At 33.6% G+C, this 57,671-nt stretch carries 48 protein-coding genes (2 of these 48 cut by a window edge); 31 read left to right on the forward strand and 17 right to left on the reverse strand.

Features of this window, described 5'->3' with window-relative positions; translation table 11 throughout:
• Positions 1-54, reverse strand: partial view of an NAD-dependent epimerase/dehydratase family protein gene (locus tag ACTJIW_RS10585; RefSeq protein WP_012022642.1) — the 5' portion only. The gene continues 948 nt to the left of window position 1, outside the view; the window shows 54 of its 1,002 coding nt (coding positions 1-54); the start codon lies at positions 52-54; its stop codon lies off the left edge, out of view.
• Between the two features lie 198 nt (positions 55-252).
• Here ACTJIW_RS10585 and tyrS point away from each other — a divergent pair, with 198 nt between their 5' ends.
• Positions 253-1,548, forward strand: a complete 1,296-nt coding sequence (gene tyrS, locus ACTJIW_RS10590; protein WP_012022641.1) for a tyrosine--tRNA ligase — start codon at positions 253-255, stop codon at positions 1,546-1,548.
• 64 nt (positions 1,549-1,612) lie between these two features.
• On the opposite strand, the gene ACTJIW_RS10595 is transcribed toward tyrS, so the two are convergent.
• From ACTJIW_RS10595 to ACTJIW_RS10615, 5 genes are all read right to left on the reverse strand, one after another.
• Complete coding sequence (locus tag ACTJIW_RS10595; protein ID WP_440716111.1) at positions 1,613-3,244, reverse strand: CARDB domain-containing protein; 1,632 nt, start codon at positions 3,242-3,244, stop codon at positions 1,613-1,615.
• A 143-nt stretch (positions 3,245-3,387) separates the two neighbouring features.
• Entirely contained in the window at positions 3,388-4,368 is a 981-nt protein-coding gene (locus ACTJIW_RS10600) for a LuxE/PaaK family acyltransferase (RefSeq protein WP_121359987.1), read from the reverse strand.
• A gap of 137 nt (positions 4,369-4,505) precedes the next feature.
• Entirely contained in the window at positions 4,506-4,844 is a 339-nt protein-coding gene (locus ACTJIW_RS10605) for a T9SS type A sorting domain-containing protein (RefSeq protein ID WP_121359988.1), read from the reverse strand.
• 161 nt (positions 4,845-5,005) lie between these two features.
• The gene (locus ACTJIW_RS10610) at positions 5,006-6,136 is read right to left on the reverse strand and encodes a hypothetical protein (protein WP_440716110.1); all 1,131 of its coding nucleotides are present in this window, start codon (positions 6,134-6,136) and stop codon (positions 5,006-5,008) included.
• Between the two features lie 206 nt (positions 6,137-6,342).
• Positions 6,343-9,117: a TonB-dependent receptor domain-containing protein gene (locus tag ACTJIW_RS10615; RefSeq protein ID WP_440716109.1), complete on the reverse strand. Its 2,775-nt coding sequence runs from the start codon at positions 9,115-9,117 to the stop codon at positions 6,343-6,345.
• A 233-nt stretch (positions 9,118-9,350) separates the two neighbouring features.
• Between ACTJIW_RS10615 and ACTJIW_RS10620 the strand changes: the two genes are divergently transcribed.
• The 3 genes from ACTJIW_RS10620 to ACTJIW_RS10630 all read left to right on the forward strand — a co-directional run bounded on the left by ACTJIW_RS10620 (position 9,351) and on the right by ACTJIW_RS10630 (position 12,784).
• On the forward strand, positions 9,351-10,034 hold the full coding sequence (locus tag ACTJIW_RS10620) for a response regulator transcription factor (protein ID WP_343694072.1): 684 nt from the start codon (positions 9,351-9,353) through the stop codon (positions 10,032-10,034).
• A 205-nt stretch (positions 10,035-10,239) separates the two neighbouring features.
• Complete coding sequence (locus tag ACTJIW_RS10625) at positions 10,240-11,325, forward strand: sensor histidine kinase (RefSeq protein ID WP_440716108.1); 1,086 nt, start codon at positions 10,240-10,242, stop codon at positions 11,323-11,325.
• Between the two features lie 163 nt (positions 11,326-11,488).
• Positions 11,489-12,784, forward strand: a complete 1,296-nt coding sequence (locus ACTJIW_RS10630) for a porin (RefSeq protein WP_440716107.1) — start codon at positions 11,489-11,491, stop codon at positions 12,782-12,784.
• 2 nt (positions 12,785-12,786) lie between these two features.
• Here ACTJIW_RS10630 and ACTJIW_RS10635 read toward each other — a convergent pair whose 3' ends face one another.
• The 3 genes from ACTJIW_RS10635 to ACTJIW_RS10645 all read right to left on the reverse strand — a co-directional run bounded on the left by ACTJIW_RS10635 (position 12,787) and on the right by ACTJIW_RS10645 (position 18,236).
• Positions 12,787-13,857 (reverse strand): glycosyltransferase, encoded by a 1,071-nt coding sequence (locus ACTJIW_RS10635; protein ID WP_121359992.1) that lies wholly within the window; start codon positions 13,855-13,857, stop codon positions 12,787-12,789.
• Between the two features lie 350 nt (positions 13,858-14,207).
• Entirely contained in the window at positions 14,208-14,741 is a 534-nt protein-coding gene (locus ACTJIW_RS10640; protein ID WP_440716106.1) for a hypothetical protein, read from the reverse strand.
• Between the two features lie 63 nt (positions 14,742-14,804).
• Entirely contained in the window at positions 14,805-18,236 is a 3,432-nt protein-coding gene (locus ACTJIW_RS10645) for a hypothetical protein (protein ID WP_440716105.1), read from the reverse strand.
• A 173-nt stretch (positions 18,237-18,409) separates the two neighbouring features.
• Here ACTJIW_RS10645 and ACTJIW_RS10650 point away from each other — a divergent pair, with 173 nt between their 5' ends.
• The 3 genes from ACTJIW_RS10650 to ACTJIW_RS10660 all read left to right on the forward strand — a co-directional run bounded on the left by ACTJIW_RS10650 (position 18,410) and on the right by ACTJIW_RS10660 (position 22,885).
• Positions 18,410-19,471, forward strand: a complete 1,062-nt coding sequence (locus tag ACTJIW_RS10650; RefSeq protein WP_440716104.1) for a helix-turn-helix domain-containing protein — start codon at positions 18,410-18,412, stop codon at positions 19,469-19,471.
• Positions 19,472-19,473: 2 nt separating this feature from the next.
• The gene (locus tag ACTJIW_RS10655) at positions 19,474-20,523 is read left to right on the forward strand and encodes a helix-turn-helix domain-containing protein (RefSeq protein ID WP_440716103.1); all 1,050 of its coding nucleotides are present in this window, start codon (positions 19,474-19,476) and stop codon (positions 20,521-20,523) included.
• A 115-nt stretch (positions 20,524-20,638) separates the two neighbouring features.
• Positions 20,639-22,885, forward strand: coding sequence for a TonB-dependent receptor domain-containing protein (locus ACTJIW_RS10660; protein ID WP_440716102.1), 2,247 nt, complete (start codon positions 20,639-20,641; stop codon positions 22,883-22,885).
• Between the two features lie 81 nt (positions 22,886-22,966).
• Here the strand turns inward: ACTJIW_RS10660 and ACTJIW_RS10665 are convergent, their stop codons facing one another.
• Positions 22,967-24,226, reverse strand: a complete 1,260-nt coding sequence (locus tag ACTJIW_RS10665; RefSeq protein ID WP_073410671.1) for an aspartate kinase — start codon at positions 24,224-24,226, stop codon at positions 22,967-22,969.
• A gap of 176 nt (positions 24,227-24,402) precedes the next feature.
• Complete coding sequence (locus ACTJIW_RS10670) at positions 24,403-24,897, reverse strand: N-acetyltransferase family protein (protein WP_440716101.1); 495 nt, start codon at positions 24,895-24,897, stop codon at positions 24,403-24,405.
• 171 nt (positions 24,898-25,068) lie between these two features.
• Between ACTJIW_RS10670 and fbp the strand changes: the two genes are divergently transcribed.
• Positions 25,069-26,073 carry a class 1 fructose-bisphosphatase gene (gene fbp, locus ACTJIW_RS10675; RefSeq protein ID WP_073410593.1) on the forward strand — a complete coding sequence of 335 codons (1,005 nt, stop codon included), beginning with the start codon at positions 25,069-25,071 and terminating at the stop codon, positions 26,071-26,073.
• Between the two features lie 159 nt (positions 26,074-26,232).
• On the opposite strand, the gene ACTJIW_RS10680 is transcribed toward fbp, so the two are convergent.
• Positions 26,233-26,664, reverse strand: a complete 432-nt coding sequence (locus ACTJIW_RS10680) for a TerB family tellurite resistance protein (RefSeq protein WP_012022623.1) — start codon at positions 26,662-26,664, stop codon at positions 26,233-26,235.
• A 169-nt stretch (positions 26,665-26,833) separates the two neighbouring features.
• Between ACTJIW_RS10680 and ACTJIW_RS10685 the strand changes: the two genes are divergently transcribed.
• The 5 genes from ACTJIW_RS10685 to ACTJIW_RS10705 all read left to right on the forward strand — a co-directional run bounded on the left by ACTJIW_RS10685 (position 26,834) and on the right by ACTJIW_RS10705 (position 30,232).
• Positions 26,834-27,427: a HupE/UreJ family protein gene (locus ACTJIW_RS10685; RefSeq protein WP_012022622.1), complete on the forward strand. Its 594-nt coding sequence runs from the start codon at positions 26,834-26,836 to the stop codon at positions 27,425-27,427.
• A 5-nt stretch (positions 27,428-27,432) separates the two neighbouring features.
• Entirely contained in the window at positions 27,433-27,864 is a 432-nt protein-coding gene (locus ACTJIW_RS10690; RefSeq protein WP_012022621.1) for a deoxycytidylate deaminase, read from the forward strand.
• Complete coding sequence (locus tag ACTJIW_RS10695) at positions 27,864-29,441, forward strand: S41 family peptidase (RefSeq protein WP_440716100.1); 1,578 nt, start codon at positions 27,864-27,866, stop codon at positions 29,439-29,441. Before ACTJIW_RS10690 ends, ACTJIW_RS10695 begins: the two co-directional genes overlap by 1 nt.
• An 18-nt stretch (positions 29,442-29,459) precedes the next feature.
• Positions 29,460-29,825 carry a nuclear transport factor 2 family protein gene (locus tag ACTJIW_RS10700; RefSeq protein ID WP_149206149.1) on the forward strand — a complete coding sequence of 122 codons (366 nt, stop codon included), beginning with the start codon at positions 29,460-29,462 and terminating at the stop codon, positions 29,823-29,825.
• 89 nt (positions 29,826-29,914) lie between these two features.
• Entirely contained in the window at positions 29,915-30,232 is a 318-nt protein-coding gene (locus tag ACTJIW_RS10705) for a hypothetical protein (protein WP_440716099.1), read from the forward strand.
• A gap of 95 nt (positions 30,233-30,327) precedes the next feature.
• Here the strand turns inward: ACTJIW_RS10705 and ACTJIW_RS10710 are convergent, their stop codons facing one another.
• The 3 genes from ACTJIW_RS10710 to ACTJIW_RS10720 all read right to left on the reverse strand — a co-directional run bounded on the left by ACTJIW_RS10710 (position 30,328) and on the right by ACTJIW_RS10720 (position 31,821).
• Positions 30,328-30,933, reverse strand: coding sequence for an FAD-dependent oxidoreductase (locus ACTJIW_RS10710; protein ID WP_121360003.1), 606 nt, complete (start codon positions 30,931-30,933; stop codon positions 30,328-30,330).
• A 2-nt stretch (positions 30,934-30,935) separates the two neighbouring features.
• A complete protein-coding gene (locus ACTJIW_RS10715; RefSeq protein ID WP_012022616.1) occupies positions 30,936-31,136 on the reverse strand; it encodes a hypothetical protein in 201 nt (66 codons plus the stop codon).
• A 106-nt stretch (positions 31,137-31,242) separates the two neighbouring features.
• Complete coding sequence (locus ACTJIW_RS10720; RefSeq protein ID WP_012022615.1) at positions 31,243-31,821, reverse strand: MarC family protein; 579 nt, start codon at positions 31,819-31,821, stop codon at positions 31,243-31,245.
• A 409-nt stretch (positions 31,822-32,230) separates the two neighbouring features.
• Here ACTJIW_RS10720 and ACTJIW_RS10725 point away from each other — a divergent pair, with 409 nt between their 5' ends.
• The 3 genes from ACTJIW_RS10725 (at position 32,231) to ACTJIW_RS10735 (ending at position 36,773) form a co-directional block, all read left to right on the forward strand.
• Positions 32,231-32,800 (forward strand): DUF3109 family protein, encoded by a 570-nt coding sequence (locus ACTJIW_RS10725; protein WP_012022614.1) that lies wholly within the window; start codon positions 32,231-32,233, stop codon positions 32,798-32,800.
• A gap of 337 nt (positions 32,801-33,137) precedes the next feature.
• A complete protein-coding gene (locus tag ACTJIW_RS10730; RefSeq protein ID WP_012022613.1) occupies positions 33,138-34,115 on the forward strand; it encodes a ribonucleotide-diphosphate reductase subunit beta in 978 nt (325 codons plus the stop codon).
• 264 nt (positions 34,116-34,379) lie between these two features.
• On the forward strand, positions 34,380-36,773 hold the full coding sequence (locus ACTJIW_RS10735; RefSeq protein WP_440716098.1) for a ribonucleoside-diphosphate reductase subunit alpha: 2,394 nt from the start codon (positions 34,380-34,382) through the stop codon (positions 36,771-36,773).
• Positions 36,774-37,042: 269 nt separating this feature from the next.
• On the opposite strand, the gene ACTJIW_RS10740 is transcribed toward ACTJIW_RS10735, so the two are convergent.
• Positions 37,043-37,609 carry an imm11 family protein gene (locus tag ACTJIW_RS10740; protein WP_012022611.1) on the reverse strand — a complete coding sequence of 189 codons (567 nt, stop codon included), beginning with the start codon at positions 37,607-37,609 and terminating at the stop codon, positions 37,043-37,045.
• A 261-nt stretch (positions 37,610-37,870) separates the two neighbouring features.
• Between ACTJIW_RS10740 and ACTJIW_RS10745 the strand changes: the two genes are divergently transcribed.
• The 15 genes from ACTJIW_RS10745 to ACTJIW_RS10815 all read left to right on the forward strand — a co-directional run bounded on the left by ACTJIW_RS10745 (position 37,871) and on the right by ACTJIW_RS10815 (position 56,288).
• A complete protein-coding gene (locus tag ACTJIW_RS10745) occupies positions 37,871-39,268 on the forward strand; it encodes a DUF1800 domain-containing protein (protein ID WP_440716097.1) in 1,398 nt (465 codons plus the stop codon).
• 12 nt (positions 39,269-39,280) lie between these two features.
• Positions 39,281-40,444 (forward strand): DUF1501 domain-containing protein, encoded by a 1,164-nt coding sequence (locus ACTJIW_RS10750; RefSeq protein WP_440716096.1) that lies wholly within the window; start codon positions 39,281-39,283, stop codon positions 40,442-40,444.
• A gap of 450 nt (positions 40,445-40,894) precedes the next feature.
• Complete coding sequence (locus tag ACTJIW_RS10755; RefSeq protein ID WP_012022608.1) at positions 40,895-41,722, forward strand: prephenate dehydratase; 828 nt, start codon at positions 40,895-40,897, stop codon at positions 41,720-41,722.
• A gap of 177 nt (positions 41,723-41,899) precedes the next feature.
• Entirely contained in the window at positions 41,900-43,045 is a 1,146-nt protein-coding gene (locus ACTJIW_RS10760) for a pyridoxal phosphate-dependent aminotransferase (RefSeq protein ID WP_440716095.1), read from the forward strand.
• A 93-nt stretch (positions 43,046-43,138) separates the two neighbouring features.
• Positions 43,139-43,993 (forward strand): prephenate dehydrogenase, encoded by an 855-nt coding sequence (locus ACTJIW_RS10765; RefSeq protein ID WP_440716094.1) that lies wholly within the window; start codon positions 43,139-43,141, stop codon positions 43,991-43,993.
• A 13-nt stretch (positions 43,994-44,006) separates the two neighbouring features.
• The gene (locus ACTJIW_RS10770; protein WP_073410583.1) at positions 44,007-45,089 is read left to right on the forward strand and encodes a bifunctional 3-deoxy-7-phosphoheptulonate synthase/chorismate mutase type II; all 1,083 of its coding nucleotides are present in this window, start codon (positions 44,007-44,009) and stop codon (positions 45,087-45,089) included.
• Between the two features lie 260 nt (positions 45,090-45,349).
• Positions 45,350-46,327: a ribosome small subunit-dependent GTPase A gene (gene rsgA, locus ACTJIW_RS10775; protein ID WP_440716093.1), complete on the forward strand. Its 978-nt coding sequence runs from the start codon at positions 45,350-45,352 to the stop codon at positions 46,325-46,327.
• Positions 46,328-46,420: 93 nt separating this feature from the next.
• Positions 46,421-46,873: a D-aminoacyl-tRNA deacylase gene (dtd, locus tag ACTJIW_RS10780; RefSeq protein WP_440716092.1), complete on the forward strand. Its 453-nt coding sequence runs from the start codon at positions 46,421-46,423 to the stop codon at positions 46,871-46,873.
• A 54-nt stretch (positions 46,874-46,927) separates the two neighbouring features.
• On the forward strand, positions 46,928-48,835 hold the full coding sequence (locus ACTJIW_RS10785) for a DUF3857 domain-containing protein (RefSeq protein ID WP_440716091.1): 1,908 nt from the start codon (positions 46,928-46,930) through the stop codon (positions 48,833-48,835).
• 21 nt (positions 48,836-48,856) lie between these two features.
• Entirely contained in the window at positions 48,857-50,878 is a 2,022-nt protein-coding gene (locus ACTJIW_RS10790; protein WP_012022601.1) for a DUF3857 domain-containing protein, read from the forward strand.
• A 40-nt stretch (positions 50,879-50,918) separates the two neighbouring features.
• The gene (locus ACTJIW_RS10795) at positions 50,919-51,245 is read left to right on the forward strand and encodes a nucleotide pyrophosphohydrolase (protein WP_012022600.1); all 327 of its coding nucleotides are present in this window, start codon (positions 50,919-50,921) and stop codon (positions 51,243-51,245) included.
• Positions 51,246-51,379: 134 nt separating this feature from the next.
• The gene (gene aroA / locus ACTJIW_RS10800; RefSeq protein ID WP_440716090.1) at positions 51,380-52,609 is read left to right on the forward strand and encodes a 3-phosphoshikimate 1-carboxyvinyltransferase; all 1,230 of its coding nucleotides are present in this window, start codon (positions 51,380-51,382) and stop codon (positions 52,607-52,609) included.
• A gap of 409 nt (positions 52,610-53,018) precedes the next feature.
• Positions 53,019-54,068, forward strand: a complete 1,050-nt coding sequence (gene queA, locus ACTJIW_RS10805) for a tRNA preQ1(34) S-adenosylmethionine ribosyltransferase-isomerase QueA (protein WP_012022598.1) — start codon at positions 53,019-53,021, stop codon at positions 54,066-54,068.
• A 179-nt stretch (positions 54,069-54,247) separates the two neighbouring features.
• Positions 54,248-55,525 (forward strand): kynureninase, encoded by a 1,278-nt coding sequence (kynU, locus tag ACTJIW_RS10810; protein ID WP_440716089.1) that lies wholly within the window; start codon positions 54,248-54,250, stop codon positions 55,523-55,525.
• Positions 55,526-55,844: 319 nt separating this feature from the next.
• Positions 55,845-56,288: a YMGG-like glycine zipper-containing protein gene (locus ACTJIW_RS10815; protein ID WP_012022596.1), complete on the forward strand. Its 444-nt coding sequence runs from the start codon at positions 55,845-55,847 to the stop codon at positions 56,286-56,288.
• Positions 56,289-56,347: 59 nt separating this feature from the next.
• On the opposite strand, the gene ACTJIW_RS10820 is transcribed toward ACTJIW_RS10815, so the two are convergent.
• Positions 56,348-57,671, reverse strand: the 3' portion of a protein-coding gene (locus tag ACTJIW_RS10820; RefSeq protein ID WP_440716088.1) for a hypothetical protein. It continues 485 nt past the right edge of the window; only the last 1,324 of its 1,809 coding nucleotides appear in the window; its start codon lies beyond the right edge, outside the window — the gene reads right to left on this strand; its stop codon occupies positions 56,348-56,350.

Below are 57,671 nucleotides of genomic sequence, written 5' to 3' on the forward strand. Positions count from 1 at the left end.
ATGAAGTAATAAATGCGAACCAACTAAACCTGTTCCTCCTGTTACTAATACCATTTTGTAAAGATAAGTTTTTGCTTGAAAGAGACAAAGCGACAAAGGCTCAAAGTTGCAAAGGTTTTTTCTTGAGATGTAAAGATTTAAAGGTACAGAGGTTAAAAGTTTTTTATTAGAATTGCAATTGTCATTGATATTGTATTTGCTTTTTGATATTGCCGATGCCATTGATTATATTTGCGCAAAATATTTTAAAAAATGAAGAATCTAGTTGAAGAATTAAAATGGCGCGGTTTGTACCATGATAGCATGCCAGGAACGGAAGAACAATTGCTAAAAGAGGTAACATCGGCCTATATTGGTTTTGATCCAACGGCAGATTCACTGCATATAGGCAGTATGGTTCAGATTATTTTATTGGTACATTTAAAGAATTTTGGTCATCAGCCAATTGCTCTTGTGGGCGGTGCGACCGGAATGATTGGTGACCCATCTGGGAAATCTGACGAAAGAAATCTGCTTAACGAAGAAACCCTGGCTAAAAATGTTGCCGGCATTAAAAGTGTTTTGTCTCGTTTCTTAGACTTTAATTCAAAAGAACAAAATGCCCCAATTATGGTAAATAACTATGATTGGATGAAAGAATTCTCGTTTATTGATTTTGCTCGTGAAGTTGGAAAACGTATTACGGTAAATTATATGATGGCGAAAGATTCTGTTAAAAAGAGAATCAACGGAGAAGGTGAGGGAATGTCTTTTACAGAGTTTACTTATCAATTAATTCAGGGGTACGATTTTTATCATTTATATAAAAATAATAACTGCCTTTTGCAAATGGGAGGTTCTGACCAATGGGGAAATATTACCACGGGAACAGAATTAGTACGCAGAATGGGCGGCGAAAATGCAAAAGCTTTTGCTTTAACAACACCTTTAATTACAAAAGCTGACGGATCTAAATTTGGAAAATCTGAAGGAGGAAATGTTTGGCTGGATGCTGATAAAACTTCAGTTTACAAATTTTACCAGTTTTGGGTAAATGCTACAGATGCTGATGCTGAAAAATATATCAAGATATTTACTTTCTTAGATAAAGAAACAATTGATGCTTTAATTGCTGAGCACCAAACTGCTCCTCATTTAAGAATTCTGCAAAAGAAATTAGCCGAAGAAATCACGATTTTTGTTCACAGTAAGGAAGAATTAGAAAAAGCAATTCAGGCTTCGAATATTTTGTTCGGAAATTCAACTGCTGATGATTTGAAAAAACTAGATGAAAAGACTTTCTTAGAAGTTTTTGATGGAGTTCCGCAGGCTGAAATCGCAAAAGCAGATCTAGAAAACGGATTAGATATTGTTACTGTTTTAAATGAAAAAACAGGTTTCTTTAAATCGAACGGAGAGGCAAGACGTGCCTTAACTGCAAATTCTATTTCTGTAAACAGAGAAAAAATAAAAGAAGATTTTGTTTTAACAGCAAATGATTTAATTAATAATCAGTTTGTGTTATTACAAAGTGGTAAAAAGAATTATTTTGTGATTCGAGTGGTTTAATCCGCATTAGATAAATAAAAAAAAGCATCCTGAATAAGGATGCTTTTCTATTTAATAGTTGTTCTTATTTAAGAACTTTACGAGTCTCGTTTTTCGATTTAATAATGTAGATACCGCTTTTTAGTGAATCTAAGGATCTGTTTTCTTCTTCTATAGATTTAACTTCTTTAGTTAGAACTTTTTGTCCTTCAAAATTGTAAACGTTAATTGAATAAGGCTGTATGCTGTCTTCAACATTTACATTAGACTGAACAGTTTTTGCGAAAGGGTTAACAAAAGTAACTGGTATAACTGTTATGTTGTTATTTTCGTTTGATTCAGTATTTGTTTTAGAATCATCAACCGACATAAGAATGTTTCGATTTCCGGTAACTGTTAAGCTGCCAAAATCTGAAGAGAAAATTGATTTAGATACTGTAATTGAACTTCCCGGGTTTATTGCAGCTATTGAAACGCTGCTTGCTGTAGATTTTATATCTGCTGCATCAAGAATACCATCAGTTGATAAATAAAACTGAAGCGTTGCAGGGGTTGATGCTGTGCTTCCTATATTTTTAATAGTTATTGCCTGTAAGTTAATAATTCCAGATTGATTATTTATTGAGTGTCTTTTATTTCCTAAATCACTTAATGCTGCGCTGCAATCAAAACAGTTGCTAAAAATAATCGTATTAGCTGGATCAATAACTAAGTCTGGTTTTCCAGTTGGCGTTGTTGTCTGGTTGATAGTAAATGACGATAAAGACGAAATTATATTATTACTGTTATTTATGTCTTCACTATTAATTAATTGAATAATTACATAATAAGTACCGCTGCTAATATTTGCAGGAATAATTATCGATGGAACACCATATTTGCTTTCATTAGGGTTTAGTGGATCGATGGTAACATCTTTGATTAATATATCATCAGAACTTAGAACAGAATTGCCTTTAGAAAAGTAAATTAAGCAATGAGATGGTGCAAAAGCTCTCCCTCCTATATTTTTTATAGAATATATTACACTAGCATTTGCTCCGGTAGTTGTTGTTGTGCCTCCAAAGTCTGCTGCTATAGCTTGTAAATCTGGTTTTGGGCAATTTAATGCAGTGCGAGAAAAAGTAGAACTACCATTTGTAGGGTCTAATTGGTATTCACTGTCTCCAGCTTCGATGCTTGATCCTGTGATCAAGTAATAATTAGCGCCTTTCCCGAAATCCATAAAATAAACATCACCTATACTTAAAGGTTTTTGTGTTTTGACATTTACTTTTTCTCGAATAGTATTAGCAGTCAAATTTGAACAATAGTTAGCTTGGGCTTCTTCTAAGGTTGCGCCTAATAAAATTGGTCTTATGTATTTCCATGACAAAGAATTACATAAATCTGGGATTAGTTCAAAAGGTGCTGGTTCATCAATATCAGAACCTTTGTCTAAATAATAATCAACAGCATAAAGAACTTTGTAATATCTAGATCCCGATGTTGAACCTAAAATAAGATCAGATTTGTAAACTTTACCAACTTCTAACTTAAAACTTTGATTTAGATTTACATCTCTATTTGGTCCTACAACAACGGTTTGAGCACATCCGGCCGAAATCGCTATTTCAATATTTGGACCTAAATCCTGAAGTGTATGAAATTTGTAAGTCTGTGACCAAGTTGTAACACTGCTTATAAAAACAAGCACTAATAAAGTAATTTTTTTCATAATTTATATGTTTAAAGATTACTTTAAAAGTATATTTAAAAGATAAATATAGTATTTTTTTTACATTAACTGTGTATTAAGAAATTGGGTATATTCCTACGAATAAGTTAAAGCTGAAAAAGAACTTTGAATGATTATCAAGCTTAAAGCACCATCAGGTTGCAGCCACGAATATCAGAATTATCAAAGCGTCCCAATACCTCAAAAGAGTTGTTGGGATTTTTTTTGCCTAAATCCTGCGTTGCAATAAAAGAGCAAGAGTTAATATTGGCTAAATCTATTACATTAATACCGCCGGTTTTTCCGTCCTGAATATAGGTTAAAGCATCTTCAGGATCGCGAACGAGAATGTGCATCCATGACGGGCATTCGAAAACACCTTCACCTAAAGAATAGGCTTGCGCTAAAAGTTCTGTCATTCCGTATTCAGAATGGATAGATGAAACGCCAAAACCTTTGCAGAGAATTTCGTGTAGTTCTTCGCGAATCATTTCTTTGCGTTTTCCTTTCATTCCTCCAGTTTCCATAATGATGGTATTTTGGAGATTGAATTGATGTTTTTCGATTAGATCTAATAAAGCATAAGTAACGCCAATTAAAATCACATTTTGACCTGATTCATCTAATTCGGCCAGTTTTTTAATTAAGTCGTCGTGATTGTGCAGATAAAACCCACTGTCAGGCTGATTAGATAGTTTTATTAAGTCTTCGACCATATAAATAAGCGAAGACCCTTCACGTTCTAAATATGACGGCAAAAGGGCTAAAACAACGTAATCTTCTATATTGCCATAGAATTGTGAAAAACCTTTGCGGTAACTTTCCTCATATAGGGAGATATCGGTCACTAAATGTCTGCTCGTTATCATTCCGGTTGTACCGCTGCTGGTAAAAGTTACTTCGGCAGGATTTTCATTTGAAACGACATTGTGGCTTTTGAAAAATTGAATAGGTAAAAAAGGAATCTGCTGTAATGATTTTACCTGCTGAATATCTGTTTTTAAGTAATCACAGAAATCACGATATACTGCATTGTTCGCATACTGAAAGCGAAACACTTTTAATGCTGTCTTTTCAAATTGTTTATGGCTTGAAATCGTAAATATATCGTTGGCTGTAATCAAAACTTTTTTTGTGCAAAGATATTGTTTTTCGGTTTTCAGTCGCAGTTTTCAGTCGCAGTTTTCAGAGTTTCATAAAAACTATAAACTGTGATTGAGACTGTAAACTAAAAAAGCTCCAAAAGGAGCTTTTTTAAAATTTATCGAATAATGAGTTTTCGCGTAGCTGTGGCATTCTGCTCGCTTATTCTTATGATGTAAACGCCAGGCACTAGATCAGAGACGTTTAATTCTTTTGTAGTTAAATGTGCTTGCAGTACTTTCTTTCCTAAGATATCAAATACGATGATTTCTTTTTCAAAATCATTTTTTGATGATATATATACTTTTCCATTTACCACAGGGTTAGGGTACAAGCTGAGACCCTCAATACCTGCCGGATCCTGAGTTTTTGGTAATTGCTTACTGTCTTGTGCCGAAACACTTACAGTAAAGAAAAAAGCCAATAAGAATGTAATATAAAAGTAGTTTTTTGCCATCGCGTTTATTTGGATATTGTAAATATACAAAAAAAATTACAAAAAACACACCAAAAAAAAACATCCTAAATATTTAGGATGTTTTTAACATTTTGTATTCGAAGTTATTAGAAACCAACTGACCAAAACATCAGTCTAATTGGATTGCAAAACTTTTTTGATTACTTAGTCCAGTTAGCCCAAGTTGGTAAATCAGCACCAGCACCAGCACCAGTTGCACCAGTAGTTGTTCCAGATAATTTAGGACCATCAAAAACAGTTACAGAAGCTCCAAAAGTATAGTTTGTGATAGTAAAGTTACCAGCAGCAAGGTTTGCAGTTACACCAGCATCAGCAGATAATTTAGCTAAATCTTTAGGCATTCCGTCAGCAACATATAAGTTTGTGTAAGCTTGTTTTCCACCACCTTCTTTATAGTTGATTGCTTTTTCGTCAGCTGTAAAAGCAGCATCACCTTTAATGATAGAGATGTTAGTGATTTTAGCGTTAGTCATTGGAGTAGCAGTGCTTGGATCTTTTGCATTTGTAGAACCTTCAACCCCAGCTTTGGTAACACCTTTAATGTATACGTTTGTAGCTGTACCTTGCCATCCGTCAGCGAAATCTAATGAATCATCATAAGAATTGATCATAACTAAGTTAGTAGCATTTACTGCTCCACCGAAAAACTCAATTGCATCATCACCACTTTCAAAAGTATAGATGTCAGATACTACAGTTCCTGAACCAACTCCGAAGAAAGAAACTCCATTGTATTCTTTTTCAGAAGTATATTTAGAACCTGTATAAGAAATTTTTAAGAAGTTAATGTTTCCAGAAGAATCTGCATTATCATTACCTCCGTAGCTTAAACCACCTACTTCAGAAGTACCATTATCTCCAGTGTTAACTTTAGCGTTACCAGCGATGATTAATCCACCCCAGTCACTTTGAGCAGGAGATGCTTTTCCAGAAGTCATAATAACTGGTTTAGCAGCAGTACCATTGATGTTAATTTTAGCATTTCTTTCTACAGCGATATATAAAGATGTAGCAGGTGCAGTAGCAGAACTTTTGATTACTGTTCCAGCAGGAATTACTAATGTAGCTCCTCCTTTAACAACTAAACCTCCAGTTAACGTGTAAGTTTGTGTAGGGTCTAAAGTAACAACACCATCATTGATGTCTCCTTTTAAATCGTCAGCTTTTAAAACGAAAGAACTTTTGTTGTCGTTTTTGTTGTTATCATCAGAACTACAGCTTGTTAAAGCAAGTCCTAATATTGCAGCCATTGCAAATAAACTTTTTTTCATTTTTGTTGTGTTTTATGTTTTATTTATTCATGGCAAAGTAAATGAACATATGTTTTTGCTGGGTTAAGACCGTATTAACAATATATTAAGTATATTAGGTAAAAAATAAACCTGCTTAATGTAAAATTTACATTGAATTGTGGCAGATAAAAAAAGGTGATTAGTATTACCTAATCACCTTTTCGTTTTTTTATAGATTTTAGTTTTTAGAACGTATAGTTTAAAGTAAGTCTTAAATCTGAACCTGCTTTGTATGAAACTGCAGTAATGTCGCCAACAGATTCTTTCCCTGGTACTTTGCCTTGTTCTTGTACACGTTTGAAAGTTGGATTTAAAATATTGCTGTAAATAAGACCAAGTTTAAGGTTTTTAGTTAAACTTGTATTAGCAATAAAATCTAATTTATTTACTGCTTTGTCAACCATATTTCCAACTCTTGAAGTTCCAATTACAGCCAGTTTATCTGAGAAATAAGAATAAGATACTGTTGCGCTGAAATCACGTCCTTCCCTAAATTCATTTAAAAATGATACGTTAGCATTGGCAAGAAAATTAGAAGCCCCTGATAATTTACTATCTGTAAAAGTAAAATTAGCTCCAAAATCATTTTCATTGTTTACTTTTTCGTTGCTTAGATCTTGGTTTGTGTATAAATATGATCCGTTTGCATCAAAAGAAAGTTTTGTTTTTAAATTGTCATCTTTCTCGATTTCAAAAATGTCTTTTCTAAATTCTACTTCAACTCCTGCTACAGTTGCTTTATCACCTGTATTAGCATAAGTAATATCATTTGAAGAAGAGTTTAAGAACATTTCGTTGATAGGATTTTGAATAATTTTTCCAAATGCTGTTACAGAAATTAATTCTCCTGCTTTTGGGAAAAACTCCCATCCTAAATCGAAGTTGTAATTTGTAGAAGCATATAATTTTGGATTTCCTTCATATGCCTGAGCAACATCTTCATAAATAATTGGCACTTTTTCTTTAAATTGAGGAAGTGTATACGTCTTACTTGCTGAGAATTTTAAATTTTGTTTATCATTCAAAGTATACTTTGAGATTAAACTCGGTAAGATGTTGAATTTTGAGTAATCAGAATTATCTCCTTGTGGAACCGTAGTTGTGATGTAATCAACATTTTGAGTCAATTGCTCAAGTCTGGCACCTAATATTACACTTAATCTGTCAGTTAAAGAATATTGAACATTCGCAAATGCAGCATTAACATCTAAATTTCCAGTATATACTTGATTAATTCTGTTTGAGTAAGAAGAACCCCAATGTGCAGGATCTAGATAGTTATCTGTATGGTGTATATCTTCTTTAGGGAAAGACATCGCATTTCTGTTTGGGAAGAATGAATACTGTTCCATGTTGTAATCTACATCCTTAAACTTTCCAGAATAACCAACAGTTAGTTTTCCTTTGTAAGTATCGTCACTTGCTTTTTTAAAGTTATAAGAAAGAGCAATATTTGCAGCGATTTCATTTTCTTTTAAGTCTTGAAAAAATCTGTGATTGTTGATGTTAGAGTTCGTAAAAAACGTATAGTTTATGCCATCCAAAGCATGAACAAAAGAGTTTTGCATACGATCTGGAACTGCACTGTTAGAAATACTGTATCCTACTCCCCAGTTTAAATTCCACTGATCATTGAATTTGTTTTTTCCTGTTAATTGGTTTACAATTAATTGAGTTCTTTCAAAAGTTCCACGTTTGATAAAACCTGAAATTTGCTGCTGTGCATCTCCTCCACCATCAAAGTTTACGTTAGTCCCTTCGTATTCACTATAATCCTGCTCGCTTGAGTTTAAGAATAATGAAGTAAAAAAGATTGAGTTTTTGTTGTTGATTTTATAATCAGCAGTACCCATAACAGTTGTTGTTGTGTTATGTTTGTAAGCTGTTCTGATAAAATCAGAATATATATCTCCATCAGAAGTAATTCCTCCTCTGCTGTAACCTTGAGTGTATTTGTTTTTTGCACTGAAAGATCCGGTAACAAATGTACCAATTGAACTTTCGTCGTTTATTGTAAATCTTTTTCCTCCAGATAATGTATAGAAAGCATTTAATACATTTTTGTTTTCTTTTCTGTCCCAGCTTGTTGCGTAGCTGTATGGCAATAATGGAGCATCAGGAACCCCCGCTTTTTTAAATCCTGTATAAGTAGGTCCGTCTTGAAGATAAAAATGATCTTGTCCTAAAACATTAGTATTAGCACCAGACCCAATTGAAACAGTAACAAATGGTTTTCCGCTGAATCTTTTTGCACTGATATCAATATTTGCTCCGCCAAAGTCAGCATAGTTTTGAGCTTCAAAAGTTTTACTGATTCCAATGTTATCTACAATGTTTGTAGAGAAAATTTCTAAAAGAATGTTTTTATTTGCCGGGTTGTTTGATGGTAACGGAAGACCATTTAAAGTAGTAACGTTGTAACGGTCACCTAAACCTCTCACAAAAACATTTCCAGAGTCATCTTGTTTAGATACACCACTTACTTTTGCAACCGCATTAGCAACGTCGTTAACTCCTTTTCTTGAAATTTCTTCAGCACCAATTGCAGCTTTAAATGAAACTGCATTTTTTTGATCTAATAATAATGCTGATTCTTTTTGTTTGTTAGCAGTTGCAGATTTTACAACTACATCTTTTAAAGTAAAACTTCCAGAAGAAAGTGCCTGATTTATAACTACAGTTTCGTTTGCCTTTACGTTAACTGGAGCTTCTTTAGATTCATATCCTAAAAAACTAAAAATTAAAGTGTAGTTTCCTGGATTTACGCTCAACGAATATTTTCCGTCTACGTCGGTATTTACGCTAATGTTTGTACCTTTAACTAAAACATTTGCAAAAGGCAACGGATCATTGTTCATTTCTTTGTCAGTCAGAACGCCAGAAATCGTACCTTTGTTTTGCGCGATCGAAATCGTACAAATAAATAGTGCAATAAATAGAAATCTTAAATTGAATTTCATTAGTGTGTTGTGTTTAATTTATTTTTGTGCAAAGAAAGAACCGCGCTGTAAAGTCCATGTTATGGACTTGTTATGTTTTTGTGTTGTTAAGATTATCAAATTGTTACCAGATTAAATTACCGTTAACACCAATTTTTAAAGGTTCATTTGTTAGTATATTTACCCCGTGAAATAAAAAACATCGGATAAATAATTAAGAATATTTGATGTAAAAATCTCAATTTTTGCTATTTATGAAAAAAACACAAACTAAGATTTTATTAGTTGACGACGAACCGGATATCTTAGAAATCGTTGGCTATAACCTTGCTCAGGAAGGCTACCAGATTGTTACAGCTTCTAATGGAAAAGATGCTATAGCAAAGGCTCAGAAAGAATTGCCGGAATTAATTATCATGGACGTGATGATGGCAGAAATGGACGGAATGGAAGCTTGCGAACATATTAGAAAAATTCCTGAGTTAAATAATGTTATCATAACATTCCTTACGGCAAGAAGTGAAGATTATTCGCAAGTAGCTGGTTTTGATGCAGGTGCTGATGACTATATTACAAAACCAATTAAACCAAAATTATTAGTCTCTAAAGTAAAGGCTCTGTTAAGAAGGTTAAAAGAACAAGAAGTGGTTACAGATACCATAAATGTTGGCGGAATTGAAATAAACCGTGAAGAATATAAAATCATAAAAGGCAATTTAGAAATTGCTCTGCCAAGAAAAGAATTCGAACTATTTTATTTATTAGCTTCTAAACCAGGAAAAGTATTCAAGAGAGATGAAATCCTTGATAAAGTATGGGGAAATGAAGTAGTAGTTGGAGGAAGAACAATTGATGTTCACATTAGGAAACTGCGTGAAAAAATAGGCGAAGACCTTTTTAAAACCATAAAAGGTGTTGGTTATAAATTTGAAGTTTAGATTTTAAGATGCTGAGGTTCTAAGATTCTAAGTTATTTAGATATTTTGGAATTTTGCTAAAGATTTAAAAGCATTCAAATTCTTTTAAAAATATTCAATACATTTAAACCATATAAGGAACTGAAGTTTACTTGGACTTTAGTTCTTTATATGGTTTTTGAGTTACACTTAATTTCTCTTAATCACTTAATGATTAAAAACATAAATGAAAATCAATTTTAAAAAAACGTACAAATTTGCTATAAAATCGGCATTGTATATCAGTCTTTTCTCAACAGCATTTGTGCTGATGCTGATGTCTTTATTTTATAAAAATCAGTTAAAACATCAAATAGCATTTGGAATAATTTTCATTATTGTCATTTACATATTCTCTTTTTTGGTTTTACAATATCGTGTAGAACGCTTTATTTATAGAAGAGTAAAGAAAATTTATGATGAGGTTTCATTATTAGAATCAACAAATCTTATCAATCAGCCTATTACGACTGATATGGAAACACTTTCACGAGAAGTGAAAAAGTTTGCAACCGATAAAAAACTCGAAATCGAAATGCTTGAAATTCGTGAGCAATACCGTAGAGAATTTCTAGGTAATGTTTCCCACGAATTAAAAACGCCATTGTTTACCGTTCAGGGTTATGTTTCGACTTTGCTCGATGGTGCAATGGATGATAAACACATTCGAAAAAAATATTTAAAACGTGCCGAAAAAGGCGTAGAGCGGCTTATATATATTGTTGAAGATTTGGATATGATTACCAAATTAGAATCAGGAGATTTAGATTTAAATATGACTGATTTTGATATTGTTGAATTAATCCAGAATGTTTTTGATTTATTGGAAATGAAAGCCGATAAAAAGAAAATCAAATTGGCCTTTGAAAGTAAAAATGTACAATCGGTTATTATTCGCGGAGATCAGGATAGAATTCAGCAGGTTTTAGAAAATCTGATTGTAAACTCAATTAAATACGGAAAAGAAGGCGGATTGACAGAAGTTGGCGTTGTAAACTTAACTAAGAAAAAAGTCTTAATTCGTATTAGTGATAATGGAGAAGGAGTTGAAAAACAAAACATTCCAAGACTTTTTGAACGTTTTTACCGTGTGGATAAAAGCGGAACGCGTTCTGAAGGAGGTTCAGGTTTAGGTTTGGCGATTGTAAAACATATTATCGAGGCGCATAAAGAGAAAGTTTATGTAGAAAGTGAGTTCGGAATTGGTTCAGAATTCTCTTTTACACTCGAAAAAGCATTCAAAAGCCAAAAACCTGACGTTAAAAAATTGTAATCGAGTTTTTGCTAAACAGCCTAAAACAAAGGGGTTTAACAATAAATCAACACACGGATTTAGTCCGTAACATTAAATTTTTATTATAGTAACATCTTGTTAATGATTTCTTAACATAGGTGAGTCATCTTTGCATCCTGAAATTAAGGGAATTAGAGAACTAATGATAAAAAGAAAAATATTAGCCGTTTTAATGTTGATAAGCTGTTTTGTAAATGCACAAGACATAAACAAACAAGAAGTAAAAAACGAAGTGCTTCGTATTCTGGATTCTATCAACAAAGCAAAATTGCCGGATACTAAATCTGGAGGAGGAGTTGAAGAACACTGGTACGATAGAATCTCTTTAAGAGGTTACGCTCAAATTAGATACAACGGACTTTTTTCTACAAACGATAAAGTTTCCTGCGAGCAATGCGATAAATCCTGGGGAACAACTTCAACAGCTCCAGATGCAAAAGCAAACAACGGGCTTTTTATCCGCCGTGCTCGTTTAGTGTTTTCAGGGCAGGTTCACCCAAATGTATTTTTCTATTTCCAGCCGGATTTTGCCAGTTCACCTAGTACTGGAATTCAGAATTTTGTTCAGATTCGAGATCTTTATTTTGATCTTTCTTTTGATAAGAAAAGAGAATACCGCGTTCGTATCGGGCAGAGTAAAATTCCGTACGGCTTCGAAAACATGCAGTCAAGTTCACAGCGTTTAACGATGGATCGTGCCGATGCAATCAATAGTTCTATATTAAATGAGCGTGATTTAGGAATGTTTTTCTACTGGGCTCCAGCCGAAATTAGAGAACGTTTCAGCATGCTGGTAAAAGACGGATACAAAGGTTCGGGCGATTTTGGAGTATTTGCTTTTGGAGTTTACAATGGTCAGATTGCTAATAAATTAGACGGAAACAGAGATTTAAATGTTGTAGCCAGAGTAACTTATCCATTTGTAATTGGAAGCCAGATCATTGAACCGGGAATCCAGGCTTATACAGGAAAATGGGCATTTACCGGAGAAATTTCTAATGGAGTAACTGTAAATGATCCGCAGTATGTAAAAGACCAAAGAGTAGGAGCAACATTTGTTTTGTATCCAAGACCATTTGGAATCCAGACAGAATACAATATCGGAACAGGACCTCGTTATAATACCTTAACTAATACGGTAGACGAAACAGATTTAAATGGAGGATACGTTTTATTGAACTATAAATGGGATATTAAAAAACAGCACATTTATCCATTTGCCAAATTTCAATATTATGACGGAGGAAAGAAATATGAAAAAGATGCCAGAAGTTATGTCGTAAGAGATTACGAATTTGGTATCGAGTGGCAGCCAATTAAAGCTTTTGAATTAACAGCAGAATATGTAATTGCCGATAGAACTTTTGAGGACAGTGCGCTTCCAATAAACAGACAACAAGGAAATGTATTGCGATTGCAAGCGCAGTTTAACTTCTAAAATTAGTCTTCAAAAACATTAAATAACGAGTCCCAGTCTATATCATTTTTAAATTGAGACAAACCTTTAAACGACTTTACTTTTGATAAATCTTCAATTGTAAAGTCGTCTTGCATTGCATAAGGTACAAGATTTTCTTCCTGAAGTTTTATCGCCAGATATTCCTGTTCGTACTGTCCCGGAGTTGGAATAAAAAAGGCTTTTTTTCCTAGTTTAGCCAAATCCATAACGGTAGTATAGCCGGAACGGCAAAGAACAAATTCACTTTCGTTAAAAGTCTGCTCCAATTGTTTGGAGTTCATGAAATTATAATAAGTTACATTTCCAGCCTGCCATTTCTCTTGCGTTTTCTCTACAATTCCTTGTACAAAAACCACTTTACCTTTAAACTTGGCAGCTTCTTTTTGAAGTTTTTCATCCAGATATGTACGCTGTGGTTCAGGACCAGATAAAATAATCATCAAATCATATACAATTGGCGTTTCCTTTTTCTTCATTCTGCTCAAAGGCCCAATATATCTTAAATTAAGATGATCGTTTTTAAGATGTCCCAAATCACCTGTAAGATTTACTTTTTCATTAGAATCCGGAACCCAGCATTCCGTATATTTTTTTATAATATGCTGATGACATTTACTCGTAAACCAAGTTGTATTTCCGGTCATCACATTTAATTGATGCGTCATGAAAACAGAAGGCACTTTTTTGCTGAAAACCCCCAGTCGGTTATCCGAAATAATACCGTCAATACCATGTTTTTTGATCCAGCTGTTTACCATTTTTTTCTCGTCTAAAATAGCCGTAATCATTTTAGGCAGATTCTTGATCAGCTTCCATTTAAAATTCTTGCCGTTTTTAGCATATTCAATATGATATGAAGGCAGTTCAAGAGTTTGAACATAGGGAAATTCCTTGCGCAATAAAGCAAGAGCAACACCGTCAGAAGCAATAATTGGAATATAATTATTTTCTTGAAGCGCTTTAATGATCGGAATACATCTTGTGGCATGCCCTAGTCCCCAGTTTAAAGGAGCAACTAAAATAGTTTTGTTAGCAGAATAGTCAATGCTCATAATTTTTTAACGCTTTTTAAAAAACGAAGATAAAGAAATATGTTTTGGATGCTATTTCAGGTTTATTACTAAATTATTAACTCTATATTCTTAAAAACACTAGAAATTTCTAGGAGTGTTTCAAAAATAATTTTGTTTAGCCAAATAAGATTATCCCTATGTTAAGTAATTCTGGATTTTTTTAAATGACCTTAATAAGGAAATTTGTAAGTTGAGTTTATAATATAAAAATGAACTGCCTGAGAAGCGGACAAAAAAAGGAGCTGTCTTTTTAAACAGCCCCTTTTAAATTGAGATTCAAAGTATATGTCTCAGTATCTTAGTTCCTCAGAACCTTAGCGTCTTTGAGATTAATCCTGAATGTACGTTTTGTTACCATTTTTGTTAATATAGTATTTACCGCCTTTTGGACCTGTATATACTTTTTTACCGTTATATTCTCCAGTTACCTTGTCTGGTGTTTTTGGAGCTTTTTCATTGGTTTCTTTTAAAGTTTTTGTTGCTGATTTTTTTGCAGTTGCAGCTTCTTTCTTGGCATCTGCTTTTGCGCCTTCAGCTTTATCGGCAGCTTTTTTTGCTTTTGCAGCGTCACTTTTTGCTCCCGTTGCTTCCTTTTTAGCTTTGGCAGCTTCTTTGTCTGCTGATTTTTTAGCTGCGGCTGCAGATTCTTTTTTCGCATCTGCTGATGCTTCTGTTGCTTTCGCTGCTTCTTTTTTAGCTTTTGCAGACTCTTTTTTTGCATCGGCTTTTGCTTTGTCAGCGTCAGATTTTGCTTTTTTTGCAGATGCTTCGGTTTTGCTCTTAGCGGCTTTTGCAGTAGTTTCCTGCGCATAGAAATTAGTAGATAAAACTACTAAAAAACAAAGTAATACTAATTTTTTCATGGTGGCTATAGTTTATAATTTCACATAAAATTAAGCAATTAATTCTTATGTTTTTGTTAAACATTAAAAATATGCACGAAGCTGCACATTGCCGGTATGAATCGTATTTCCAGTCTCACTTTTACGGCCTTGGTAGTTTAAATTAACATCTAAAAACTGTGTTATATTTTTCTGCAAAAGCAATTTCCAAACTAAATTTTGTCCTTGCTGTAATCCTTCGAGCATCTGAAAACCAACCGAAGAAAATTCATTTCCGTTAAATTTATTTTCATAAAAAGAAAATTCTCCATTAATGGTAACTTTCTTTTCGCCGGCAAAAGAAAAGGCAGTTCCAAGTCTGTTTTGAACTAAAGTCTCAAAATTTCCAATCTGGTTTTCCTTATTCTGAAACTCATAAAAGAAATCCAAACTGGTATTTTTAGAAAATAAATAACTGATTTTTGGTGCCAGTTGATAACCTTTTAAATCATAATTTTTCTCGACAAAATCCTTCGAAATTAAATCGGTCTTTATCGTTTTGGTAAAGAAATTAAACAGCCAGCTTTTTTGATACAAGTGTGTATATTGTAATTGATGTGAACTGTTTTTGACGCTTTGTGAACCAACCGAAAGTAAATTTTTACCATTATTAATAAGGTAAGTATAAGTAACGGAATGTTTTTGTTTACCACGATTGTAAAACAAACTGTTCCTGAAACTTGAATTTAAGCCCAGAACATTTTCATCTGATGAATAAAACGGATTGAGTTCTAAACGATCGCCATTGCTGCGTACTTTTCGATCCATTATAAACGAAGTCTGGTTGTATAAATACGAAAGCAGTTTCTTCAAACCTTTTTCATTCTGCCATTGCAGCGGATTTAAAATAACCGACTGCGAAAATTTATTCTGGTTTGTTTTTATATAAACCTGATTGGGTAAAAAGATGCGAATGTATTTTGCCTGATCCGGAAATGCTGCAATTTCAAACTCTTCCAGTTCCTGAATGCCGTTTCCGTTATAATCATTCCAGGTATAAACGCCTTGTCCGGTTGGAACTTCAACATACGTAAATTCCTGCTGTGCGATTGTTCCCGAACTGGTTTCATACGCCGTTCCAATCTGCATAAACTGATTAAAAAATCGGTCATTGTACAAAACTCTTGAATTTAACGAAGGTTCATTTTTTCTGTTCGAATCTGTAAAATCCAGATTTCGGTAACTGGCATAAACGGCTAAATCAGTTGTTTTATTTTGAATTAATTTTGACTTTAAAAAGTACGTCTGCGAATTGTTTACGTGCTGTAAAAGTCCATTTTGCAAACTATCATTTCGGCGCTGCAAATAACCCAATTCAACAAAAACTTTTGTGCTGTCGCCGCGTCCGACAAAAACACCGTATTCAGAAAATCTTTGGCTTAAAGCCGAAAACTGATTTGTTGTTTTATCTTTTTCCTGATTATCCTCGATTTGTAAACTCCCGCCAACCCAGTTTTTACCAAAATGATATTTGGTTCTGGTTTGATTTCTAATGAATTTTGAAGTCGAAGCTGTGGCATCAGAATTTAAAAAACTTCCCTGATTTTCAATTGTCCATTTTTTTAATTTGAACAAAGCTGTTGTAGTATGGCGCGCTCCTGAATAACTTTCACTAAAATCTAATTTCTCAAACTGATAGGTGAACAAACCAATATTTGACGTTTCTTTTTTGGCAAACAAATCAAAATTAATACCCGTAACCAATAAACTCTGATTTCCTAAAAGTGTAGAATTTAAATTCCAGTCGCGGTTAAATTCAATATTATACAAACGCTCCACCGATCTGAAATCTTTCTGCACAAATTGATAATTCGCAAAACCGTCTAAAGTCCAGTTTCGTGTAAAAAGACGTTTTTTAATATTGGTTTTAAAAGCAATTCCTTCGTTGTCAGAATCATCAATGCTCGAAAATAAGTTTTTGTCATTATTGCTCATGGCGATTTCAAAATCGACCAGCGTTTTTTCGTCGGGATTGTATTTACCTAAAAAAGTAGCGACCTGAATTTTCATTGGTGCAACTAATTGCACAATGGGTTCATAATTTCCCTGCGGGATTCCGCCAATAGGCGAAACATATTGATAAATTCTTTCAACTGAATTTGTGTTCTGAATGATATAATTTCCGAGATTATTTCCAACAAGACTAAACTTTACATTGTATAAAACATCTGCAGAATTATTAGAATATTCGTAGGCTTCAACCGAGTTTACAAGGATTTTTTTATATAAAATTTTATTCTCAGAATAGGTGTCTTCAAATGCCGATGGCGCTTTCATCAAATTAATATCATCACCCGCCTGTGCTAAAATCTGGACTTGTTCTGTAGAAAGATTTTGCTGTAAAGGCTGGTTTTTCATGTCATTTTCAGAATAGATGTAGCCGCCAAAACTCCAGCTTTTATTTTCGGTTGTGGCACCAGCGTAAGTAACCAAACGATTGTAATTTCTTTCAGAATATTGGTATTCAACATTAATTCTCATTTCAGAAGTAATCGTAAAAAGCGATGTAAAAACAATTTCTCCCGCATTATAATCAATCACATAATCGTTGTTTTCGCCGCGTTTCAGCAAAACACCATTTACATACACACGCTCAGAACCTGAAATTACCAAAACATACAATTCGCCGTTTTGTCCTTTTAGTTTATAAGGACCCTGATTTCCTTCCTGTCCTGTAAAAGTACTTTTGGCATATTGTCCTTTTACAAATGAAACCGAAGCAAAAACATTGGTTTTACTTTTTTCGGTATCAAAATCAAAACTGGCAGCAAGTCCCTGAACCTTTTTATTGAAACTCAGAAATTGGGTTTTTCTGTTTTCCAGAAAAACATCACCTGCCCGAATATTCCAGTCATCTGTAAAAAGTTCCATGAAAATATTGTCAAACTGATCTAGTTTTTGAGAATAACCGCCATCCTGAAGCGGAATATTATTATCCTGAAGCGAAGCCCGCAGACTGACTTTATCGGATATTTTTCCTGTAATCTGCAAATCTAAATTAGAATTCAAAACCGTACTTTGATTGTTCCCAATCGTAACTCCGCGCGTAATACTTCCAGAAGTGCTTAAACCGTCAAAAGGAGCCGCTTTTTTAGCATTCCCGTTATCAATTTTGTATAATTTTTCAGAAGTAACGTCACTGCTTACAACCTGACTGTCTTTATAAAGCCCATATTCTTTGGTCAGGAAATCAGGATAATTGAGATAATTGACAATTAAAGTATCAGAAACCGAAGTGAATTTTTCGTTGAAAAGAAGTGTTCCTTTTTTAAAATCAATTTTATAAAAAGTAGAATCAATTGGCTGGTTTTTAGTGTTTAGAATTTCAAAAAAACCAGAATTGATACTCACTTTTTCAAGATGAATAGTGTCTTTTGTCACAATTACTTTTTTGGTTTTGTACAGCGTTTCTGTTTCCTGCGCCATAAGCCCGGAATACCAAAACAGTATCATACAAAACAGTAATTTTTTCAACATAAACACTTTAACTCTAAAAATTCAAAAGTAGTATTTATAATCAAGAAATTGCGAGGCTTTTATTTGTTAGGGAATTGACTGATTTTCAAATTTTAAATGGCATTATTAAATATAATTCTTATCATAAATGAATCTTTTTTTTAGCTTTGTTCAGGATATAACGAACTTAAACTATGGATACCGGCAAAGAACTTCTATTCTTTTTTAGTGCTTTGGGATCTTTCAACGGAATTATTCTGGGAGTTTATTTTTTCTTTTTTACAAAGAAAAAATTCCTCACAAATTATTTCCTGGGCGCACTCTTGTTCGCTTTAAGCATCCGAATTGGGAAATCTGTTTTTATTTATTTTCATCCTGAACTGCCCAAAATGTATCTGCAGTTAGGACTTACTGCTTGTTTTTTTATTGGTCCTTGTTTGTATTATTTTTTAAGATCGGCAGTTGAAGAAATCAATGTAATGCCAAAATCGTGGAAAATGATGCTGCTGTTTTGGGGAATTCTGATTGTGAGTGTCGGAATCCTATATCCGTACGAAATTTATCCAACACTTTGGAGCTTTTATTTAATTAGGATTATTTACTTTCAATGGTTTGTATATATCCTATTTTCAGGATTTACAATTCGCGGCGTTTTAAAGAAAATTTTCAATACTAAAGAAAAAGCAAGTCCGTCAGAAATTTGGTTTGGAACCCTTTTTCTCGGCACTTTTTTATTATTCCTTTTTTACTTTTTGGCCATTATGGGCGCTTCGGCTGCAACTTATATAAGCGGTGCCGTTGTTTTCTCTTTTATTTTATATCTGATTATTTCTATTCTTTTATACCGAAAGAAAACCGATGATTTGTTTCTACTGAACAGTCAGAAGGTTTCAGGCAAAAAAATCGATGCAGCCGAAGCTGTGATTATTTCTGAAAAATTAGAAAATATAATGAACGAAAAAAGCCTGTATAAAAACCCAAACCTGAATTTGCAGGATTTGTCGAGAGAAATTAATATTTCGAGCCATCAATTATCGCAGTTTTTAAATAATAATCTGGGAAAGAACTTTACCAGTTTTGTAAACGAATTTAGAATAAACGAAGCCTGCAGAATTATCACTTCAAATGATAAACTGACTTTAGAATCTGTTGGTTACGATGTGGGATTTAATTCAAAATCGACATTTTTTGCTGCTTTTAAAAAACATACCGGAACAACACCTTTAAATTATCAGCTTCAGGCTTTACAAACATAAAAATGAGTATAGGTAAAGAAATATTATTCTTTTTTGGGGCTTTGGGCGCCTTTAACGGATTTATTCTGAGTCTGTATTTTCTATTTTTTACCAGAAAAAAATACCTTTCTAATCTTTTCCTAGGTGCACTTTTATTCGTTTTAAGCACCAGAATTGCAGTTACGGTTTTTGTTTATTTTAATATAGATTTACCTAAAATCTATCTTCAAATTGGACTTTCGGCTTGTTTGTTAATTGGGCCGTTTTTGTATTATGTTCTAAAATCAGGAATCAGCAATCGTATTTCTTCACAATGGAAATGGCATTTAACAATTTGGATTTTTTCAATTTTGACAATTGGTTTTGTGTTTCCTTATCAAAATTATCCCGTTTTATGGAATGATTATTTTGCAGCCTTAATTTTCTTGCAATGGTTTTGTTATCTTTTTATTTCTGGTTTTGAAATCCGGAAATTGCTTCAAAAAACAATTAGTAATTACAGCAGCTCTAATCCGGCAGAAAGATGGTTTGGAATCATTTTCCTGGGAAATGCCTCAATATTTATCTCGTACTTTTTAGGATTTGCCAGAGTGCCTTTTGTGTCCTGTATTACCGGAGCACTTGCTTTTACTTTTATTTTATACCTCATAATTCTAGTGCTTTTATACAGAAAAAGAACAGATGATTTGTTTCTGCTCAACGTTGAAAAAGATAAAAAGCTGAACAATGAAGAAGCTTTAATTTTATCTCAAAAGCTTGAAAAAATTATGATAGAAAAAGCCTTGTATAAAAATCCGAATTTGAGTTTAAAAGATGTATCAGCAGAAATTAATATATCCAGCCATCAGCTGTCTCAGTTTTTAAATAACAATCTCGGCAAGAACTTTACAAGTTTCGTAAATGAATTCAGAATCCATAATGCCTGCGAAATTATTACTTCAAATGATAAACTGACATTAGAATCTGTTGGTTATGATGTTGGGTTTAATTCAAAATCAACCTTTTTTGCCGCGTTTAAAAAACATACGGGAACCACACCTTTAAATTACCAAATTCAGGCTTTACAGCCTTAAAACAGAGTATCGATTTATAAATCCGTACTCCTGATTTCATTTTCTAAAACCTTATTGACAGATTTTCAGATGACTTTTGTTTCAAATAAAGTCAAACCGCTAATCGTTAAAGTTTATGAAATTAATTATTGTTGTTATTATTTCTATTTATTGCCTCATTTTTTCATCAATCGAAGTAAAAGCACAAGCTGTAAAAAATAATCGGGATAAATCTTATGTTGATGAGGATAAACTAATAGAAAAAACAACATTCTCAACACCTGTTCCGGATTCTATAGTCAAGGATCAAGATCATAATCAGCTAAATGAAGTTGTGGTAAAAAGCAATCCTTCATTAGTAAAGTATGGCGCAAACGGAACAATCAATGTTAACGTAACAGGAACTGTTCTCGCGACGAGCAGTTCTGTAAACGAATTGTTAGGAAGGGTTCCAAATGTTGTAGTTGCCGAAGGACAGATAAGCGTTTTGGGAAAAGGAGAAGCAATTATTTACTTAAACGGAATTTTGATTAATTACGAACGATTTGCAGCTATTCCGGTTTCACAAATTGCTAGAATAGAAGTCATTTCAAACCCATCGTCAAAATACGATGCCGAAGGAAAAGCAGTGGTTAATATCATTACCAGGCAAAATATAGAAAGCGGTATGATGGGATCGGCAAGCCAGCATGTTACCGTCTCAAAATTTGCCGGAACAAGTACAAATACACTAGTCGATTTTAATTATACCAAAGGGAAATTTTCGTTTATAACCAATTACGGACTTCAATTGGGGAAAGGACGTGAATTATTGTATACCACCAGAACACGCCCGAATCCTGATGTCTATATGCAGTCTGTTTTGACAACCGACTGGCTTCGAGAGTTTAATAATTACTCTAATTTTGGATTTGGACTTCAATACACTTTTTCTGAAAAAAGTTACATCTCGCTTGCCTATAGCGGTAATATTGAAGATTTAGGCGGAGCAGTAGAAAGCCGGAACTCCATTACCAATAATTCAGGAAATAGTTTTTATGCCACGGATATTGCTAAAAATGATGTTCTGTTGAATCAATTTATAAATCTGAATTATAACTTAATTACAGATTCAAAAGGATCGTCGTTATTTATTGGAACTCAATATTCAAATTATAACGGAACGGTAAGAGATTTTATTGAAGAAAATAGTGTAGTAGAAGAAGCAGACGGTAGAAGATATCTGAAAAATGATGTTGGAAATACGATTAATATAACGGCAGTACAAGCTGATTATTCAAAGAAAATAAGCGACAATACTAAATTAGAATTAGGTGCAAAATTTAGTTATGCATCTATAAAATCAGGAACGGATTTTTTTATTGCCAATGCTGATGCGGTTGATTTTGAGTTAGATGATAATCTTTCGAGTGATTTTACATACAATGAAAAAATTATGGCCGCGTATTTTAATTATGCAGGCAGTTTGGGAGAAAAAGTTGATTTTTCTGCAGGAGCAAGGGCAGAAAGAACAAATTATGATTTATACACGAATGCAAACGGAGTTCAGGAATTTGGTAAAAACTACGCAAACTTTTTTCCAAACCTGCTTTTGAATTTTAATTTTTCAGAAGACTGGAAAGCTCATTTTTCTTATGTTTCAAGAATAACAAGACCAAGATATCAGGCATTAAATCCGTTTGTTATGTATCAGGATCCGTTTACAACTATTGAAGGAAATCCAAATTTACTTCCAGAAAAAGTACACGCTTTTGAAATAGGAACGATGTATAAAAAGTTTGATTTTAAAATTGGCTATACCTATAAAATCGATCCAATTTCTGGTGCCGCATTGCAGGGAGATACACCAAACAGTTATATTTTGAGATCTTTAAATCTTCAAAAAGGACATACTTTTTTCAGTTCGCTTTCAAGATCGTTTAATGTCAAATGGTGGAGTTCTACAAATACAATAAGTATGAATTTAACTAAATCAGTAGATGATTTTTATTTGTTTGAGATGAGCCCTGTAAAACCTCAAATTTATTTGTACTCAAATAATACCTTTACAATTCCGAAGCTTTTTAAGATTCAGCTTTTGGCCTGGTATTTAGGCGACAGAAGTTACGGACTCGGAAGTGATAACAGCCGTTCGACAGTAACATTAGGAATTGAAAGAAACTTTTTTGAAGATGCCTTGAAACTCAATTTTACGGCCAACGATATTTTTCATGATTTTATGGTTTCCGGTAATTATGAAGTGGGGCAAACTCAAATTTATTATCATAGAACATACACCACAAATTATTTTAAACTGATCGCAGCGTACAGTTTTGGAAACTCAAAAAAGACAACTTACAAGAAAACTGAAATTGAGCAGACCGAGAATAATAGGGCGAGGTAAAAACTAAAAAAGGCTTCACTTAATTAGTGAAGCCTTTTTGAAATATGCTTGAATTGAAATAATTACCTCTTATAAACAAGATCAGTTTAGTTCTTTAGTTACAATCTGCATTGTTTCACGGCTTACTTGTTTCAATAAAACTTCTTTGTTTTTTTCAACCGTTTCTGCAGCTTGTTCTGTAAAGTGGCGAATGGTGTAAAGAGTTACATTTTCGCTGTATTCTACTTTGAATTTTTTCGAAAGAATCGCATTCAAATCATTAAAGTTTCCAAATTTATCTTCAACGCATACAGAAAAACTAATTGCAGAGTTCTGAATCAGGTTTACTTTGATTTTGAATTCGTGGAATAATCCAAAAATCTCACTGATGTTTTCTTCCATAATGAAAGAGAAATCAATTGAAGAAAGCGAAATTAAAAGCTGCTCTCTTTTTACGATAAAACATGGATATTGCGGTTCTAAATCAACACCTTTAGAAACACAAGTTCCTTTTAATAGCGGGTTAATGAATGATTTTACGTATAAAGGGATTTCTTTTTTCTGTAACGGCTGTAATGTTTTTGGGTGAATAACCGTTGCTCCGTAAAACGCCAATTCGATAGCCTCACGATATGAAATTTGGTTTAACAGACTTGCATTTTCAAAATAACGCGGGTCAGCATTCATAACTCCCGGAACGTCTTTCCAGATTGTTACACTTTCGGCATTTAAGCAGTAAGCAAAAATTCCGGCAGTATAATCAGAACCTTCACGGCCAAGAGTTGTTGTAAAGTTGTTTTCATCGGCACCAAGGAAACCTTGAGTGATATTTAATTGTTTTCTTGGAACATTTTTGCTGATGTTTTGTTCTGTGGTTTCCCAGTCTACTTCGGCATCTCGGTAATTTGCATTAGTTTTAATGAAATTACGAACGTCAAGCCATTGCGTTTGAATTCCCATGAAATTCATGAAATGACTTAAGATATTTGTAGAAATTAATTCTCCAAAACTTACTACCTGATCGTAAACGAAGTTGTAGTTTGGAGATTTGTTATGAGCCAGGAAGTATTCTAATTCTGCAAATTGAGCATTTACAGCTGCAAAAACTTCATGTTTCTCATCTTTAAATAAATCTAATACGATTTGAAAGTGATAATTTTTTATTTCCTGTACGGATGAATTCAGTTCTTCTGATTTTTCAAAATAATTCTTGATTACAACCTCAAGAGCATTTGTGGTTTTCCCCATTGCCGAAACAACCAAAATCACATCTTCATAACCCACTTTTTGTAAAACGTCGTATACGTTTTTAATTCCTTCAGCATCTTTTACCGATGCACCACCAAATTTAAATACTCTCATTTTTAATTTTAGATTTTTAATTTCAGATTTCAGATTCAAATTGAAATCTAGTATTTTGTTTTTTCTGCCACAGATTATTAGGATTAAAATGATTTTATAATCTGTGTCGGTTTGCCGCGAATCGCACAAATTTTCACTAATTAATTTGTGCTAATTTGTGGAATTTATGGCAAAAATTATAATTTTTCTAAGAACGAATTAATTCCTGTTTCATCCATTTGAACAACTCTCCATTCGTCAAGAATTTTTGCTCCGGAATTCTCGTAGAATTTTACTGCAGGAGTATTCCAGTCAAGAACATTCCATTCTACTCTTCGCACATTGTCTCTTTTTCCCTGTTTCATAATTTCAGAATACAATGCAGAACCTAAACCAGTGCCGCGCATCTTTTCTTTTACAATTAAATCTTCAAGGTGTATGGTTTTTCCTTTCCAGGTAGAGTAGCGGTAGTAGTATAAAGCAATACCCACTATTTCTTTTCCGCCTTTATTTTCTTCTGAATCAATCTCTGCTACAAAAACCTGAAAAAGAGGTTTTTCTCCAAATCCGTCACGAACTAAATCTTCCTCTGTAATAACTACAGCATCAGGTTCTTTTTCGAATATTGCCAGCTCCTGAATTAATCCCAAAACCGATTTCATGTCTTCGGGATTTCCTTTTCTAATATTCATTTATTCGTATAATTAAGTGTTTATTAGCTAAAAAAGCATTTATTTCTAAGGTACTTTTTGCTATTAATTAGCAAATATACAATAGTAGCAAACTAACAAAATAATTTTTAAATCATTCTCACAAAATAAGCGATATTTGTGACTTAAAATTAAAACTATAACGTTATAGCAATGGAAGAACGCAATAAAACACTGGGAGAGTTTATTATTGAGAACCAAAAAGCATTTCAGTATTCGTCGGGAGAACTTTCCCGAATTATCAACTCTATACGTTTGGCGGCAAAGGTCGTAAACTATAAAGTTAACAAAGCAGGTTTAGTGGATATTATTGGCGCCGCAGGCGAACAGAATATTCAGGGAGAAGACCAGCAAAAATTAGATGTCTATGCAAACGAAGTATTTATCCAGACGTTAATAAACCGTGAGATTGTCTGTGGTATTGCTTCTGAAGAAAACGACGATTTTATAACAGTTCAGGGGAGCGACAACTGTCATAATAATAAGTACGTGATCTTAATGGATCCGCTAGACGGGTCTTCAAACATTGATGTAAATGTTTCTGTGGGAACTATTTTTTCTGTTTTTAGAAGAATTACTCCAATAGGAACTCCGGTAACCAGCGAGGATTTTTTACAACCGGGAATCAATCAAGTTGCAGCAGGCTATGTAATTTATGGAACTTCGACCATGTTAGTATACACAACCGGTTTTGGAGTAAATGGTTTTACATTAAATCCGGCGATTGGTACATTTTACCTTTCGCATCCAAACATGAAGTTTCCTGAAAACGGGAACATCTATTCAGTAAACGAAGGAAATTATGTTCATTTTCCGCAGGGAGTAAAAAATTACATTAAGTATTGCCAGCGTGAAGAAGAAGACAGACCTTACACTTCCAGATACATAGGAAGTCTGGTAGCCGATTTTCACCGAAATATGATAAAAGGCGGTATTTATATTTATCCAACAAGTTCAAAAGCACCAAAAGGTAAATTACGTTTGTTATACGAATGTAATCCAATGGCATTTATAGCAGAACAAGCCGGAGGAAAAGCAACAGACGGTTTTGGCCGTATTATGGAAATCCAGCCGACAGAACTGCACCAGAGAGTTCCTTTTTTCTGCGGAAGCAAAAGTATGGTAGAAAAAGCTGAGGAGTTTATGGCTGCTGAATAAATATTCAGTCTCAGTTTACAGTGATCAGTTTTTAGTCGCAGTATTCAGTCTGAACTCTAAATAGCAAACCCGACAGGTTTTAAAAACCTGTCGGGTTTATTTTTTGGTTTCAATTAAATTTTCAATTTTCGTTGTAGCACTGTAAACTGAGACTGAAAACTATTTATTCATATTCTCCATTTCAAAAAGGAAAGTATCTAAATCTACTTTTTTATCGATTAGAGACAATGCTTTTGAAACAATATAATTTACGTTTCCTGGAGTAAATCCTAGGGCTAATCCCATACGGTTTAACATAACTTCCTGCTGATCTCCTAAGTGGTGGTCTACGTGAACCATTCTTGCTAAATCATATAAACGTTCTAAACGCTGTGTGTATAAATAAGGCGGGTTTATTGGATGTTTCCACGGATCTTTAAGGATCTCTTTATATTCGTCTTCTGAAATTTGTAATGTCGAAGCAATTTTGTCTAAAAATTCCTGTTCTTCCGGGCTTATTTTACCGTCAGCAAATGCTACGCGCACAATTGCAGAGAAATGACCTCTGTTTCTTTGTTTGAATTCGTTATCAAATAATTCTGAAAATGGCATAATTAATAAGTTTTTATTGAACAAATATAGACCTATTTTTAAATTATTGATTTTAAATTTCTCATAAAATTTAACTTATTTTTATTGCAGGATTTAAATAGGTAAATCCTTAAGTTTGAAAATTAATCGTAAGTTTACAACCCCTAATTATTTAAATTATAGATTACCTATGTCACAATTTTGGATTTATTTTCAAATAGGATTAAAGCATGTTTTAGATATCAATGCCTACGATCATGTTCTTTTTTTAATTGCCTTAACTGTTCCGTATTTATTTAAAGACTGGAAAAGAATTTTTCTGCTTGTTTCTTTATTTACAATTGGTCATACGCTGGCTTTAATTCTTTCTGTTTACGGAATAATTGCGATAAAAGTTAATATTGTAGAGTTTTTAATTCCAATTACTATTTTGGTAACCGCTCTTTATCATTTATTTACAGCAGGAAAGACTTCAAAAAATGATGGTATAAATCTGGTATTTTTCATAACTTTATTCTTTGGTATTATACATGGTTTAGGTTTCTCTAATTATTTCAAAACCATATTAGGAGGCAGTGCGACTTCAAAATTATTACCTTTGGGAGAGTTTGCCTTAGGGATCGAAGCAGCTCAGTTAGTAGTAGTTTTTGTTGTCTTGGTAATATCATATATAGTGCAGACGGTTTTTCGTTTTTCAAAACGCGACTGGGCACTTGTAATGTCGGCTTTTATTATTGGAGTTGTGATTCCAATGATTATAGAAAGTCCGATTTGGAACAGATAAAATAAATGGAAGTAAAAAAATTAAATAAATACGATAAAGCTTATCTGCGAATTGCTAAAGAATGGAGCCTTTTATCGTATTGTAAGCGTAAGCAGGTTGGCGCGATTATCGTAAAAGACAGAATGATTATTTCTGACGGATACAACGGAACGCCTTCCGGATTTGAAAATTGCTGCGAAGACGAAGACGGCTTAACCCGCTGGGATGTTTTGCACGCCGAGGCAAATGCAATTCTAAAAGTTGCCAGATCGACACAATCGTGTGAAGGAGCAACCCTCTATATCACGCTTTCGCCTTGCAAAGAATGCAGTAAACTAATACATCAGTCAGGAATAAAAAGAGTGGTGTATAAAGACGGATATCGTGATGATTCCGGAATTCAATTTTTAATAAAAGCGGGTGTCGAAGTCGAACATATTCCTGTTTTAGAAGAATAATGAAATTTAATCCCAAATATCTGCCAATTGTTATTGGAGCAACATTTGCTCTGGGAACTGTGATAGGAAGTTTAACAAACGGTCCTGCAGATGATCAGCTTTTGGCTAAAAATTACTCCAAAACAAAGCTGAATAAACTAATTGATTTTATCAATACTGAGTATGTTGACAGTGTCAATACTGATTCGATTGTAAATCTTACCGTCGATAATATTCTCTCAAAATTAGATCCGCATTCTGTTTACATTCCGCCAAGCGAACAAGCTGAGGTTGCCGAAAGCATGAAAGGTGATTTCGTTGGAATCGGAATTAACTTCTATATGTACAAAGATTCTGTTGCGATTATAAAACCAGTCGAAAACGGACCTTCTGCAAAAGCAGGATTAAAATCCGGAGACCGAATTTTATACGCAGGAAAAACCAAATTATACGGAAGAAGACTGCCTTCGGATAGTTTGTTCTCAAAATTAAAAGGAATTAAAGGTTCTGAAATCGAACTGACTGTTTTTAGAAAATCAGAACAAAAGAAACTGAAGTTTAAAATTAAAAGAGATGTTATTCCAATAAAAAGCGTTGATGCTTCTATATTAATTGGAAATAATACAGGTTATATCAAAATCAATCGTTTTGCCGAAACTACTTTTAATGAATTCAAAACAGGTTTAGCACGATTAAAACAAAAAGGAATTCAGTCGCTCGTGATTGACCTTCGCGATAATGGCGGCGGTTATATGGAAGAAGCGATTGCTATTGCAGATGAATTCTTAAAAGACAAACAGCTGATTGTTTTTACCAAAAATAAAAACGGAACAACCGAAAAAACATACGCGACAAAAGCCGGAAGTTTTGAAACTGGAAAAGTATATGTTTTAATCAATGAAAATAGTGCTTCTGCTAGTGAAATTCTTGCCGGAGCCATTCAGGATAATGACCGTGGTACAATCGTAGGCCGTCGTTCTTTCGGAAAAGGTTTGGTACAGCGCGAAATGGATTTTAACGATGGATCAGCAGTTCGTTTAACGGTTGCGAGATATTATACGCCAACGGGAAGATCAATCCAGAAACCGTATAAAAAAGGAAACGATGAATATTTTAAAGAATCTGAATCGCGAATCGCAACAGGCGAATTATACGCGAAAGACAGTATAAAAGTAGCGGATTCTTTAAAATTTAAAACTCCAAAAGGAAAAATCGTTTACGGTGGCGGCGGAATCGTTCCGGATATTTTTGTTCCGATGGAAGCTGAACATGGAAACGAAAATGTGGCCTATCTGCTTCAAACCGGCATCGTAGGACATTTTGTTTTTGAGGAACTGGATAAAGACCGCGATGCTTTTGCAGGACTTAAGTTTAATGAGTTCCTAGAAAAGATAAAATCATCTGATGTCTATTTTAAAAAGTTTAAAAACTACATTTATATGACTGGTTTAGATTTAAAACTGGATAAAACCAAAGCATTAGTAAATCGATACATAACAGCAGAATTTGCTCGTCAATTATATGGAGAAATATATTATTATGATGTTGTTTTAAAAGATGATGCCATGATAAAAGCGATCCTAAATCCAAAGAAATAAACTTTAATTTCTCATTTGATGGAAAAAAACTCAATTGTAACTGCCGAAATAGAACTTTTAACAGCAATTAGAAATTCTGATATTGCTGTTCTGGAAAAACTTCTTCATGATGATTTGCTTTTTAATATGCCAGATGGTCAAACCATTACAAAAGAGTTTGATTTGAATTCCTATCGTTCGGGAAAAATGAAAATCGATTCGCTCGAAGCGTCAGATCAAATTATTAATGTAATCGGTGATTCGGCTGTTGTTGCTGTTACAGTTTCGTTAAAAGGAACGTACGATAACAATCCAATAAATGGCGTTTTAAAATATATCAGAGTCTGGAAACAATTTGATGATAATTTAAAAGTTATTGCCGGAAGCTGTGTGCAGCTGGCATAAATATTGGAAAGAATAAATAATATAAACTTAAAATAAAACTTAGCGAACCCAGCGTAAACCTTTGCTAACTTCGCGGTTAAATTCAAAATATGAAAAATCTAAAAAAAATAAGTTTCCTTGTGCTTCTAATGGCTTTTGTAATTTCTTGCACCACTATGAAAAATAATGCGAATAGTGCAGTTTCAGGAAAAGTAGAATCGATTGAATCAGGAAAAGACGGTTATACGGCAAAAATTAATACAGATGCAAAAGAAGTGTATTTTGCGACCATCAGCATCGTAAATGTTGGCGGACCACAGAATTACAAACAATTAAAAATTGGAGATGTAGTTTCTTTAAAAGGAGAAATCTGGAAAACCGATGATGAAAATCATATTAAGGTAACACAGATAGTTTCGGTAAAATAAGAGAAACATAAAATATAAAAACCATTAAGAGATTAAGTTTATTAAGCTTTACAGCTTTTTTCTTAATCTCTTAATGGTTTTTATATGTTTGAATTTTATCGAATGCTGTCGTGTGAATGAGTCTGTACGCCGTTATTCCATAAAGTTAAAATGTCTGTAGCAACAGCAGCACCGCTTCCTGCAGCTATGGCCAATTGACTTCTCCAGCCGGCTAAAGTTCCAATAACATAAATGCCGTCAGCGACTTTATGATCTTCGTTTTTAAGCTGAATACGCTGTTTTTCCGGAAGTGCTTTTTTATGAGGTTCAACATACTGCATTAGACCTTCAATATCAAAAGTGTTAGCAGAACCAATTCCGACTACTATATTTTTTGTTTGGTACGAGTTTTTGTTAGTAACAACAGTAAACGAAGGAAAAGAGCCTTCAATTTTAATTACTTTCTCGTTTGCAATTTGTTCAATATGCGGGTAAGACGCTGCTAAATCCTGCACACTTTCTGTAAGTAGTTCAGAACCCAGTTTTCCCGGCGTTATTCCATAAGCATTGTAGAAAATTGCCTCTTGTAAAGAAGAGTTTTTCTGATGTGTAAAAATTCCGATTTTCTTGTCGGTAACAAAAGCTTTTTTATTTGCAGATCCTAAGACTAGGGCACAAGACATTCCAGATACGCCTCCGCCGATAATTAAAACGTCAAACATTATTATCTGCCGTTTGTTTTTTCTTCAATTCTTTTAGAAATTCTAAAAATCAAAAGAATCAATACGGCGCAAAAAGAAGCTGCGATTCCAATAAAAGCTACCATGCTGTCACCCTGAAAAGGATTTGAAAAGTCTAATAACGTAATATTAAAAACAATTAAAGCTAATGCTAAAAGCACTAAGATTGAAGTGAAGATTTTCATATTGGTTGTTTATTTTGTCTAAAAATATCAAAGTAAAACTTTAATAAAAAATGTCTTAAAGTTGTATTTTATAAATTTATTGGGGGTAAAAGTATAAAAATAATTGTTAGACAAACAAACCTTTAACATTAGCGGCGAATAATTTAACAGCAATAGCCAAAAGTATAACACCAAATGTCTTACGAACCACGCCAAGTCCGTTTTCTCCTAACAAATTTTCGATTTTTTTAGAAGACTTCAAAACGATATAAACCAATATAATATTCAATACAATAGCTGTAATAATATTAATGGTATGAAATTGTGAACGAAGCGAAAGTAAAGTTGTCATAGTTCCCGCTCCGGCAATTAAAGGAAAGGCCAGCGGTACAATAGAAGCAGAACCCGGTTCTTCGTCACGATAAATTCTAATTCCTAAAATCATTTCTAACGCCAGAAAGAACAATACAAATGAACCCGCAACAGCAAACGAATGCACGTCAATACCAATTAAGTTCAATAAGCCTTCTCCAACAAAAAGAAAAACAATCATAATAGCTCCGGCAACAATAGAAGCTTTTTCAGATTCGATGTGCCCGACTTTTGCTCTTAAGTTTACAATAATAGGAATTGAACCAACAATATCAATTACTGCAAAAAGCACCATACTTACTGTAATGATTTCTTTAAAATCGATTTCTAACATATCGCTTTGATTTTAAGGGTTTAAAAACTGCTGCAAAAGTAGATAATAAAGTTAGGTGTTTTTTCGATACGATGTATTTTTGTTATAAAAACATGTTTTATTGGTTAAAAAAGTGATATTTGTAACAATTGTGTAATTTAGATTGCTAAATCAAAGGCAACTTAGGAGATTTTTTTTGGATAGTATAAAAATTTTTCACGCAGATTTGGCGGATTTGAGCAGATTTTTAATTTTTCTTAATTATTTAATATGCCGTATGGAATAATTTTCGTCGTTTTTAAGATTTACCAAATAAAATAAATCTTTTTTTTATCTGCTTTTTCTGCTAAATCTGCGTGACAAAAAGAATGAAAATATATCTATTTTCTTTGACTATCTTTGCACTTTATAAATTAGAGTATTTTATATCATGTTTCAGTTAGGTAAAACTATTATTTCAGAAGACATTCTGGAAAAAGAATTTGTGTGCAACTTGTCTGCTTGTAAAGGAGCTTGTTGTGTTGATGGAGATGCGGGTGCGCCTTTAAATGAGGCTGAAACTAAAATCTTAGAAGAAATCTATCCGAAGGTAAAACCCTTTTTGCGAAAAGAGGGGATCGAAGCAATCGAAGCGCAGGGGACCTGGGTAACAGGAACCGACGGGGATCTTGAAACGCCACTTATTGATAATAAGGATTGTGCTTATGTGATTTTTGACGGCAAAACTGCGCTTTGTGGTATCGAACAAGCTTATAATGAAGGAATCGTAGATTGGAAAAAACCAGTTTCATGTCATTTATATCCAATTCGGGTAAAAGACTTCACAGAATTTGCTGCGGTTAATTATGACCGATGGGATATTTGTGACGATGCCTGTTCTTTAGGAAAAGAATTAGAAGTTCCGGTTTATAAATTTGTAAAAGAAGCACTGATCCGCCGTTTTGGAGAAGACTGGTATTTGGAGCTCGAAAAAGTAGCTGAAGAACTTAAAAATTCATAAAAAAAGTAGCCTTATTATTAGGCTTTTTTTGTGCTTTTTTTGACTCAAAAAAATAAAGTTTTGACTCAAAAAAAACTTTTTAAAAGTATTTAAAATTTCTTGCTTTTTATATTAAAAAGTCTATATTTTACAGGGCTTAAAGGTGTGATTGTTGGTTTTAAGCGTTTCATTTACAGTAAATTAATTATTGTATGAAAAATGTCTCAAAAATTTAACGTTGTTAAAAACTACGTCAGATTGTGAATAAGTTTGGCTTTTATTTTTGGCGTTAAATAACAATCTTTGTAGTCTATTGAATTAGCAAAAAATTCGGTATAAAAATTAAACAAAAATTGTCATGTCTCAAGTAGAACCAATCTTACAAGAAAACAAAAATCGTTTCGTTATTTTTCCTATCAAACATCATGATATTTGGGAATGGTATAAAAAAATGGAAGCTAGTTTCTGGACTGCTGAAGAAATCGATTTGCACCAGGATTTAACAGATTGGAACAACAAACTTAATGATGACGAAAGATATTTCATTAAACATATTTTAGCATTCTTTGCAGCTTCTGACGGAATCGTAAACGAAAATCTTGCTGAGAACTTTGTAAACGAAGTTCAATATGCTGAAGCGAAGTTTTTCTATGGTTTCCAAATTATGATGGAAAACATTCACAGTGAAACTTATTCTTTATTGATTGATACTTATGTGAAAGACGAAGCTGAGAAAACGGAATTGTTTAATGCTTTGGAAGTTTTTCCTGCGATTGCTAAAAAAGGAGAATGGGCTTTAAAATGGATCGAGTCAGATTCATTTGCTGAAAGACTTATTGCTTTTGCAGCAGTTGAAGGTATTTTCTTCTCTGGTGCCTTCTGTTCAATTTATTGGTTGAAAAAACGCGGCCTAATGCCAGGTTTAACATTCTCTAATGAATTGATTTCTCGTGATGAAGGCGTACATTGTGATTTTGCAGTTCACCTGCACAATCACCATTTGGTAAACAAAGTACCAAAAGAAAGAATCAAAGAAATTATTGTTGATGCATTGGATATCGAAAGACAGTTTGTAACTGAATCTCTTCCGGTAAGTTTAATTGGTATGAATGCTGGTTTAATGACACAGTATTTAGAGTTTGTTGCCGATAGGCTTTTGGTTGAATTAGGATGCGAACGTGTTTACGGATCAGCGAATCCATTTGATTTCATGGACATGATTTCTCTTCAGGGAAAAACTAATTTCTTTGAAAAACGTGTTGCAGAGTATCAAAAATCTGGTGTGATGAACACAGACAGCGATGCTCAGAAAATTTCATTTGATGCAGATTTTTAGACAACAAAAAATACTTTTAGTGTCTATCTTCTAGAGATACTAAAAAAGATTACAGATTATTTTTTTAAGGTTGAATCTCTTTCCCCAAGTCGCAGGTTCAATAGCAATTTTTGACGTATTTAAATTCGATTTTCGAATTTGAAACAGGTAACTATTGAGAATTTGGTAATTCTCTAAAATTAATTTAAAAACACGCAATGTTTAGGTGCTAGGATTCGTTTTCTAGTTACTTTCATTTTTTCAATAACTATAAAAGGTAAGCTTATGTATGTAGTAAAAAGAGATGGCCACAGAGAGCCCGTAATGTTTGATAAGATTACAGAAAGAATCAAAAAATTGTGCTACGGCTTGAACGAGCTTGTAGATCCGGTAAAGGTAGCGATGAGAGTTATCGAAGGATTGTATGATGGAGTTTCGACTTCTGAATTGGATAATCTTGCAGCAGAAACTGCAGCATCTATGACAATTGCCCATCCGGATTATGCACAATTAGCGGCGCGTGTGGCAATTTCAAATTTACACTCTAATACAAAAAAATCTTTCTCTGAAACGATGAAAGATATGTATAACTATGTAAACCCAAGAAACGGTCAGGATGCACCGTTAATTGCTGATGATGTTTACAAAGTGATTCAGGAAAATGCTGCCTTTTTAGATTCTCACATTATTTACACAAGAGATTTTAATTACGATTACTTTGGTTTCAAAACTTTAGAGCGTTCTTATCTTCTTAAAATAAACGGAAAAATCGTAGAGCGTCCGCAGCACATGTTAATGCGTGTTTCTGTTGGTATTCACTTAGACGATTTAAAATCGGTTATTGAAACTTACGATTTAATGTCTAAAAAGTTCTTTACACATGCAACGCCAACGTTGTTTAATGCAGGAACGCCAAAACCGCAGATGTCTTCTTGTTTCCTTTTAGCAATGCAGGATGATAGTATTGACGGAATTTACGATACATTAAAACAAACAGCAAAAATCTCGCAGTCAGCGGGAGGAATTGGACTTTCTATTCATAACGTTCGTGCAACAGGATCTTACATTCGCGGTACAAACGGAACTTCAAACGGAATTGTTCCGATGTTGAGAGTTTTCAACGATACAGCTCGTTATGTAGATCAAGGTGGTGGAAAACGTAAAGGAAGTTTTGCGATTTATATCGAAACCTGGCATGCTGATATCTTTGATTTCTTGGATTTAAAGAAAAATACAGGAAAAGAAGAAATGCGTGCGAGAGATTTATTTTTCGCTATGTGGACTTCAGATTTATTCATGAAACGTGTTCAGGAAGATTCAACTTGGACTTTAATGTGTCCTAACGAATGTCCGGGATTATATGATGTTTACGGAGATGAATTTGAAGCATTGTATACGGATTACGAATTTAGAGGTAAAGGAAGAAAAACAATCCGCGCTCGTGAGTTATGGGAGAAAATCCTTGAATCTCAAATCGAGACTGGAACGCCATATATGCTGTATAAAGATGCAGCAAATCGTAAATCGAACCACAAGAATTTAGGAACTATCCGTTCTTCTAACTTGTGTACAGAGATTATGGAGTTTACATCTAAAGACGAAATTGCAGTTTGTAACTTGGCTTCTATCTCATTACCAATGTTTATTGATAACGGAGAATTCGATCACCAAGCACTTTACAATGTTACAAAGCGTGTAACTCGTAACTTGAATAAAGTAATCGACAGAAACTACTACCCAGTAAAAGAAGCAGAAAACTCTAACATGCGTCACCGTCCAGTAGGTTTAGGTGTGCAAGGTTTAGCAGATGCTTTCATTATGCTGCGTATGCCGTTTACAAGTGATGAAGCTAAACAATTAAATCAGGAGATTTTCGAAACTTTATACTTCGCTGCTGTAACTGCTTCTATGGAAATGGCAAAAGAAGAAGGACCATATTCAACTTTTGAAGGTTCGCCAATGTCTAAAGGAGAATTCCAATACAATATGTGGGGAATGAAAGATGAAGAATTATCAGGCCGTTGGGACTGGGCTTCATTAAGAAAAGAAGTTGTAGAGCATGGAGTTCGTAACTCTTTGTTAGTGGCGCCAATGCCAACTGCATCGACTTCTCAGATTCTTGGAAACAACGAAGCTTTTGAACCCTATACATCAAACATTTACACACGTCGTGTATTGTCTGGAGAGTTCATCGTAGTAAACAAACACTTACTAGAAGATTTAGTAAAATTAGGTTTATGGAACGAAGACTTGAAACAAGAAATTATGCGTCATAACGGATCTGTTCAAAATATTGATAAGATTCCGCAAGACTTAAAAGATCTTTATAAAACAGTTTGGGAAATGTCGATGAAAGATATTATCGATATGTCTCGTCAAAGAGGATATTTTATTGACCAGTCTCAATCGTTGAACTTGTTCATGCAGGATGCTAACTATTCTAAACTAACGTCAATGCATTTCTACGCTTGGCAGTCAGGTTTAAAAACAGGAATGTATTACCTAAGAACAAAAGCGGCTGTAGATGCGATTAAATTCACATTAAACAACGATAAAAAAGAAGAAACAGCACCATCTTTAGTTCAGGAAACTGAAGCAATCAGCGTTGAGGATTACAAAGCGATGCTTTTAAAAGCACAAGCAGCAGATCCTGAGGATTGTGAAATGTGCGGGTCTTAATGATTTTAGATTTTAGAGTTTAGATCTGAGATTTTTAAATTGATATATAAAAAGCAGTTGTCGTAATGATAACTGCTTTTTTGTTATAGCTTTTTGTTCAAACATAGCCCGTGGTTTCAACCACGGGAACACAAAGTATTTCCCCAATCCGTTTCCCATGGTTGAAACCAGGCGGTATATGGATCATGATTGTTTAATATCTCTAAATTTCCAGTTGTAATTAGTGCCGAAGACTTTTTCAAAACTTAATGTCTTAGTAGCTCTAATGTTTAAAGAGCTATACCTGCAATTGTAAATCTCAAACCAGTTATATTGGCTTCATTTATTGTGTTAATAAATTTCTGTGTACAAAAATAAAATGAGCTAAATTTTTTGTCTCGAAAAAAATCTTTATTACCAATGTTTTCTAGTTTAAATCTTATAGTGCCATTTTTGAATGAATTAATAAGGTTTTCTTGTGAGAGTCCTTCATATTCAATAGTATTAACTGATTTAATTATATTAGCAACATAAAAGAAATTAATAAGCTCAGGAGTATTAATTTCTAAATATTCAATACTGTTTTCAGAGAGCTTTGTGAAAATGTCTTTACAGCTTTTTTCAATAATTAATACTCCTGGGTAGTAGCAACTAGCTTTGAAATCAGTTTTTCGTTTGTCAGTTTTCTTTCTCGGGTCTTTAAACAAAGTATAATCGCAAGGTTTCCATTCCTTAATTAAGGATGTGCCATCAGTACTTACTAATCCGTCGTCATTATGTGGTAGTAAAAACCTATAATTTTCATAATCAGAACCAATTTTATAAATATTCATTTTCCAAAGTTTTGTAATATTCATTTTGGTGTAAATTTAAATTTATTAGGGAGGAAAAAAAGGCCTTAGAAGGTTTTAGAATAATAAATTAAGACATTTTATCCATGTTTTAAAAGCAAATAAATTTCATTGTTAGGTTTCATTATAATATCCCCAAAAAACCTGCGTTCTAATTATTACCAAAGACTTTTCAAAACTCATCACTTAGTAACTAAGTATCTCAGAATCTTTTTAAAATTAAACCTTTAAAAGAAAGTCGAGTCTTATTGTAATAATTTCTGAACGATGAAAAAAAGCAGTCTTTGGTCCTTACGATTAGGTTTTTCAGGAAAACAAACTTCAAAAATTGAAAAACTCGGCTTAGAAAAATTTCTAAAGCAATCTTATAATTCAAAATTTGATACAACACTTCCAGACTTTATGCATGATCAGCCTAAAACCACTTTAGAGTTGAAACAAGTTCGGGAAATAATCAAAACTTCAGACCCCGAAACCAAAAAAGAAATTCAGAAAAAAGAAAATCAAGCAACTGCTGAATTCAAAAAATGGTGGATTGCTAAAATGCGCACCGATGAATTGCCGCTTCGCGAAAACATGGTTTGTTTTTGGCACAATCATTTTGTTTCCACTTCTCAAAAAGTAAAAATCAATTACTGGATTTATCAGCACAATATGATTTTGCGCGAAAATGCTTTTGGCAATTTTAAAGAATTAACCAAGCAGATTCTAAAATCGAATGCAATGGTTCGATATCTCGATAATGGCGATAATAAAAAAGGAAAAGTAAACGAAAACCTAAGCCGTGAATTACTCGAATTATTCACAATTGGAATTGGAAATTATACAGAAGATGATATAAAAAACGGTGCAAAAGCTTTGGCTGGTTTAAATGTTGGTGATGAAGGTGCCGTTTATAGAAAAAATATTGAAGACAACAGCGATAAAATTTACTTCGGGAAAACCGGAAACTGGAAAGCAGATGATTTAGTCGATATTATTTTCGAACAAAAAAACATTCCGTATCTCATTACGCGAAAAATTTTGAAATGGTTTATTTATGATAATCCGCCTGAAGATTTGGTGGTTTATTATGGAGATTATTTCCGAAAGCAAAAGTTTGAGATTGAACCTTTATTGACTAAAATTTTTACAGAAGAATTTAAAAAAGAGAATTCAGGGAATAAAATCAAAAATCCGCTGGTTTATATTTTACAGCTATGTGACGAATTGCAGATGGAAAATGTTAATGACGCCGCAATTATGGCGTTTATAAAACAGCAGGGAATGGATTTGTACAATCAGGTAAATGTAAAAGGCTGGGATGGCGGAAATTCCTGGCTCACTTCGCAGATTTATCTCCAAAGAAATAATACAGCCGATTTATTATGCAGTGGAAAAAGTCTGAATAGAAAAGTTCTGAAAACGATGATGAACGGAGTTGAAAAAGAAAAGTCAGAATATGAAAAAACTGCGGTAAAAGTCAATTTTGATTCAGAAGGAAATAACAAAACGATTATTTCTGAATTATCAGACCGGTTATTATTTGCCGTCAGTGATTCGGCTCAGAAAGACATGGAAAATCTTTTGAAATACGATTTTGATCCCAAAGATCCACACGCCGATTTTGCTGTAGTCAGACTTTTTAATTATATCACTAAACTTCCAGAATATCAATTAATCTAAAAAGCAGTAATCATGAACAGAAGAAATTTTCTAACACTGACAGGAACTTTTACAGGCGGATTACTTGTGCTTCCTGATTTTTTGCACGCTTTTGGTTCTCAGAACAATTTGATTGTAGGAGAACAATGTGTCGTTTTTGTACAGTTGAATGGCGGAAACGATGGTTTAAATACTTTTATTCCCTACGATGATCCGTTGTATTATGATTTACGAATCAAGATTGCTTTAAATAAAGATTTGGTTGTTGGTAAGAATAATGGAATGGCATTTCATCCTTCGTTAAAAGATTTTGCCCAAATGCAGCAAAACGGAGATTTAACCGTGATTCAAAACGTAGGTTATCCAGAACCAATTCGTTCGCATTTTAGAAGTCAGGAAATCTGGCAAACGGCAACCGATTCTAATAAATATAGGAATGAAGGCTGGCTCGGAAGATTTCTGGATTTGCAATGCAATGGACATCAAGCGACAGCCGGAATCAATTTGGATTCAATTGATAATTTAGCTTTAAAAGGAGTAGAGCCTAATTTTATAACCGTAAAAGATCCGGATCGTTTTAAAGTAAAATCAAAAGAAGAAAATGTGACTTTGTCTCAAAATCCGCATTTGGATTTTGTTCGAAAAATTGCCAATTCGGTTACCGAAGGTTCAGATGAAATTCAGAAAGCTTTAGCAAAATCAAAAACGGAAATCAGTTATCCGAAAACTGAATTATCGAAAAACCTGGAATGGATTGCTCGATTGATAAAAGGAAACCTAAACTCGAAAGTGTATTACACATCGCTCAACGGATTTGATACACATGATAATCAGCTTGCGATTCATGAACGAAAATTGACTGATTTAAATGATTCTTTATTCAGTTTTTATTCTGATTTAAAACAGTCACAATTATTACAAAATGTAACAGTTGTAGTTTTTTCCGAATTCGGGCGACGAGTAAAAGACAACGGCAACGGAACAGATCACGGAACTGCTGCACCAATGTTTATAATAGGAGGAAACAACAAAGGAACAATTTTAGGAAAAAATCCAAATCTGGCAGACTTAGATAATGGTGACTTGAAATACGAAATTGATTTTAGAAGTGTGTACGCTTCTTTATTAAAAGAAAAAATGAACTTCGATTATTCTAAAATTGGAATTGCAAATAAACCAGTTTCGGGATTGTTTTGATTAGAAGATAGTTGCGAATTCACGAATTTTATTTTTTAAAATCTGTGAAATTAGATTTAATTGTACAGAGATTTGCGCTAATTCGTGAATTCGTGGCGAAAAAAACTTAGCATCTCAGCAACTTAGAACCTCAGAACCTTATTATAAATATCTCATTTTAAGCCCATATTTTTATATTATCATACAAAACCTGCTAAATTTGTTAAGAAATCCTTTTTTGTTTCATAAAATGCAATCTTTTTTTTGGTGCACTAAAAATAATTTATACATTCGCAGAGAATTTAAAACAAAACACAAACAAAATGGCAAGTAACCGTTTTTATTTTAGCAACTCTTTTTATTTCTTCTTTAGTAGAAGTGAGGATTGTGCTATGGTTATTTGAGAAAAATTTTAAGACAAATAAAACTAATATACAATCCTGATGCAAATCAGGATTTTTTTTTGACTATATGACAACGAAAATTGCAATACAAGGTATTAAAGGATCATTTCATCATCAGGTTGTAAAAGAGTATTTCTCTGAAAATGTGGATATTGATGAATGCTTGTCTTTTGAAGAATTGATCGACAGCCTTATTGCCGGAAAATCTGATCAGGCTGTTATGGCGATCGAAAATTCAATTGCAGGGCCGATTATCCCGAATTATGCATTGATTGACAAGAACAATCTGCACATAATTGGAGAGCATTATTTAAACATTCAGCAGAATTTAATGGCTTTAAAAGGTCAGAAAATTGAAGATATAAAAGAAGTTCATTCGCACCCAATGGCACTTTTGCAGTGTATGGATTTCCTGAAACAATATCCAAATATCAAATTGATTGAGGATAAAGATACAGCAGAAACAGCTAGAAGAATTCAGGAAAAGCAGTTAACCGGAATTGCAGCGATTGCAAGTGTAACAGCTTCTGAAATGTACGATCTTGATATTATCGCGTCATCGATTCAAACGATTAAAAACAATATGACACGTTTCGTAATCATTAAAAAGCAAAATTCATTTTTGCCGGAAAGCGAAATCAACAGAGCGTCAATCAAATTTGAATTGGATCATAAAAGAGGAAGCTTAGCAGCGGTTTTAAATGTAATGAGCGACTGCAAACTGAATTTGACAAAAATCCAGTCGCTTCCAAAAATTGAAACGCCTTGGAAATATTCATTCTTTGTAGATGTAACATTTGAGAAATACGAAGATTTTGCAAAAGCCAAAGCATTATTAAATATAATGGCAGAATATTTTAAAGTATTGGGAGAATATAAAAACACCAGACCTTAAGTCTTAAAGTTGATTTTAGATTGAAGATTAACGAAATAAGATTTTAGATTGTCAGGCTGAGCGAAGTCGAAGCCTACGTTCCAATTGGAAAGCCCTTCGACTTCGCTCAGGGTGACAGATCAAAAAAGAAAAAGCATAGAGCCTAAGGCTTAAAGCATATAGCAAAAATTAAAAAAAATGATTACAACAGCAAAACGATTAGACACAGTTGAAGAATACTACTTCTCATCAAAACTGAGAGAAGTGAGACAGCTGATGTCTGAAGGAAAATCGATCATCAATATGGGAATTGGAAGCCCTGATTTGAGCCCGTCAAAAGCAGTAATTGAAGCAGTCGCTGCCGCAATTCAAGACGAAAACGGGCATGGTTATCAAAGCTATCAGGGATTACCAGAAATGAGGCAGGCGATGGCAGATTTTTATCGTGATCAGTTTGGTGTTGAAGTGAATCCAAATAATGAGATTTTACCTCTTATGGGTTCGAAAGAAGGAATTATGCACATTTCGTTAGCATTTTTAAATGAAGGCGATCACGTTTTAATTCCAAATCCAGGTTATCCAACTTATACTTCGGTAACCAATTTGGTTCAGGCAATTCCGGTTTATTATGATTTAAAAGAAGAAAACGGATGGGAACCAGATTTCGAAGCTTTAGAAAAATTAGAGTTGGAGAAAGTAAAAATTATGTGGCTGGGTTATCCGCACATGCCGACAGGAGCTAGAGGAAGTTTAGCGTTATTTGAAAAATTGGTTGCTTTTGCTAAAAAACACAACATATTATTGATTAATGATAATCCGTATAGTTTTGTTTTGAATGATAATCCGATGAGTTTATTGCAGGTTGAAGGTGCGAAAGAGGTGGCTTTAGAATTGAATTCACTAAGTAAAACGTTCAACATGGCTGGTTGGAGAGTCGGAATGGTTTTAGGAAATGCTGAAATTATCGATGCGGTTCTAAAAGTAAAAAGCAACATGGACAGCGGGATGTATTACGGAATCCAAAAAGGCGCTATTGCAGCTTTAAAATGTGATAAATCCTGGTTTGAAGACCAAAACAAAATTTACAGACGCCGTAGAGAATTAACAGAAAAATTAGCTGAAAAGTTAAACTGTAAAGTATATAAAGAAGGAGTTGGACTTTTTGTCTGGGCGAAATTGCCAGAAGGAATTGAATCAGCAGAAAAGTTCATTGACGAAATATTATATGAGAAACATATTTTCATTACACCGGGAACCATTTTTGGAAGCAATGGTGAAGGATATATCAGATTCTCATTGTGTGTGAAAGAAGAAAAAGTACAAGAAGCGATTGATCGATTTTAGAAGTCATTGCGAGGAACGAAGCAATCACATTTGCTGAGTCAATTGTTAGTGAGGTGGCGCCCGTTCTCGCAATGACAAAAAAGAAAAAGAAATATGAAAGTATACGTAATAGGAATAGGATTAATAGGCGGTTCGATGGTGCTGGACATTAAAAACCAACATCCTGATTCGACCATTTTTGGAATCGACAGCAACGAAAAGCATTTGCAGGAAGCCATTGATTTAGGAGTTATCGACGAAGCAGGAAGTTTTGGAGATTTGGCTGAAGCTGATTTTGTAATTGTTTCGGTTCCTGTGGATGTTGCCTTAACGGTTCTGCCAAAAGTTCTGGATTTAGTTGGAGATAAAACAATTGTTTTTGAAGTTGGGTCGACTAAAAAACCAATTTGTGAAGCAGTAGCAAGTCATCCGAAAAGAAGAAATTTTATCGCCACACACCCGATAGCGGGAACGGAGTTTTCAGGACCTTCGGCGGCAATAAGAGGTTTGTTTAAAGGAAAAACAAACATTATCTGCGAAGTGGAAAAAACCACTTTTAAATTGCAGGAAAAGGCATTAAAGCTTTTCAGCGAAATAGGAATGAGGATTCGATATATGGACCCGGTTTCGCATGACAAACACATTGCTTACGTTTCGCATCTATCGCACATTAGTTCGTTTATGCTTGGGAAAACGGTAATGAATAAAGAAAAAGACGAACAGGATATTTTTGATATGGCAGGAAGTGGATTTGAGAGCACCGTTCGTTTAGCAAAAAGTTCACCAGCCATGTGGACGCCGATTTTTAAGCAGAATAAAGAACACGTTTTGGAAACTTTAGAAGCTTATATTTCAAATCTCAGTCGGTTTAGGGATTTGTTGAAAGAAGAAGATTATAACGCCATTTTTGAAGAAATGGAAAGCACAAATAAAATAAAAGAAATATTAAACGGATTAATTAAAAAGTAAAAACTATAATAAAATGGAAAATAAGAAAGAAATGAGAAAGTGGTTAGAAGATTTCAATTTAAATCACCCACTTGTGATTGCTGGACCTTGTAGTGCAGAAACAGAGGATCAGGTTTTAAAAATCGCTCATGAATTAAAAGATTCAAAAGTTAGTGTATTCAGAGCTGGAATCTGGAAACCAAGAACTCGTCCAGGAGGATTTGAAGGTGTTGGAGAAATTGGATTAAAATGGTTACAAAAAGCAAAAGCTGAAACTGGTTTATTAATGGGTACTGAAGTTGCAACTGCAGCGCACTGTAAACTAGCTTTAGAACACGATATCGACGTATTATGGGTTGGTGCTCGTACAACTGCAAACCCTTTTGCAGTTCAGGAAATTGCTGATACTTTAAAAGGAACTGATAAAATCGTTTTGGTTAAAAACCCTGTAAACCCGGATTTAGCTTTATGGTTAGGTGGTGTTGAGCGTTTACACATGGCTGGAATCGAGAAATTAGGAGTTATTCACAGAGGTTTCTCTACTTACGAAAAAACAAAATACAGAAACATTCCAGAATGGCAGATTGCTATCGAATTACAAAATAAATTCCCTGATTTACCATTAATCATCGATCCATCTCACATTACTGGAGATCGTAAAATGATTTTCGAAGTAACTCAAGAGGCTTTAGATTTGAATTACGATGGTATGATTATCGAAACTCACATCGATCCAGATAATGCTTGGTCTGATGCTGCACAGCAAGTTACTCCTGATGCTTTGAAACAAATCATTAAAGATTTGACTATCAGAAAAACAGATGATACTACAGATGAGTACAGCCAAAAAATGACTAAACTAAGAGCTAACATCGACGTACTTGATGCTAACTTATTAGAGCTTTTAGGAAAACGTATGAAAGTGGCTGACGAAATTGGTCAGGTGAAAAAAGATGCAAACGTTGCGATTCTTCAAAACAACCGTTGGAACGAAATCTTAGGAAAAATGATTTTAGAAGGCGAGAAAAAAGGGCTTACTGAAGAGTTCGTTTTAAGAATGTTTAAAGCAATTCACCAGGAAAGTATTGGTCACCAAGAGAAAATTTTCAACGCATAATTTTCTTTAAATTATATAAGTGATATAAGTTAATTTGAGTTTATTCTAAATTTTGACCTTGAGTTTTCTTATATCATGATTTTAAAAATAGATTGTTTTTTTAAAATCCCTGTTACTTTGAAAGATGTAGCGGGGATTTTTGTTTTTTATAATATAACCCGTGGTTTCAATCGTGGGCTATGTTTAAAATTATTCATTTATCTTTGCGAAGATTTAAGTTTTGAATTTAAAATCTGAAATGAGCAATCTAAAATTAAAGAATGACAGGAACCGTATACAAATCTACAGGAAGCTGGTACACCGTAAAATCTGAAAAAGGAGATTTTGTGGAATGCCGTATGAAAGGGAAGTTCAGAATTAAAGGTATCAAAAGTACCAATCCTATTGCTGTAGGTGATATTGTCGATTATGAATTAGATGAAACTTCGGATGCTGTTACCGGTACGATTCATACGATTCATGAACGAAAAAATTATATCGTTCGTAAATCGGTAAACTTGTCTAAGCAGATTCATATTATTGCTTCAAACATCGATCAGGTTTTTTTACTGGTTACAATTGATAATCCCCCGACTACTACCAGTTTTATCGATCGTTTTTTGGTTACAGCCGAAGCTTACGGAATTGAAGCGGTTTTGATTTTTAATAAAATCGATACTTTAAACGATCAAACATTAGACGATCAGCTTTACTTACAGCATATTTATACTGAAATTGGATATAAATGCCTCCGAATTTCATCAACTGAAAATAAAGGTGTTGGCAAACTGAAAGAAATGATGGTTGGAAAAGTAAGTATGTTCTCTGGACATTCAGGAGTTGGAAAATCAACTTTGGTAAACGCAATGGAACCAAGTCTTCATTTAAAAACTTCGGTTATTTCAGAGCAAAGCAAACAAGGACAGCATACAACGACTTTTGCCGAAATGTATGATTTGTCTTTTGATGCCCGAATTATCGATACTCCGGGAATTAAAGGTTTCGGAATTGTAGATATGGAGCCAACTGAAATCAGCGGTTATTTTCCGGAATTCTTCAAATTAAAAGATCAATGCAAGTTTAATAATTGTCTTCATAAAGAAGAACCTCATTGCGCCATAAAAGCAGCTTTAGAAAAAGATGAAATTGCTTGGTCGCGTTACAACAGTTATCTTAAAATATTAGAAGGCGATGAAGAACATTACCGTACCGATATTTATGGAGAAGATCGTGCAGCAAGTGATGAAACGAGAAAATAAATTTTGTCAAAAGTCAAAAGTCGAAAGTCTTAAAGTTTTTTACAAACATGCGAGGCCTTTGACTTTTGACTTTCGACTTTCAGACTTAAATAAATGAGAGTAATTATTCAAAGAGTTTCCCAAGCATCAGTAACAGTTGAGGGGCAAAAAACAGCAGATATTCAAAAAGGATTATTAGTTTTAGTCGGAATTGAAGATGCCGACACTCAGGAAGATATAGACTGGCTTACTGGTAAAGTCATAAAAATGCGAATCTTTGGAGACGAAAATGATGTTATGAACTGCTCAGTTCAGGATGTCGATGGCGATATTATTGTAGTCAGCCAATTTACACTTCATGCATCTACAAAAAAAGGAAATCGTCCTTCTTATATAAAAGCAGCCAAACCAGATTTTGCAATTCCAATGTATGAAAACTTTGTAAAATCGCTTGAAAAAGAGTTTGGAAAGAAAATACAAACGGGAATTTTTGGTGCTGATATGAAAGTAAATCTTCTTAACGATGGTCCTGTAACAATTGTTATGGACAGCAAGAATAGGGAATAAAAAAAATGTTAAGAATTTCTAAAAATAATATATATTTGACGAAATTACTTACTAATGAAAAGCCCTTTTTTTGCGTTATTTTTCTCTTTAATTACTTATGTTTCAAATGCTCAAAAAGGCGAATATTCTGCACTTTCTATATCTGATAGTTTAAAAGATAATGCGAATGCTGTTGTGCGTTTAGATCAAATGGATATTTCGATTTCTTCGCAGCGAAGCATGAATATTAAAACGCATCGAGTGGTAACGGTTTTTAATCAAAATGGACTTGAACACATCGAAGCTTATCAGCATTATGACAAATCGACTACATTAAAAAATATAGAAGCTGTTGTTTATGACTTGCTTGGAAATGAAATCAAAAAAATAAAACGAAAAGATTTTAAAGACGAAAGCGCGGTAAGCGGCAGTACACTTTTTTCAGATAACCGTATACTATACTTAGATTATACGCCTATTTCCTATCCCTTTACAATTGTTTATAATAGTGAAATTGAAAGTTCTAATACAGCTTTTATACCACGATGGTATTTTTTAGGAGATTACAATGTCAGCATACAAAAAAGTATTCTCAATATATCTTTTCCAAACGACTTAGGTTTTAAAAAGAAAGAATTTCAGTTTTCTGATTTCAACATAAAAAAAACTATCGATACAGATACAAAACTAAGTTATGCAGCCAGTAACATTCAGGCCAGAAAACCAGAAGATTATAGTCCTTCAGCGGGAGATCTTTTCCCAAAAGTAATGATGGGATTAGAAAAATTTCATCTGGAAGGTGTTGATGGTACAGCAACAACATGGGAAGCATTTGGTAAATGGTATGGAGATAAAATTTTAAGCGGAACAACGGTTTTGCCCGAAGAAACCAAAGAAAGAATAAAAACGCTGGTTGGAGACGAAAAAGACCCAATTAAAAAAGCTAGAATTATTTACGATTATGTACAAAAAAAATCCAGATACGTAAATATTGCAATAGGAATTGGAGGCTGGAAACCAATGCTTGCGTCAGACGTAGATCGTTTAGGTTATGGAGACTGTAAAGCATTGACAAATTATACAAAAGCACTTTTGCAAGTTGTTGATGTTCCTTCATATAATACTATTTTATATGGTGGTCGTTATAAATCTAATATTCAGTCTGATTTTGTTTCAATGCAGGGTAATCACATGATTCTTGCAGTTCCAAATGGAGATAATTATATCTGGCTGGAATGCACGAGCCAGGACGATCCGTTTGGTTATCAGGGAACTTTTACTGATGACAGAGATGTTTTGGTAGTAAAACCTGAAGGAGGAGAAATTGTGCGAACTAAAATTTATGAGGATAAGGAAAATATCCAAAATGGTAAAGGAAATTATACTATTGATGAAAATGGAAATTTTTCCGGAACAATTTCAATAGCTTCGCAAGGATCGCAATACAGTTCAAAAGCCAATCTTGAAAATATACTTCCTACAGAAAAAGAAGCACATTATAAAAGCTACTGGAGTAATATAAACAATATTAAACTGGGAAAAATAAGTTTTGTGAATGATAAAGAAAATGTCAAATTTTTAGAAGATGTCCAGCTTACGGCTCTTAACTACGGTTTAATTTCAGGAAACAAAATGATTTTTACGGTAGATGCTTTCAATCAAAACTCCGAAAATGTAAAACGAATCCGTAACCGTAAAACTCCATTTCAAATTCAGCGCGGTTATTTTGATACAGACGAAATTGAAATCAATCTTCCTGCGGGGTTTTCTATTGAATTTCTGCCGCAAAATGTTGAATTGAAAGGCAAATTCGGAGAATATAAAACAGAAATTATTAAAAAGGATAATAACAAACTTACTTATAAACGCTCCATGTTTTTAGGCAAAGGGAAATATTCGAATAAAGAATACGATGAATACCGACTTTTTATAGAACAGATTTCAAAAAATGACAATTCAAAAATCATATTGACCAAAAACTAACCATAACCAAAACCCAAAAACATGAAAATTACCAGATTATTCATTTTTTTATTCCTGTTATTTTCAGCTTCAAAAATAGAAGCTCAGGAATTTAAATTAGGAAAAGTTTCAATTGCAGAATTGGAACAAAAAGTACACCCAAAAGACTCATCCGCAGCAGCGGCAATTTTGTATAAAAGAGGAAAATCGAGAATTGAATACAATGACAGCGACGGATTCTTTTTACTTACGGAAGTTGAAACCCGTATAAAAATATATAAAAAAGAAGGGTATGATTGGGCGAATCAAAGTGTTACTTATTACAGCGTAAAAAATGAGTCAAGGGAAACAGTTAGCATTTCAGATGTTGTGACTTATAATTTAGTAAACGGAAAGATTGAAAAAACTAAATTAAAAAGTGACGGTGAATTTAATGAAGAGGTAAATAAGTATAGGTCAAGAAAAAAAATCTCAATGCCTAATGTAAAGGAAGGTTCTGTTTTAGAATTTAAATATACAGTAAGAACGCTTAATATATCAATGATGCGAGATTGGAAATTTCAATCTAGTATTCCTGTTGACTATTCTGAATATACAACTTATATCCCTGAGTATTATACTTTTAATTCTATGCAAAAAGGATATGTTTTTCCGAAAGTGGCAACGGTTAAAAATTCTAAATCAATAACTTCACTAAACAGAGAAAGGACTTTAGGACCTGGACATGTGTCTAAAACTACATTTTCTGCAGATAAAGTCGATTACATGGAAACACAAACGAGCTATCTTGCTGAAAATATTCCAGCGCTTAAAGATGAATTGTATGTTAACAATATAGATAACTATACGGCTAGTGTAGAACACGAATTATCAATAGTTAAACCATTTAATCAGCCTTTAAAGATGTATTCTGCAGATTGGAATTCTGTAGTTAAAACGATTTACGATTATGACGATTTTGGTCCTGAATTAAATAAAACCGGTTATTTTGAAAATGATTTAAAAACCGTATTAGCGGGATTAAACACTGCCGAAGAAAAAATACCAGCTATTTTAAGTTATGTGAAATCAAAAGTAAAATGGGACGAATATTACGGTTACAGCTGTGATAAAGGAGTTCGAAAAGCATATCAGGAAGGAACAGGAAATGTAGCAGAAATTAATTTAATGCTGACTGCCATGCTACGATATGCCGGGCTTACAGCAAATCCTGTTTTATTAAGTACGCGTTCAAACGGAATTCCCTTATTTCCTAACAGAACAGCTTTTAATTATGTTGTAGCCGCTGTAGAAACTTCAACTGGAAATGTTTTGCTTGATGGAACAGATCGATTTTCAACCCCTAATATTTTACCGTTACGAACATTAAATTGGAACGGAAGATTGATACGTAAAGATGGAAGTTCAGAAGAAGTGAATTTAATGCCTCAAAAAGTTTCTGCAGATAATATTTTTATGAATTATACTATTGCTGCAGATGGAAAAGTGACAGGAAAAACCAGAAGACAGTATACAGATTATAATGCATTAGTAACCCGAGGTAATATTTCAGGTTTTAAAGAAGAAGAATATCTGGAAAAGTTAGAAAATCAATATAATAAAATAGAAATTAATGAATATTCTAAGGCTAATGAAAAAGATTTTCTACAGCCAATTATAGAAACGTATTCATTTTCAGGAAATAACTTGTGTGAATTAATAGGCGAAAAAATTTATATAAGCCCAATGCTGTTTTTTACAGAAAATAAAAACCCATTTACACAAGAGGTTAGAGAATATCCGGTAGATTTTAGCTACCCATTTGCTGATAAATACAATATTACAATTCAAATACCAGATGGTTTTACAGTAGAAACATTGCCAGCTCCTGCAGCCGTTACTATGGAAGATAATTTAGGAACATTTAAATTCAATATTGCCTCAAACGGTAATACCCTGCAGTTAGCAATTTTACATCAAATAAATCAGGCAATTGTATCAGCAGAAAAATATGATATGCTGAAAGAGTATTACAAAGCCATGATTGCGAAAGAAACTGAAAAAATTGTATTAAAAAAAATATAGCAGGATTAAGTTTGCCTTATTTTTGTTCAAAAATAGAATCATGGATTTGAAAAATGCACAACTAGACGTTGATACCTGGATAAAAGAACACGGAGTTCGTTACTTTAACGAGTTAACAAATATGGCGCAGCTTACAGAAGAAGTAGGCGAAGTTGCCAGAATTATAGCACGTCGTTACGGTGAACAATCTGAAAAAGAAAGTGATAAAAACAAAGATTTAGGCGAAGAACTAGCCGATGTTGTTTTTGTAGTTCTTTGTCTGGCAAATCAAACGGGAATCGATTTGCAGGCTGCTTTTGATAAAAAAATGGACTTAAAATCGGTTAGAGATAAAGATCGTCACAAAAACAACGATAAATTGAAATAATTGTGAAATATCACTCATAAGTTTTGAATTATGAGTTTTGAATTTTGAATTATGAATGGGGAGTGGTAAATTGCGGAGCTGAATTAGGTTTCTAATCATTCATAATTCAAAATTCACAACTTACAATAAAAAAAATGAATTTAAAATTAACGACGAACTCACTATTTACCATTGATGATTCGCAGCTAAATATTACAGGTTCTAAAAGTGAAACCAACCGTTTATTACTTTTAAAAGCTTTATTTCCAAATATTACTTTAGCTAATACTTCAAACTCAGATGACAGCGAAGTAATGCAGAAAGCACTTATTGGTAATGATGAAATTGTAGACATTCACCACGCCGGAACTGCAATGCGTTTCTTAACCGCTTACTTTGCTGTAAACGAAGGCAGAGAAGTAGTAATGACAGGATCAAGCAGAATGCAGGAGCGTCCAATCAAAATTTTGGTTGATACTTTAAGACAATTGGGAGTTGAAATCTCATACGAAAAAGAAGAAGGTTATCCGCCAATTAGAATCAAAGGGAAAAAAGTAACAGCTTCAAAAGTAACATTGGCGGCAAATGTGAGCAGCCAGTATATTTCGGCACTTTTATTAGTAGCTTCAAAATTAGAAAATGGTTTAGAACTAACTTTAGAAGGTGAAATTACTTCAATTCCGTACATCAAAATGACTTTGGCTCTGCTAAAAGATTTAGATATAAAAACAAGTTTTGAAGGAAATGTAATTAAAGTTTTTCCAAAGGAATCTGTTGAATCAAAAGAAATGGTTGTAGAATCTGACTGGAGTTCGGCTTCTTATTTCTTCAGCCTTGCAGCTTTGTCTGATGCTGCAAAAATCACATTGAGCAGTTATAAAGAAAATAGTCTTCAGGGAGATTCAGAGTTAATTTCTCTGTATGAAAAAATGGGTGTAAAAACCACTTTTCAAGGCAATAATATGACATTGGAAAAAGTGGCTGGATTTAATTATCAAGATGTAAATTTTGAATTAAACAATACTCCAGATATTGCACAGACAATTGTTGTGACTTGTTTAGGTTTAGGAATTGGATGTCACTTAACAGGTCTTCATACTTTAAAAATTAAAGAAACAGATAGGCTAGAAGCTTTAAAAACTGAACTTACGAAATTAGGAGCAAATATTTCTGTAACGAATGACAGCTTAACCTTAGTAAAATCAGATACTATAAATCACGATGTAAAAATTGGGACGTATAACGATCACCGTATGGCAATGGCATTTGCTCCATTAGCAATTAAAGTGCCTATTATTATTGAAGACGCAGGAGTAGTTTCAAAATCATATCCAGATTTCTGGAACGATTTGAAAGCTTTAAATTTCCAAATCTCAGAATTGTAGTTTTTGAACTATATAAGTGATATAAGTTCATTTTAAAATAAAAGCTCAATAAAGCATAGCCTCTGGTTTTTACCGGAGGTTTTTTTATGTCGAATTTAAATATAATCGCAAAGTTTGTCATTTCGACGAAGGAGAAATCTCCACAAGAAACTCTGCAAAGATTGGATTTTGATGGCGGAGCTACTTGCGAAGATTTCTCCTTCGTCGAAATGACAATAATAGGATGGATAGGTTTATCTAAGAAAAAAAACAATTTTAACTCATCCTGAAACCTCACAAAATCAAGGACTTTTGAAAATAAAAGCCAAAACACTTGACAACGCCTATCTCACAATCGTATATTTGCAACCGATTTAAAATTTTAGGTAAATAAATCTAAAATCTACATTCTAAAATCAACAATCCAAATATGAAATTATCACACTTCAATTTCAATTTACCGAAAGAACTTTTAGCTGAATTTCCGGCAGAAAATAGAGATGAATCTCGTTTAATGGTAATTGACCGTCAAAAAAACACTATCGAACATAAAATGTTTAAAGACGTTATCAACTATTTTGATGACGGTGACGTTTTAATTCTTAACAATACAAAAGTTTTCCCTGCGCGTTTGTACGGAAACAAAGAAAAAACAGGAGCGAGAATTGAAGTTTTCTTATTAAGAGAATTAAATTCTGAGCAGCGTTTATGGGATGTTTTAGTAGATCCTGCTAGAAAAATCCGTATTGGTAATAAACTTTATTTTGGTGACGACGATTCATTAGTTGCTGAGGTAATCGACAATACAACTTCTCGCGGAAGAACTTTACGTTTCTTATACGATGGATCTTATGAAGAATTCAGAAACAAATTAACAGAACTTGGAGAAACTCCAATTCCTAAATACATCAACAGAGATGTAACTCCGGAAGATGCTGAAAGATATCAGACTATCTATGCAAAAGAAGAAGGAGCTGTAGCTGCACCAACTGCTGGTTTACACTTCTCAAAACACCTTTTGAAAAAATTAGAAATCAAAGGAGTGAACTTTGCTGAGGTAACTTTACACGTAGGTTTAGGAACTTTTAACCCAGTTGAGGTTGAAGATTTATCTAAACACAAAATGGATTCTGAGGAATTAATCATTACTCAGGAAGCTTGTGATATTGTAAACGAAGGGAAAGCAAAGAAAAAACGTATTTGTGCAGTAGGAACAACTTCTATGCGTGCAATTGAAAGTTCTGTTTCTTCTGCAAATACATTAAATCCTTACGAAGGATGGACAAATAAATTTATTTTCCCTCCTCACGATTTCAGTATTGCAAACTGTATGATTACAAATTTCCACACACCAAAATCAACATTATTAATGATGATTTCTGCTTTCTGTGGACACGATTTAATGAAAAAAGCATACGAAGAAGCGATCAAAGAAGGATACAAATTCTATTCTTACGGAGACGCGATGTTAATATTATAATCTGAGATTATTCCAGAATTTGAAAAACCTGTCAGCAATGACGGGTTTTTTTATAGTTTTCAGTCTCAGTTTTCAGTGAACTGCGACCAAAAACTGCGACTACGGCTAAAAAGTAAACTTGTTAAATTTAATCGAAATACTTCAAAAGTTGTTATTTTAGCAGACAAAACAAAAACACAATGACTTTTCAAAATACACGCGAATTTGCGAAACAACTTGATGCACAAGATGCATTGAATCATTATCAAGAACAATTTATATTTCCAAAGGTTAACGATAAACGAGTAATTTACTTTACAGGAAATTCATTAGGATTACAGCCAAAACGCACCAAAGCTTATATAGATGAAGTAATGAATGACTGGGCAGAACTGGCTGTTGAAGGTCATTTTTATGCCGAAAAACCTTGGTGGGATTATCAGGAAAGATTTTCTGAACCGTTGAGTAAAATTGTGGGTGCGTTTCCGTCAGAAGTAACGGTTATGAATACTTTGACAGTGAACCTTCATTTATTGATGGTTTCCTTTTATCAGCCAAAAGGAAAACGCTATAAAATTATCTGTGAAGAAAAAGCATTCCCATCAGATCAATATATGTTTCAAAGTCAGGTTCATTTTCATGGGTACAAACCAGAAGATGCAATCGTAGAAATCAAACGACGCGAAGGCGAACATAATATTCGTCTGGAAGATGTTTTATCCAAAATTGAAGAAGTTGGCGACGAATTGGCTTTGGTTTTAATTGGCGGCGTAAACTATTATACTGGACAGGTTTTTGATATTAAAACGATAACTGCAGCCGGACAAAAAGCCGGAGCAAAAGTAGGATGGGATTTAGCACACGCAGCTGGAAATATCAAAGTAGAACTTCATGACTGGAATGTAGATTTTGCAGCATGGTGCAGTTATAAATATATGAATTCAGGACCAGGAAATGCTTCGGGAGTTTTCGTTCACGAAAGACATCATAACGATCCTGATTTACCACGTTTTGCCGGTTGGTGGGGACATAATAAAGAACGTCGTTTTAAAATGGAACCTAACTTTGATCCTGTTCATGGAGCAGGCGGGTGGCAGATTAGTAATCTACCAGTTCTGTCATTAGCGCCTTATTTAGCATCTGTAGAAATGTTTGCTGAAGTTGGGATGGATGCTTTAATTAAAAAACGTGATCATATTACATCATATTTAGAATTTATTCTTCATGAAATTGATAAAGAAGTAGAAAGTACTTTCGAAATCATTACGCCTTCAACCCCAGAAGAAAGAGCATCGCAATTATCTGTTTTCCTGCATGGCGAAGGAAGAAGTTTATTTGATTATTTGATGAAAAACGGAGTCATTACAGACTGGCGCGAACCAAACGTAATTCGTCTGGCGCCAGTTCCTTTGTATTGTTCTTATGAAGATATGTACAATTTTGGGCAGATCTTGAAAAAAGGAATTTTAGGGAAATAAGCGTTTATCTAAAAGAATAATAGTAAACGTACGGTTTGTCATTTCGAGGAACGAGAAATCTTCGCAAGAAACTTCGAGGCGAGTGTTTAATCTTTGTAGAGCTGCTCGCGAAGATTTCTCGTTCCTCGAAATGACAAAAATGAGAATAAACTTGTGTCTTCGCATCTTTGCGAGAGTAAATCATTCAGATAAATCAAAAGCATTTTACGAGATAAAACATAAAATCTTCAAATTTTATAAACTTTCTGAAAAATTCTGTAATAATTAATATAGCAGATATTCCGTATTTTGTAGTGTATAATTCTAAAAACTAACAATCATGAAAGGCTTATATATATTATTCGCGGTAATACTTATTACTTCTTGTCAAAATCAAAGCAAAGAAGATTTAAATAAAGCCAAACAAGCCAGTATTGATTCAATGAAAGTTGAGATTAACAAACAGCGTGTTATCGATTCGATGAAGACTGAAATGGCGAAGATAAAAGAGGAACAAAGAGTCGAGTCTCAAAAAGAAAAAGTTGTTGTTGTGCATCAGCAGGCTGCAAACGGAAATACTGCCACAACAACTACAACTACCAAAAAGAAAGGATGGAGTGCCACTGCTAAAGGTGCTGTAATTGGTGCTGGTGTTGGTGCCGCAACCGGGGCAATCGTTAGCAAGAAAAAAGGTGAAGGTGCCATAATTGGCGGATTAGCCGGAGCAGCTTTAGGAACCGGAACTGGTGCTGTTATTGACAGCAAAAATAAGAAAAAAGAATAGAATCAAAATTCTATATAAAATAAAACGGCCGATTTAGATTTCTAAATCGGCCGTTTGGCTTATACCAATTCCAGTGTTGGAATTTGAATGGCATTTAATTCTGTTTTATAAAAATCAAATTGGTTTTTAATTTTCGTCTCATCTGCTTTAAAATAAAAAGTAGATGAGAAAAGGTTTTGATAAAATTCAATTCCTTCTAAAATATTCGTTTTAAAAGAATTCCATTTTTTAATCTGCATAGCAGTTACTTCTCCTGAAATGGTTTCAATTTCGTTTCTGAAATAATCAACATACATTTTTAATTCCTTCACAAATAGATTTGGACGATCTGTTCTCACAACCGATTTTCCCTGATAAATGTGCTGTATCATTTCTTTTAAAGAAACTTCCTGATCAAAATATGCCAAATTTGGTCCCGGGCAAATTACCACACCCTGAGCCTGGCCTTTTATTTTAATATCATTTTCCAGGTAAGAAGCATTGGCAAGACCAACACACAAACAAGATTTCTCAGTAATTTTAATTTTGTTTTTTTCGAATTCTTCGGCAGATAAAGTATCTTTTTTAGCTTCTAATTCTTCCAGTTTAATATCCTGATATTTTTTGGATGCTGTACAAATTCCATGCGGATCATATTCTTTGCTTAAAGCCAAGAATTTTTTAGGACAAGAACTTCCGGCTTTATTCTCGTGTATTCTTTTTTGTTTAAAAAACTCATTGGTTGTACCTTTTAAAGTATTAAACGGAACTCCCAAAGGCGAAATATTACTTAAATAAAAATCATCTTCTTTAGCATTCATCAACAGGTTTCTTGTTTCTTTGTCTACAGAAGTGGCTTCTGGAACTAATAAAAATGGTGATCCCCAGCCAACAGAATCTACTTGATATTCATCTAATAAAAATTCATGTTCCTCTGCTGTTCCCACACCGCCCTGAACGGTAATTTTTAATTCTAAAGGGTTTTCTGGAAAATATTGATTTTTTGCCTGTAAAGCTTTAATCATTAAGTCGTGGGCAGATTGTTTCAATTGATCTTTTTTCTGCTTGAATTCTTCTAAAATAGTACCCAATAAGAGTCCATCAGTAGCAAAGGCGTGACCGCCGCAGTTTAATCCTGATTCTATTCGATATTCTGAAACCCAAAGTCCTTTTTTGGCTAAGAAATTTCCCTGAATCATAGCCGATCTAAAATCGCTTACTTTTAGAATGATTTTCTTTTTCAGTTCATTATTTTCAGTTGGAAAAAAATCTTTGAAGTTTTCGAAGTAACCAAACAGCCTCGGATTCATTCCGGCAGAAAGTACAACAGAAGATGCAAGATTACTATTCGCAAAACCTCTTAAAGCAGCATGAGCATCGTTAAACTCAATTGGCAGCTGTTCG

Origin of the sequence: Flavobacterium sp. 22659 (genome assembly GCF_052044235.1) — a bacterium.
In the GTDB taxonomy this organism is placed as follows: domain Bacteria; phylum Bacteroidota; class Bacteroidia; order Flavobacteriales; family Flavobacteriaceae; genus Flavobacterium; species Flavobacterium johnsoniae.

Coding starts and splice junctions, on each gene's coding strand:
- tyrS (WP_012022641.1), top strand. CDS start 253: ATGAAGAATCTAGTTGAAGAATTAAAATGGCGCGGTTTGTACCATGAT.
- ACTJIW_RS10595 (WP_440716111.1), bottom strand. CDS start 3,244: ATGAAAAAAATTACTTTATTAGTGCTTGTTTTTATAAGCAGTGTTACA.
- ACTJIW_RS10605 (WP_121359988.1), bottom strand. CDS start 4,844: ATGGCAAAAAACTACTTTTATATTACATTCTTATTGGCTTTTTTCTTT.
- ACTJIW_RS10610 (WP_440716110.1), bottom strand. CDS start 6,136: ATGAAAAAAAGTTTATTTGCAATGGCTGCAATATTAGGACTTGCTTTA.
- ACTJIW_RS10615 (WP_440716109.1), bottom strand. CDS start 9,117: ATGAAATTCAATTTAAGATTTCTATTTATTGCACTATTTATTTGTACG.
- ACTJIW_RS10620 (WP_343694072.1), top strand. CDS start 9,351: ATGAAAAAAACACAAACTAAGATTTTATTAGTTGACGACGAACCGGAT.
- ACTJIW_RS10625 (WP_440716108.1), top strand. CDS start 10,240: ATGAAAATCAATTTTAAAAAAACGTACAAATTTGCTATAAAATCGGCA.
- ACTJIW_RS10630 (WP_440716107.1), top strand. CDS start 11,489: ATGATAAAAAGAAAAATATTAGCCGTTTTAATGTTGATAAGCTGTTTT.
- ACTJIW_RS10635 (WP_121359992.1), bottom strand. CDS start 13,857: ATGAGCATTGACTATTCTGCTAACAAAACTATTTTAGTTGCTCCTTTA.
- ACTJIW_RS10640 (WP_440716106.1), bottom strand. CDS start 14,741: ATGAAAAAATTAGTATTACTTTGTTTTTTAGTAGTTTTATCTACTAAT.
- ACTJIW_RS10645 (WP_440716105.1), bottom strand. CDS start 18,236: ATGTTGAAAAAATTACTGTTTTGTATGATACTGTTTTGGTATTCCGGG.
- ACTJIW_RS10650 (WP_440716104.1), top strand. CDS start 18,410: ATGGATACCGGCAAAGAACTTCTATTCTTTTTTAGTGCTTTGGGATCT.
- ACTJIW_RS10655 (WP_440716103.1), top strand. CDS start 19,474: ATGAGTATAGGTAAAGAAATATTATTCTTTTTTGGGGCTTTGGGCGCC.
- ACTJIW_RS10660 (WP_440716102.1), top strand. CDS start 20,639: ATGAAATTAATTATTGTTGTTATTATTTCTATTTATTGCCTCATTTTT.
- ACTJIW_RS10665 (WP_073410671.1), bottom strand. CDS start 24,226: ATGAGAGTATTTAAATTTGGTGGTGCATCGGTAAAAGATGCTGAAGGA.
- ACTJIW_RS10670 (WP_440716101.1), bottom strand. CDS start 24,897: ATGAATATTAGAAAAGGAAATCCCGAAGACATGAAATCGGTTTTGGGA.
- fbp (WP_073410593.1), top strand. CDS start 25,069: ATGGAAGAACGCAATAAAACACTGGGAGAGTTTATTATTGAGAACCAA.
- ACTJIW_RS10680 (WP_012022623.1), bottom strand. CDS start 26,664: ATGCCATTTTCAGAATTATTTGATAACGAATTCAAACAAAGAAACAGA.
- ACTJIW_RS10685 (WP_012022622.1), top strand. CDS start 26,834: ATGTCACAATTTTGGATTTATTTTCAAATAGGATTAAAGCATGTTTTA.
- ACTJIW_RS10690 (WP_012022621.1), top strand. CDS start 27,433: ATGGAAGTAAAAAAATTAAATAAATACGATAAAGCTTATCTGCGAATT.
- ACTJIW_RS10695 (WP_440716100.1), top strand. CDS start 27,864: ATGAAATTTAATCCCAAATATCTGCCAATTGTTATTGGAGCAACATTT.
- ACTJIW_RS10700 (WP_149206149.1), top strand. CDS start 29,460: ATGGAAAAAAACTCAATTGTAACTGCCGAAATAGAACTTTTAACAGCA.
- ACTJIW_RS10705 (WP_440716099.1), top strand. CDS start 29,915: ATGAAAAATCTAAAAAAAATAAGTTTCCTTGTGCTTCTAATGGCTTTT.
- ACTJIW_RS10710 (WP_121360003.1), bottom strand. CDS start 30,933: ATGTTTGACGTTTTAATTATCGGCGGAGGCGTATCTGGAATGTCTTGT.
- ACTJIW_RS10715 (WP_012022616.1), bottom strand. CDS start 31,136: ATGAAAATCTTCACTTCAATCTTAGTGCTTTTAGCATTAGCTTTAATT.
- ACTJIW_RS10720 (WP_012022615.1), bottom strand. CDS start 31,821: ATGTTAGAAATCGATTTTAAAGAAATCATTACAGTAAGTATGGTGCTT.
- ACTJIW_RS10725 (WP_012022614.1), top strand. CDS start 32,231: ATGTTTCAGTTAGGTAAAACTATTATTTCAGAAGACATTCTGGAAAAA.
- ACTJIW_RS10730 (WP_012022613.1), top strand. CDS start 33,138: ATGTCTCAAGTAGAACCAATCTTACAAGAAAACAAAAATCGTTTCGTT.
- ACTJIW_RS10735 (WP_440716098.1), top strand. CDS start 34,380: ATGTATGTAGTAAAAAGAGATGGCCACAGAGAGCCCGTAATGTTTGAT.
- ACTJIW_RS10740 (WP_012022611.1), bottom strand. CDS start 37,609: ATGAATATTACAAAACTTTGGAAAATGAATATTTATAAAATTGGTTCT.
- ACTJIW_RS10745 (WP_440716097.1), top strand. CDS start 37,871: ATGAAAAAAAGCAGTCTTTGGTCCTTACGATTAGGTTTTTCAGGAAAA.
- ACTJIW_RS10750 (WP_440716096.1), top strand. CDS start 39,281: ATGAACAGAAGAAATTTTCTAACACTGACAGGAACTTTTACAGGCGGA.
- ACTJIW_RS10755 (WP_012022608.1), top strand. CDS start 40,895: ATGACAACGAAAATTGCAATACAAGGTATTAAAGGATCATTTCATCAT.
- ACTJIW_RS10760 (WP_440716095.1), top strand. CDS start 41,900: ATGATTACAACAGCAAAACGATTAGACACAGTTGAAGAATACTACTTC.
- ACTJIW_RS10765 (WP_440716094.1), top strand. CDS start 43,139: ATGAAAGTATACGTAATAGGAATAGGATTAATAGGCGGTTCGATGGTG.
- ACTJIW_RS10770 (WP_073410583.1), top strand. CDS start 44,007: ATGGAAAATAAGAAAGAAATGAGAAAGTGGTTAGAAGATTTCAATTTA.
- rsgA (WP_440716093.1), top strand. CDS start 45,350: ATGACAGGAACCGTATACAAATCTACAGGAAGCTGGTACACCGTAAAA.
- dtd (WP_440716092.1), top strand. CDS start 46,421: ATGAGAGTAATTATTCAAAGAGTTTCCCAAGCATCAGTAACAGTTGAG.
- ACTJIW_RS10785 (WP_440716091.1), top strand. CDS start 46,928: ATGAAAAGCCCTTTTTTTGCGTTATTTTTCTCTTTAATTACTTATGTT.
- ACTJIW_RS10790 (WP_012022601.1), top strand. CDS start 48,857: ATGAAAATTACCAGATTATTCATTTTTTTATTCCTGTTATTTTCAGCT.
- ACTJIW_RS10795 (WP_012022600.1), top strand. CDS start 50,919: ATGGATTTGAAAAATGCACAACTAGACGTTGATACCTGGATAAAAGAA.
- aroA (WP_440716090.1), top strand. CDS start 51,380: ATGAATTTAAAATTAACGACGAACTCACTATTTACCATTGATGATTCG.
- queA (WP_012022598.1), top strand. CDS start 53,019: ATGAAATTATCACACTTCAATTTCAATTTACCGAAAGAACTTTTAGCT.
- kynU (WP_440716089.1), top strand. CDS start 54,248: ATGACTTTTCAAAATACACGCGAATTTGCGAAACAACTTGATGCACAA.
- ACTJIW_RS10815 (WP_012022596.1), top strand. CDS start 55,845: ATGAAAGGCTTATATATATTATTCGCGGTAATACTTATTACTTCTTGT.